The organism is Actinoplanes sp. NPDC021490 (assembly GCF_055562135.1).
Map to the genome: position 1 here is coordinate 1 of NZ_JBVHFW010000026.1, position 54,452 is coordinate 54,452.

The 54,452-nt window shown below is 71.3% G+C and carries 59 protein-coding genes (1 of these 59 running past the window's edge); 34 read left to right on the top strand and 25 right to left on the bottom strand.

Features of this window, described 5'->3' with window-relative positions:
* Window positions 1-683: 683 nt before the first annotated feature.
* Entirely contained in the window at window positions 684-1,988 is a 1,305-nt protein-coding gene (locus ACZ3I4_RS44520) for a ribonuclease D (RefSeq protein ID WP_465388212.1), read from the bottom strand.
* A gap of 143 nt (window positions 1,989-2,131) precedes the next feature.
* Here ACZ3I4_RS44520 and ACZ3I4_RS44525 point away from each other — a divergent pair, with 143 nt between their 5' ends.
* Window positions 2,132-3,319, top strand: a complete 1,188-nt coding sequence (locus ACZ3I4_RS44525) for a S1C family serine protease (RefSeq protein WP_465388213.1) — start codon at window positions 2,132-2,134, stop codon at window positions 3,317-3,319.
* A gap of 9 nt (window positions 3,320-3,328) precedes the next feature.
* On the opposite strand, the gene ACZ3I4_RS44530 is transcribed toward ACZ3I4_RS44525, so the two are convergent.
* Entirely contained in the window at window positions 3,329-3,895 is a 567-nt protein-coding gene (locus ACZ3I4_RS44530; RefSeq protein ID WP_465388214.1) for a DUF3000 domain-containing protein, read from the bottom strand.
* A 73-nt stretch (window positions 3,896-3,968) separates the two neighbouring features.
* Here ACZ3I4_RS44530 and hemE point away from each other — a divergent pair, with 73 nt between their 5' ends.
* The 3 genes from hemE to hemQ all read left to right on the top strand — a co-directional run bounded on the left by hemE (window position 3,969) and on the right by hemQ (window position 7,213).
* Window positions 3,969-5,006: a uroporphyrinogen decarboxylase gene (gene hemE, locus ACZ3I4_RS44535; RefSeq protein ID WP_465388215.1), complete on the top strand. Its 1,038-nt coding sequence runs from the start codon at window positions 3,969-3,971 to the stop codon at window positions 5,004-5,006.
* Between the two features lie 81 nt (window positions 5,007-5,087).
* Window positions 5,088-6,515: a protoporphyrinogen oxidase gene (gene hemG / locus ACZ3I4_RS44540; RefSeq protein ID WP_465388216.1), complete on the top strand. Its 1,428-nt coding sequence runs from the start codon at window positions 5,088-5,090 to the stop codon at window positions 6,513-6,515.
* Entirely contained in the window at window positions 6,512-7,213 is a 702-nt protein-coding gene (gene hemQ, locus ACZ3I4_RS44545) for a hydrogen peroxide-dependent heme synthase (RefSeq protein ID WP_465388217.1), read from the top strand. Before hemG ends, hemQ begins: the two co-directional genes overlap by 4 nt.
* Window position 7,214: 1 nt before the next feature.
* On the opposite strand, the gene ACZ3I4_RS44550 is transcribed toward hemQ, so the two are convergent.
* Window positions 7,215-7,661, bottom strand: a complete 447-nt coding sequence (locus tag ACZ3I4_RS44550) for a GNAT family N-acetyltransferase (protein ID WP_465388218.1) — start codon at window positions 7,659-7,661, stop codon at window positions 7,215-7,217.
* Between the two features lie 82 nt (window positions 7,662-7,743).
* On the opposite strand from ACZ3I4_RS44550, the gene ACZ3I4_RS44555 reads away from it, so the two are divergent.
* From ACZ3I4_RS44555 to ACZ3I4_RS44580, 6 genes are all read left to right on the top strand, one after another.
* Window positions 7,744-8,019, top strand: a complete 276-nt coding sequence (locus tag ACZ3I4_RS44555; protein ID WP_465388219.1) for an isoamylase early set domain-containing protein — start codon at window positions 7,744-7,746, stop codon at window positions 8,017-8,019.
* 69 nt (window positions 8,020-8,088) lie between these two features.
* Window positions 8,089-8,697, top strand: coding sequence for an NAD(P)H:quinone oxidoreductase (wrbA, locus tag ACZ3I4_RS44560; protein ID WP_465388220.1), 609 nt, complete (start codon window positions 8,089-8,091; stop codon window positions 8,695-8,697).
* 29 nt (window positions 8,698-8,726) lie between these two features.
* Window positions 8,727-8,972 (top strand): hypothetical protein, encoded by a 246-nt coding sequence (locus ACZ3I4_RS44565; protein ID WP_465388221.1) that lies wholly within the window; start codon window positions 8,727-8,729, stop codon window positions 8,970-8,972.
* 71 nt (window positions 8,973-9,043) lie between these two features.
* Window positions 9,044-9,844, top strand: a complete 801-nt coding sequence (locus ACZ3I4_RS44570) for a thymidylate synthase (RefSeq protein ID WP_465388222.1) — start codon at window positions 9,044-9,046, stop codon at window positions 9,842-9,844.
* Entirely contained in the window at window positions 9,841-10,362 is a 522-nt protein-coding gene (locus tag ACZ3I4_RS44575; protein ID WP_465388223.1) for a dihydrofolate reductase, read from the top strand. The genes ACZ3I4_RS44570 and ACZ3I4_RS44575 overlap by 4 nt, the downstream gene beginning before the upstream one ends.
* 89 nt (window positions 10,363-10,451) lie before the next feature.
* The gene (locus tag ACZ3I4_RS44580) at window positions 10,452-11,489 is read left to right on the top strand and encodes a glycosyltransferase family 2 protein (RefSeq protein WP_465388224.1); all 1,038 of its coding nucleotides are present in this window, start codon (window positions 10,452-10,454) and stop codon (window positions 11,487-11,489) included.
* 161 nt (window positions 11,490-11,650) lie between these two features.
* On the opposite strand, the gene ACZ3I4_RS44585 is transcribed toward ACZ3I4_RS44580, so the two are convergent.
* From ACZ3I4_RS44585 to ACZ3I4_RS44595, 3 genes are read right to left on the bottom strand one after another with little or no spacing between them, the layout of a single operon-like run.
* The gene (locus ACZ3I4_RS44585) at window positions 11,651-12,025 is read right to left on the bottom strand and encodes a DUF3037 domain-containing protein (RefSeq protein ID WP_465388225.1); all 375 of its coding nucleotides are present in this window, start codon (window positions 12,023-12,025) and stop codon (window positions 11,651-11,653) included.
* On the bottom strand, window positions 12,022-12,765 hold the full coding sequence (locus ACZ3I4_RS44590) for a HipA family kinase (protein WP_465388226.1): 744 nt from the start codon (window positions 12,763-12,765) through the stop codon (window positions 12,022-12,024). The genes ACZ3I4_RS44585 and ACZ3I4_RS44590 overlap by 4 nt, the downstream gene beginning before the upstream one ends.
* A 21-nt stretch (window positions 12,766-12,786) precedes the next feature.
* On the bottom strand, window positions 12,787-13,341 hold the full coding sequence (locus tag ACZ3I4_RS44595; protein ID WP_465388227.1) for a hypothetical protein: 555 nt from the start codon (window positions 13,339-13,341) through the stop codon (window positions 12,787-12,789).
* A gap of 129 nt (window positions 13,342-13,470) precedes the next feature.
* On the opposite strand from ACZ3I4_RS44595, the gene ACZ3I4_RS44600 reads away from it, so the two are divergent.
* Together ACZ3I4_RS44600 and ligD are read left to right on the top strand one after the other, a co-directional pair.
* A complete protein-coding gene (locus ACZ3I4_RS44600; protein WP_465388228.1) occupies window positions 13,471-13,665 on the top strand; it encodes a hypothetical protein in 195 nt (64 codons plus the stop codon).
* A gap of 261 nt (window positions 13,666-13,926) precedes the next feature.
* Window positions 13,927-14,958, top strand: coding sequence for a non-homologous end-joining DNA ligase (gene ligD, locus ACZ3I4_RS44605; protein ID WP_465388229.1), 1,032 nt, complete (start codon window positions 13,927-13,929; stop codon window positions 14,956-14,958).
* On the opposite strand, the gene ACZ3I4_RS44610 is transcribed toward ligD, so the two are convergent.
* Window positions 14,947-15,396 carry a GNAT family N-acetyltransferase gene (locus tag ACZ3I4_RS44610; protein ID WP_465388230.1) on the bottom strand — a complete coding sequence of 150 codons (450 nt, stop codon included), beginning with the start codon at window positions 15,394-15,396 and terminating at the stop codon, window positions 14,947-14,949. The two genes, ligD and ACZ3I4_RS44610, sit on opposite strands and share 12 nt — an antisense overlap.
* Window positions 15,397-15,474: 78 nt before the next feature.
* Here ACZ3I4_RS44610 and ACZ3I4_RS44615 point away from each other — a divergent pair, with 78 nt between their 5' ends.
* Entirely contained in the window at window positions 15,475-15,933 is a 459-nt protein-coding gene (locus ACZ3I4_RS44615) for a potassium channel family protein (protein WP_465388231.1), read from the top strand.
* Here the strand turns inward: ACZ3I4_RS44615 and ACZ3I4_RS44620 are convergent.
* The 4 genes from ACZ3I4_RS44620 to msrB form a co-directional block, all read right to left on the bottom strand.
* On the bottom strand, window positions 15,884-17,443 hold the full coding sequence (locus ACZ3I4_RS44620; RefSeq protein ID WP_465388232.1) for an alpha/beta hydrolase: 1,560 nt from the start codon (window positions 17,441-17,443) through the stop codon (window positions 15,884-15,886). The genes ACZ3I4_RS44615 and ACZ3I4_RS44620 overlap by 50 nt on opposite strands.
* 65 nt (window positions 17,444-17,508) lie before the next feature.
* A complete protein-coding gene (locus tag ACZ3I4_RS44625; RefSeq protein WP_465388233.1) occupies window positions 17,509-18,576 on the bottom strand; it encodes an ATP-dependent DNA ligase in 1,068 nt (355 codons plus the stop codon).
* A gap of 18 nt (window positions 18,577-18,594) precedes the next feature.
* Window positions 18,595-18,984, bottom strand: a complete 390-nt coding sequence (locus tag ACZ3I4_RS44630) for a hypothetical protein (RefSeq protein WP_465388234.1) — start codon at window positions 18,982-18,984, stop codon at window positions 18,595-18,597.
* A gap of 70 nt (window positions 18,985-19,054) precedes the next feature.
* Window positions 19,055-19,465, bottom strand: coding sequence for a peptide-methionine (R)-S-oxide reductase MsrB (gene msrB, locus ACZ3I4_RS44635; RefSeq protein WP_465388235.1), 411 nt, complete (start codon window positions 19,463-19,465; stop codon window positions 19,055-19,057).
* A 64-nt stretch (window positions 19,466-19,529) separates the two neighbouring features.
* Between msrB and ACZ3I4_RS44640 the strand changes: the two genes are divergently transcribed.
* Together ACZ3I4_RS44640 and ACZ3I4_RS44645 are read left to right on the top strand one after the other, a co-directional pair.
* Window positions 19,530-20,015 (top strand): hypothetical protein, encoded by a 486-nt coding sequence (locus ACZ3I4_RS44640; protein ID WP_465388236.1) that lies wholly within the window; start codon window positions 19,530-19,532, stop codon window positions 20,013-20,015.
* A gap of 94 nt (window positions 20,016-20,109) precedes the next feature.
* Entirely contained in the window at window positions 20,110-20,706 is a 597-nt protein-coding gene (locus tag ACZ3I4_RS44645) for an LPXTG cell wall anchor domain-containing protein (RefSeq protein ID WP_465388237.1), read from the top strand.
* A gap of 225 nt (window positions 20,707-20,931) precedes the next feature.
* Here ACZ3I4_RS44645 and ACZ3I4_RS44650 read toward each other — a convergent pair whose 3' ends face one another.
* Together ACZ3I4_RS44650 and ACZ3I4_RS44655 are read right to left on the bottom strand one after the other, a co-directional pair.
* A complete protein-coding gene (locus tag ACZ3I4_RS44650) occupies window positions 20,932-22,377 on the bottom strand; it encodes a deoxyguanosinetriphosphate triphosphohydrolase family protein (RefSeq protein WP_465388238.1) in 1,446 nt (481 codons plus the stop codon).
* Between the two features lie 10 nt (window positions 22,378-22,387).
* Window positions 22,388-22,966, bottom strand: a complete 579-nt coding sequence (locus tag ACZ3I4_RS44655; RefSeq protein ID WP_465388239.1) for an LURP-one-related family protein — start codon at window positions 22,964-22,966, stop codon at window positions 22,388-22,390.
* 67 nt (window positions 22,967-23,033) lie between these two features.
* Between ACZ3I4_RS44655 and ACZ3I4_RS44660 the strand changes: the two genes are divergently transcribed.
* The 3 genes from ACZ3I4_RS44660 to ACZ3I4_RS44670 are packed head-to-tail and all read left to right on the top strand — an operon-like array spanning window position 23,034 to window position 25,344.
* A complete protein-coding gene (locus ACZ3I4_RS44660; protein WP_465388240.1) occupies window positions 23,034-24,137 on the top strand; it encodes an MBL fold metallo-hydrolase in 1,104 nt (367 codons plus the stop codon).
* Window positions 24,119-24,691 (top strand): YdcF family protein, encoded by a 573-nt coding sequence (locus ACZ3I4_RS44665; RefSeq protein ID WP_465388241.1) that lies wholly within the window; start codon window positions 24,119-24,121, stop codon window positions 24,689-24,691. The genes ACZ3I4_RS44660 and ACZ3I4_RS44665 overlap by 19 nt, the downstream gene beginning before the upstream one ends.
* Window positions 24,692-24,699: 8 nt before the next feature.
* On the top strand, window positions 24,700-25,344 hold the full coding sequence (locus ACZ3I4_RS44670; RefSeq protein WP_465388242.1) for a glycosyltransferase family 2 protein: 645 nt from the start codon (window positions 24,700-24,702) through the stop codon (window positions 25,342-25,344).
* 220 nt (window positions 25,345-25,564) lie between these two features.
* Here the strand turns inward: ACZ3I4_RS44670 and ACZ3I4_RS44675 are convergent, their stop codons facing one another.
* The 3 genes from ACZ3I4_RS44675 to ACZ3I4_RS44685 all read right to left on the bottom strand — a co-directional run bounded on the left by ACZ3I4_RS44675 (window position 25,565) and on the right by ACZ3I4_RS44685 (window position 27,904).
* On the bottom strand, window positions 25,565-25,777 hold the full coding sequence (locus tag ACZ3I4_RS44675) for a hypothetical protein (RefSeq protein WP_465388243.1): 213 nt from the start codon (window positions 25,775-25,777) through the stop codon (window positions 25,565-25,567).
* 169 nt (window positions 25,778-25,946) lie between these two features.
* Entirely contained in the window at window positions 25,947-27,338 is a 1,392-nt protein-coding gene (locus ACZ3I4_RS44680) for an MFS transporter (RefSeq protein ID WP_465388244.1), read from the bottom strand.
* Window positions 27,299-27,904, bottom strand: coding sequence for an ArsR/SmtB family transcription factor (locus ACZ3I4_RS44685; protein ID WP_465388245.1), 606 nt, complete (start codon window positions 27,902-27,904; stop codon window positions 27,299-27,301). Before ACZ3I4_RS44685 ends, ACZ3I4_RS44680 begins: the two co-directional genes overlap by 40 nt.
* A 98-nt stretch (window positions 27,905-28,002) precedes the next feature.
* Here ACZ3I4_RS44685 and ACZ3I4_RS44690 point away from each other — a divergent pair, with 98 nt between their 5' ends.
* Entirely contained in the window at window positions 28,003-28,560 is a 558-nt protein-coding gene (locus ACZ3I4_RS44690) for a dihydrofolate reductase family protein (RefSeq protein WP_465388246.1), read from the top strand.
* A 57-nt stretch (window positions 28,561-28,617) separates the two neighbouring features.
* Here the strand turns inward: ACZ3I4_RS44690 and ACZ3I4_RS44695 are convergent, their stop codons facing one another.
* Complete coding sequence (locus ACZ3I4_RS44695; RefSeq protein ID WP_465388247.1) at window positions 28,618-29,520, bottom strand: diacylglycerol/lipid kinase family protein; 903 nt, start codon at window positions 29,518-29,520, stop codon at window positions 28,618-28,620.
* A gap of 34 nt (window positions 29,521-29,554) precedes the next feature.
* Entirely contained in the window at window positions 29,555-30,133 is a 579-nt protein-coding gene (locus ACZ3I4_RS44700; RefSeq protein ID WP_465388248.1) for a GAF domain-containing protein, read from the bottom strand.
* A 151-nt stretch (window positions 30,134-30,284) separates the two neighbouring features.
* Between ACZ3I4_RS44700 and ACZ3I4_RS44705 the strand changes: the two genes are divergently transcribed.
* Window positions 30,285-31,121, top strand: coding sequence for a PfkB family carbohydrate kinase (locus ACZ3I4_RS44705; RefSeq protein WP_465388249.1), 837 nt, complete (start codon window positions 30,285-30,287; stop codon window positions 31,119-31,121).
* On the top strand, window positions 31,118-33,331 hold the full coding sequence (locus ACZ3I4_RS44710; RefSeq protein WP_465388250.1) for a glycoside hydrolase family 65 protein: 2,214 nt from the start codon (window positions 31,118-31,120) through the stop codon (window positions 33,329-33,331). Before ACZ3I4_RS44705 ends, ACZ3I4_RS44710 begins: the two co-directional genes overlap by 4 nt.
* A 62-nt stretch (window positions 33,332-33,393) precedes the next feature.
* Here ACZ3I4_RS44710 and bioD read toward each other — a convergent pair whose 3' ends face one another.
* Complete coding sequence (gene bioD / locus ACZ3I4_RS44715; RefSeq protein WP_465388368.1) at window positions 33,394-34,182, bottom strand: dethiobiotin synthase; 789 nt, start codon at window positions 34,180-34,182, stop codon at window positions 33,394-33,396.
* Window positions 34,183-34,826: 644 nt separating this feature from the next.
* Window positions 34,827-35,960, bottom strand: a complete 1,134-nt coding sequence (locus ACZ3I4_RS44720) for an 8-amino-7-oxononanoate synthase (RefSeq protein ID WP_465388251.1) — start codon at window positions 35,958-35,960, stop codon at window positions 34,827-34,829.
* Between the two features lie 85 nt (window positions 35,961-36,045).
* Between ACZ3I4_RS44720 and bioB the strand changes: the two genes are divergently transcribed.
* Complete coding sequence (gene bioB / locus ACZ3I4_RS44725; protein ID WP_465388252.1) at window positions 36,046-37,041, top strand: biotin synthase BioB; 996 nt, start codon at window positions 36,046-36,048, stop codon at window positions 37,039-37,041.
* A gap of 1 nt (window position 37,042) precedes the next feature.
* Window positions 37,043-37,219: a biotin synthase auxiliary protein BsaP gene (gene bsaP / locus ACZ3I4_RS44730; protein ID WP_465388253.1), complete on the top strand. Its 177-nt coding sequence runs from the start codon at window positions 37,043-37,045 to the stop codon at window positions 37,217-37,219.
* Here the strand turns inward: bsaP and ACZ3I4_RS44735 are convergent.
* A complete protein-coding gene (locus ACZ3I4_RS44735) occupies window positions 37,216-38,262 on the bottom strand; it encodes a GNAT family N-acetyltransferase (protein WP_465388254.1) in 1,047 nt (348 codons plus the stop codon). The two genes, bsaP and ACZ3I4_RS44735, sit on opposite strands and share 4 nt — an antisense overlap.
* A 105-nt stretch (window positions 38,263-38,367) precedes the next feature.
* Window positions 38,368-39,099 carry an ACT domain-containing protein gene (locus ACZ3I4_RS44740; protein WP_465388255.1) on the bottom strand — a complete coding sequence of 244 codons (732 nt, stop codon included), beginning with the start codon at window positions 39,097-39,099 and terminating at the stop codon, window positions 38,368-38,370.
* Window positions 39,100-39,343: 244 nt separating this feature from the next.
* Here ACZ3I4_RS44740 and ACZ3I4_RS44745 point away from each other — a divergent pair, with 244 nt between their 5' ends.
* The gene (locus ACZ3I4_RS44745) at window positions 39,344-40,054 is read left to right on the top strand and encodes a pyrimidine reductase family protein (protein WP_465388256.1); all 711 of its coding nucleotides are present in this window, start codon (window positions 39,344-39,346) and stop codon (window positions 40,052-40,054) included.
* Here the strand turns inward: ACZ3I4_RS44745 and ACZ3I4_RS44750 are convergent.
* Window positions 40,042-41,010, bottom strand: coding sequence for a CU044_5270 family protein (locus ACZ3I4_RS44750; RefSeq protein WP_465388257.1), 969 nt, complete (start codon window positions 41,008-41,010; stop codon window positions 40,042-40,044). The two genes, ACZ3I4_RS44745 and ACZ3I4_RS44750, sit on opposite strands and share 13 nt — an antisense overlap.
* Complete coding sequence (locus ACZ3I4_RS44755) at window positions 41,003-41,593, bottom strand: RNA polymerase sigma factor (protein WP_465388258.1); 591 nt, start codon at window positions 41,591-41,593, stop codon at window positions 41,003-41,005. The genes ACZ3I4_RS44750 and ACZ3I4_RS44755 overlap by 8 nt, the downstream gene beginning before the upstream one ends.
* Before the next feature lie 193 nt (window positions 41,594-41,786).
* On the opposite strand from ACZ3I4_RS44755, the gene ACZ3I4_RS44760 reads away from it, so the two are divergent.
* The 4 genes from ACZ3I4_RS44760 to ACZ3I4_RS44775 all read left to right on the top strand — a co-directional run bounded on the left by ACZ3I4_RS44760 (window position 41,787) and on the right by ACZ3I4_RS44775 (window position 48,234).
* A complete protein-coding gene (locus tag ACZ3I4_RS44760; RefSeq protein ID WP_465388259.1) occupies window positions 41,787-43,538 on the top strand; it encodes an ATP-binding protein in 1,752 nt (583 codons plus the stop codon).
* A 10-nt stretch (window positions 43,539-43,548) separates the two neighbouring features.
* A complete protein-coding gene (locus tag ACZ3I4_RS44765; protein WP_465388260.1) occupies window positions 43,549-44,700 on the top strand; it encodes an exonuclease SbcCD subunit D in 1,152 nt (383 codons plus the stop codon).
* 70 nt (window positions 44,701-44,770) lie between these two features.
* On the top strand, window positions 44,771-47,257 hold the full coding sequence (locus tag ACZ3I4_RS44770) for an AAA family ATPase (protein WP_465388261.1): 2,487 nt from the start codon (window positions 44,771-44,773) through the stop codon (window positions 47,255-47,257).
* The gene (locus ACZ3I4_RS44775) at window positions 47,254-48,234 is read left to right on the top strand and encodes a hypothetical protein (RefSeq protein WP_465388262.1); all 981 of its coding nucleotides are present in this window, start codon (window positions 47,254-47,256) and stop codon (window positions 48,232-48,234) included. Before ACZ3I4_RS44770 ends, ACZ3I4_RS44775 begins: the two co-directional genes overlap by 4 nt.
* Here ACZ3I4_RS44775 and ACZ3I4_RS44780 read toward each other — a convergent pair.
* Window positions 48,215-48,769, bottom strand: coding sequence for a TetR/AcrR family transcriptional regulator (locus ACZ3I4_RS44780; RefSeq protein ID WP_465388263.1), 555 nt, complete (start codon window positions 48,767-48,769; stop codon window positions 48,215-48,217). The genes ACZ3I4_RS44775 and ACZ3I4_RS44780 overlap by 20 nt on opposite strands.
* A 53-nt stretch (window positions 48,770-48,822) precedes the next feature.
* On the opposite strand from ACZ3I4_RS44780, the gene ACZ3I4_RS44785 reads away from it, so the two are divergent.
* From ACZ3I4_RS44785 to ACZ3I4_RS44810, 6 genes are all read left to right on the top strand, one after another.
* On the top strand, window positions 48,823-49,605 hold the full coding sequence (locus ACZ3I4_RS44785) for a class I SAM-dependent methyltransferase (RefSeq protein ID WP_465388264.1): 783 nt from the start codon (window positions 48,823-48,825) through the stop codon (window positions 49,603-49,605).
* Between the two features lie 468 nt (window positions 49,606-50,073).
* Window positions 50,074-50,757 (top strand): sigma-70 family RNA polymerase sigma factor, encoded by a 684-nt coding sequence (locus ACZ3I4_RS44790; RefSeq protein WP_465388265.1) that lies wholly within the window; start codon window positions 50,074-50,076, stop codon window positions 50,755-50,757.
* Complete coding sequence (locus ACZ3I4_RS44795) at window positions 50,754-51,536, top strand: anti-sigma factor family protein (protein WP_465388266.1); 783 nt, start codon at window positions 50,754-50,756, stop codon at window positions 51,534-51,536. Before ACZ3I4_RS44790 ends, ACZ3I4_RS44795 begins: the two co-directional genes overlap by 4 nt.
* Window positions 51,537-51,719: 183 nt before the next feature.
* The gene (locus ACZ3I4_RS44800) at window positions 51,720-52,448 is read left to right on the top strand and encodes a COG4315 family predicted lipoprotein (protein ID WP_465388267.1); all 729 of its coding nucleotides are present in this window, start codon (window positions 51,720-51,722) and stop codon (window positions 52,446-52,448) included.
* A gap of 136 nt (window positions 52,449-52,584) precedes the next feature.
* The gene (locus ACZ3I4_RS44805) at window positions 52,585-53,289 is read left to right on the top strand and encodes a DUF4142 domain-containing protein (RefSeq protein ID WP_465388268.1); all 705 of its coding nucleotides are present in this window, start codon (window positions 52,585-52,587) and stop codon (window positions 53,287-53,289) included.
* Window positions 53,290-53,330: 41 nt separating this feature from the next.
* On the top strand, window positions 53,331-54,452 hold the 5' portion of the coding sequence (locus tag ACZ3I4_RS44810; RefSeq protein ID WP_465388269.1) for a Pecanex-like protein 1. Its footprint extends 120 nt past the window's final position; only the first 1,122 of its 1,242 coding nucleotides appear in the window; it begins with the start codon at window positions 53,331-53,333; its stop codon lies off the right edge, out of view.

Here is a 54,452-nt window from a genome sequence, read left to right on the forward strand (position 1 = left end):
CCCCTACGACCCGGCCGAACACCGCGCCCTGCAAAACCTACTCACCTCACCCCCATCAACCGGTTGACACAGGGCACTCCCGCCGAGGGCCGCGGCCCGGCGAGCTGGCCGCTGCGCGTCCAGAACGCTCACCGCGCCGCGGCGACGTGCGTGAATGGTCGCGCCCAAAGGCAATGCCGGTCCGTCGCGCACCCTGGCGTTGCGGCTGGTCTTTGGCTGGTCGACTGCCGATCATCCGGCACCGGGGTCGGTGGAACGGGTGAATCGGGTGATCTCGTCGCGAGCGTACGTTCACGCCATGAGGAAGCCGTTCAGGTGCCGCCTCAGGTGGCACCGATGGGTGCAGCGCACCAATCCCGACGGGGCCCGCTATTCGCAGTGCGACCGGTGCGGCGCGGACAGCGGCCCGACCAAAATCCACTGGAGCGCGGGCGGCATGTGACCGCGCCTGTGGATAACTCATTTTCCGTCGTTCCGAGGGCGTAGGGTCCCACCACACCCGGGTGGGAGGGGGTGGCGGTGGCGGGCAAGATCCACACTGCTGATGATCAAGACGTTGCAAGATCGATGCGGGCACGGCGAAGCCAGTCGGAGCGTCGGTCAGTGGCTCCCTGACGGTTGTGCAGCAAAAAGAGCGGGCCGGCGCCTGGGTGGCGGTCGGCCCGCTGGTGTCTGGCGGGTGATCAGGTGGTGGCCGGCTCCGGCAGGACGGTGGCCAGCTGGTCGGCGAGCAGGGTGATTTGCCAGTTGCGGGCTCCGAAGCCGCGCAGCGTGTCGCCGACCGTCTGGGCGCTCACCTCGTCGGGCGGCGACCAGGCCAGGCGGCGTACGAAATCGGGGCTGATCAGGTTTTCCGGCGGCAACCGGTGCGCCTCGGCGGTGGACACCACGACGGCACGGCAGCGGGCCAGACGGGCCGCCGCCACCGGGTCGCGCTCGGCCCACCGGTGCGGCGGGGGCGGGCCCTCGACCGGCTGGTTGACCGGCAGCGCGTCGTCGGGCAGGGCGCGGGCCTCGTCGAGCGCGTCCAGCCACACGCGGGCCAGGCGGCGCACCGAGCGGCCCCCGAAGCCGGCGATGGCGAGCAGGCTGCGCTCGTCCTTCGGGTCGGCCTCGGCGGCGGCGACGATCGCGGAGTCGGGGAGCACCCGGCCGGGCGCGGAGTCCCGGCGCGCGGCCACACCGTCGCGGGCGTACCAGAGCGCGCGGACCCGGGACTGGGCCCGGGCCCCGCGTACGCGGTGTATTCCCGACGTGCGGCGCCACGGGTCGGGACGCACGCGCGGCGGGCGGTCGGCGCTCGCCACCAGGGCGGCGAACTCCTCGGCAGCCCACGCCGTCTTGCCCTGCCGGTCGAGCTCGGCCGCCAAGAGGTCGCGCAGGTCGGTCAGCAGCTCGACGTCGAGCGCCGCGTAGGTCAGCCACGACTCGGGCAGCGGCCGGGTCGACCAGTCGGCGGCCGAGTGGTGCTTCTCGAGCGAGAAGCCGAGCAGTTGTTCGGTGAGCGCGGCCAGGCCGACTCGCTCGAACCCGGCCAGCCGGGCGGCGAGCTCGGTGTCGAACAGGCGGCGCGGCTTCATGCCGATCTCGGCGAGACACGCGAGGTCCTGGCTGGCCGCGTGCAGCACCCACTCGCTCTCGGCCAGCGCGGCGTCCAGCGTGCGCAGGTCGTCCAGCGGCAGCGGGTCGATCAGCACCGTCCCGGACCCGGCCCGGCGCAACTGCACCAGGTAGGCCCGCTGGGTGTAGCGATACCCGGAGGCTCGCTCGGCGTCGACGGCGACCGGCCCGGTTCCGGCCGCCATCCGGGCCACTACCTCGGCAAGTTCGTCGTCGGTCTCGACCGGTCGGGGGGTGCCCTCGCGGGGTGCGGTCAAGGGGACGGGATCGGGACCGCCAGACGTCGGGTCGGGCGAGTCGGCGTGCGGTCGTCCGTCCCTTTCGGGCTCCGGCGTGTCCCGACGGCGCAGGGGTGCTTCGTCGGTCACTCCGCTACCGTACGGGGACCCCACCCCGCCTGCTTGCAGCCGGGTCCCGGCGCGCCGTTTCTCGATCGACAAGTCGGCTGATCCGAAAGCCGGTTTTCTCCGTACTACCTCCCGCAGCGCCGATACCCGGGAGGCCGCGCCGGATGACCATGACCTACGAACCGTTCACCCCCGCGGGCTCTGGTGAGCAGCGCCGATACGACGGACGGCGCCGCGCCGACGAGCCCGAGGCGGCCCCGGAAGGGCAGTGGACGGCTCCGGCGGGGCAGTGGGCGGGGGCTCCCGAAGATCAATGGGCCGAGCCGGCCGCCGACCCGTGGGGCGCGCCGGTCTCCGATCAGCGATGGTCCGAGCCGGTTCCGCCCGACCCGTGGCGAGCGGCCGGGCCCGGTCAGCGAAACGGCGAGGCGCCGAGGCCGCAGCGCTGGGACGAGCCCGCGCCGGCCCCGCAGCAACGCTGGGACGAGCCCGCGCCCATCCCGCAGCAGCGCTGGGAGGAGCCCGCGCCGATCCCGCAGCAGCGCCACACGGGCGAGCAGCCCGCCTGGCCGTCCCGCACGGTGGACGAGCCGGTCCGGCCGCGCTCGCCGTCGAGCGGCAACCGCCTCCCGCTGGTCATCGGCGCCGTGGTCCTGCTGCTTCTGGTCGCGGGCTGGCAGGCGTACCGGATCGAGGGAATGAGCCGTCACAACCAGGATCTGGCCTCCGTGCTCTCGGCCGAGCAGACCCGCACGGATCGGCTCGAAAAGGAGCTGGCCGGCGTGTTCGACCCCGAGGGTGTCTCGTCGGGCGTGCTGCCGAGCGTGTTCCGGGTGCGCGCGGGCAGCTTCACCGGCACCGCGTTCTCGGTCGGCAAGAAGGCGGCCGGCAACCAGTCGAACCTGTTCACGAACTATCACGTGGTCGCCGAGACCTGGACCGACGGCGGGCGCCGGGTGTCGCTCGAGCGGGGCAGCACCCGGATCAGCGCGACGATCGTGAAGGTCGACAAGGGCAAGGACCTCGCGCTGCTCAAGGCCAACCAGCCGATCGCCGCCCTGGGCACGGCGACCGGCCAGGTCAAGCCGGGTCAGCAGGTCGTGGTCGTGGGCGCGCCGCTCGGGCTGGACGATTCGGTCACCACCGGCGTGATCAGCGCCTACCGGCCGAACGACGCCGACGGGCCGACGATCCAGTTCGACGCCCCGATCAACCCCGGCAACTCGGGCGGTCCGGTGGTCAACTCGAGCAAGCAGGTGGTCGGCGTGGCCACGGCCAAGGCCAAGGACGCCGAGGGCATCGGCCTGGCCATCCCGATCAAGACGGCCTGCGAGACCTTCGCCGTCTGCTGAGGGGCCGGGCTAGCCGACGCGGGCGCGGTCGCCCAGGGCGGTCACGCCGGGCGGGGGCAGGCCCGCGGTCGAGGCCAGCATCGAGCACCAGCCCTGCAGGTGGGCGCCGAAGTCGTCGCCGGTCGGGGTCCATGACGCGCGGACCTCGAGGTCGGCCGTCGGGGCCGGACCGGCCAGCTCGCCGAACCGGGTCGACGTCGTCTGGGTGATGGTGCCGCCGATCGCCGTGTAGGCCGCCGCGTGCTGGTCGAGGGCGTCGGTCAGCCACGTCCAGGCCACGGCGGACAGCATCGGGTCACCGGCCAGATCTTCCTCGAGCTCGGCCGTGACCAGCGTGACCAGGCGGATGTCGCCGTGCCAGGCCTCGTGCCCGGCCGGGTCGTGCAGGAGGATGAGCCGCCCGCCGGCGACCTCGTCACCGGCGCGCAGGACGGTGGCGCTGATCGCGAACGCGTACGGAGCGAGACGCTGCGGCGCCGCGATCTCCTCGAGAAGGATCTCGGGCCGAGGCGCCGGGGCCCGCAGAGCGTCGACCGCGCGGGCGAACGCCGGAGGGACAGCGGAGGGGGACGCCATGGGGGAAGACTATGCCGCCGCGAGGTGTCCGTCGCCGATCGGCGCGCCGAGCGTGTCGTGGCACGATGGCGCGGTGACTTCCGTCTTGAACGATTCGCCTTTCGTGCGGGCATGCCGCGGCGAGGACGTGCCGCACACCCCGGTCTGGTTCATGCGGCAGGCGGGCCGTTCGCTGCCCGAATACCGCAAGATCCGCGAGGGTGTCGGGATGCTGGAGTCCTGCCGGCGGCCCGAGCTGGTCACCGAGATCACGCTTCAGCCCGTACGCCGGCACAACGTCGACGCGGCCATCCTGTTCAGCGACATCGTGGTGCCGATCGCGGCGGCCGGCATCGATCTCGACATCGTCGCCGGCACCGGGCCGGTCGTCGCCGAGCCGATCCGCGCCGAGACCGACCTCGAGCGGCTGCGGCCGATCACCGCGGGCGACGTCGACTTCGTGGCTCAGTCCGTCAAGTTGCTGGTTCAGGAGCTCGGCCGCACCCCGCTGATCGGGTTCGCCGGGGCGCCGTTCACGCTGGCCAGCTATCTGATCGAGGGTGGCCCGTCGCGCACCTATCTGAGGACCAAGGCCATGATGTATTCGGCCCCGCAGCTCTGGGACGCGCTGCTGTCGCGCCTGGCCGACATCACGCTGACCTTCCTGCGTACGCAGATCGACGCCGGGGTCAGCGCGGTCCAGCTGTTCGACTCGTGGGCCGGGGCGCTCAGCGAGGCCGACTACCGCGAGCACGTGCTGCCGCATTCGGCCCGGGTGTTGCGGGGCCTGGCCGGCGCAGGGGTGCCGCGCATCCATTTCGGGGTGGGCACGGGCGTGCTGCTGCGGGCCATGGGCGAGGCCGGGGCCGACGTCGTCGGAGTCGACTGGCGCACGCCGCTCGACCAGGCGACCCGCATCATCGGGCCGGACAAGGCCGTACAGGGAAATCTCGACCCGGCCATGCTCTTCGCGGGCTGGGACGTGGTGCGGCGCGAGGCCGGCCGCGTGCTCGAGCAGGGCCGTGCCGCACCCGGGCACGTCTTCAACCTGGGCCACGGCGTGATGCCCGAGACCGACCCCGACATGCTGACCCGCCTGGTCGCCCACGTCCACGAGACCTCGGCGCGGTAGGGGCGAAGGGCCTTCCGGACGCAACTCACACCGCCGGACCCCAGCCGTACGGGGAGAGGCGAAACCTGGGAGGCTGGTTGCGTGCGAAAGCGGGTGGCGGTCATCGGGGGCGGCATCGCCGGTCTGGCGGCCGCCGTGCGACTGCGCGACCTGACCCCGCCCGACACCGAGATCATCGTGTACGAGCAGGGTGGCGCCCTCGGCGGCAAGCTGCGCACGGGTGAGCTGGCCGGCGTGACGGTGGAGCGCGGCGCCGAGTCGTTTCTGATGACCGGTGCGGACGGCACCCCCTCGGCCGCGGTGTCGCTGGTCAGACGTCTGGGCCTGGAACCCGCCCTGGTGCACCCGCACAAGGTGCCCGCCGCGCTGGCCTTCGGCGGCCGGCTCGCGCCGATGCCCGCGGGCACGCTCGTGGGCGTGCCCAGCGACCCGGCCCGGCTGGGCGACGTGGCGCACGCCGACCCCGGGCTCGACGCCGACAGCGGGCGGCCGCTGCTGGGCCAGGGGCAGGATGTCGCGGTCGGCGCCCTGGTCCGGGAGCGCTACGGCGACGAGGTCGTCGACCGGCTGGTCGACCCGATGCTGGGCGGCGTCTACGCGGGGCGGGCCGACCGGCTGTCGCTCGAGGTGACGATGCCGCAGCTGGCCGCGGCGGCCCGGGTCGAGCACACGCTGAGCGGGGCCGTGCGGGCGGCGCAGGCGGCGAGCCGGCGCGTGCCGGGGCAGCCGATCTTCGGCGCGCTCGAGGGCGGGCTGAGCCGCCTGGTCGGCGCGGCCGCCACGGCGAGCGGCGCCCGGATCAGCATGGGCCTGCCCGTCCGCGAGATGGCCCGGACCGCGCACGGCTGGCGCCTTCTGCTGGGTCCGGCCGCCGTCCCGCCCAGCTCCGGGCCGGGCGCCGGTGGCCCCCGGGCCCCGCAGACCGACGACGTGGACGCGGTCGTGCTCGCCGTTCCGGCCCGGCCGTCCGCGCGCTTGCTGGCCACGGTGGCCCCGGATGCCGCCGAGGCGGTCGGTGCGCTCGATTACGCGAGCGTGGCGCTGGTCGCCCTGGCGCTGCCGCCCGGCACCCCGCTGCCCGGCCTGAGCGGCTTCCTGGTGCCGCCGAGTGAGGGCACGCTGGTCAAGGCGGCCACCTTCGTTACCCGCAAGTGGACCCGCCCCGAGGGCAGCCCGGTGATCGTGCGGGTGTCGCTGGGCCGGGCCGGCGAAGAGGAGCGGCTGCAGTTCGACGACGCGGTGCTGGCCGAGCGGGCGCACCGCGAGCTGGGCGAGCTGCTCGGCGAGCAGTTGCCGCCGCCGGGGGCCACCTGGGTGCAGCGCTGGGGTGGCGGCCTGCCGCAGTACGCCCCCGGGCACCGCGAGCGGCTGGCCGCGGCGCGGGCCGGGCTGCCACCGGGGCTGGCGCTGGCCGGCGCCGCGTTCGACGGGGTAGGGATCCCGGCCTGCGTCGCGAGCGGCGAACGCGCGGCCGAAGACGTGAGCAAGTCGATGGAGGACGCAGGATGAGCGAGCAGACGAACGCGGCGCGGATCAACGAGCTGAACGCGACGATCCGCTACACGATGTGGTCGGTGTTCCGGGCCGAGACGCCGTTGCCGGCGTTGCGCGAGGAACTGGCGGGCGAGGTCGACGGGCTGTTCGAACAGCTCGCCGGCAAGGACGTGACGGTCCGGGGCACGTACGACGTGGCGGGTCTGCGCGCCGACGCCGACATCATGATCTGGTGGCACTCGGCCTCGCCGGACGCGCTGCAGGAGGCCTATTCGCTGTTCCGGCGGACCGGCCTGGGCCGGCACCTGGCCCCGGTCTGGTCGCAGATGGCCCTGCACCGCCCGGCCGAGTTCAACAAGAGCCACCTGCCCGCCTTCCTGGCCGGCGAGGAGGCCCGCCCGTACATCTGCGTCTACCCGTTCGTCCGCTCGTACGAGTGGTACCTGCTGCCCGACGAGGAGCGCCGCCACATGCTGGCCGAGCACGGCCGGATGGCCCGGGGTTACCCCGACGTGCGGGCCAACACGGTGGCGTCGTTCGCGCTCGGCGACTACGAGTGGATGCTGGCCTTCGAGGCCGACGAGCTCTACCGCATCGTCGACCTGATGCGCGACCTGCGCGCCTCGACCGCCCGCCGGCACGTGCGCGAGGAGGTTCCGTTCTATACGGGCCGCCGCCGCTCGCTGAGCGAACTGGTGGCCGCGCTGCCCTGACCTACGCGTCGCGGCGCATCGGGATGTGCGGGATGCCGTCCTCGATGTATTCGGGGCCGGTCGCGACGTATCCGAACCGGGCGTAGAAGCCGACCAGGTAGGCCTGCGCGTCCAGGACGCTGGGGCGGTGGCCGATGACGGTCAGGGCCTCGTCCATCAGTCGGGCGGCCAGGCCGGCGCCGCGGGCGCTCTTCGCGGTCACCACGCGGCCGACGCGCTGCACCTCGCCGTCGTCCAGGACGCGCAGGTAGGCCCGGATCTCGCCGTCGCGTTCGAACCACAGGTGCCGGGTGCCGGGCTCGTCGTCGCGGCCGTCGAGGTCGCCGTACACGCATTCCTGCTCGACCACGAAGACGTCGGCGCGGAGCTTGAGGATGCCGTAGAGGGTCGTGGTGTCAAGGTCTCGGAAGCTCGCGGTGCGGAGTTCGTCAGTAGGTTCCGGGTGCATGCCGAAAAGGGTATGCGGCGCGGCGTCACCCGTATCGGGCCGCGCCGTTATAGAGATGGAAGCCCGAGTTGTGGAGGTCTTGATGATCAAGAGGAACAAGCTCTTCGGCAACAAGACGCGGGTGACCTTCAGCCTGCCGGTCAACCAGCCGGCCGGGCCGGTGAGCGTGGTCGGCACGTTCAACGACTGGGAGCCGGGCGCGCACGAGCTGAAGCCACGCCGCGACGGCACCCGGACGGTCAGCGTGACCGTGCCGCCGGGCCACTACCAGTTCCGTTACCTGGCCACCGACGGGCACTGGTTCGACGACGAGAACGCCGACGGCTTCGGGCCGCACGGCGGGGAAATCCGCGTTTAGCCGTTTCGGGCCGATCCCCCCGGGGATGCTTGATTTAGCAAGCATCTATCTCTAGGGAGGACTTCCACCGTGGCTGACGTGCGACTCTCGATCATCTATTACTCGTCCACCGGAACGCTCCACAAGATGGCCGAGCGCCTCCACGAGGCGGGGGAGAAGGCCGGCGCCGAGGTGCGCCTCCGTCAGGTGGCCGAACTCGCCCCGGCCGAGGCGATCGCCTCCAACGCGGCCTGGAGCCAGCACTTCGACCGGACCAAGGACGAGCCCAAGGCCACGGCCGACGACGTGACCTGGGCCGACGCCGTGCTCTTCGGCTCGCCCACCCGGTACGGCAACATCGCCAGCCAGCTCAAGCAGTTCCTGGACACGCTGGGCCCGCAGTGGGCGCAGGGCCAGCTGGCCGACAAGGCGTACGCGGGCTTCACCGCGACCATGACCGCGCACGGCGGGCAGGAGTCGACGCTGCTCGCGCTGTACAACACGATCTACCACTTTGGGGGCCTGGTCGTGGCGCCCGGCTACACCGACCCGCTCAAGTTCGCCGACGGCAACCCGTACGGCGTCTCGCACGTGACCGGTGGGAACAACGATGCGCCGCTGGGCGACGCACAGTACGCCGCACTGGACCATCTGGCGCAGCGCATCGTTCGCGTCGCGAGCAAGCTGAAAAGCGAATAAAACTACTCATCTTTCGCTAACCTGACTGCATGACCACGTACGAGACTTTGGACCTGCAATCGCGGGTCGCCCGATACGAGACGGCTCTCGAGGAGCTGCGTTCGGCCCACCAGGACGTGCGGGCCGTGCTGCAGGACCAGGTGCTCTATGAGCGCTGGCAGCAGATCGGGACGGAGCTGGGCTTCGTCGGCGGGGCCAACGGCGCCAACGGGCAGCAGGATCTGCAGGCGCTCAACCAGCAGATTCCGCAGATGTCGGAGTCCTGGGCCAGCTGAACCGGGCTCGTCACACGACTCGGCCCGGCCGTTGTGCCGGGCCGGGCCGGGCGGCGGGTATTTTGGCTGCCATGCCCGTCGACACCCAGTACGAGGACCTGCTGCGCCGGGTCCTGACCAGCGGCACTCCCAAGAGCGACCGCACCGGCACCGGCACGATGAGCGTGTTCGGTGAGCGCCTGCGTTACGACCTGTCGGCCGGCTTTCCGCTCGTCACCACCAAGCGCGTCCACTTCAAGTCGGTCGCGGTGGAGCTGCTGTGGTTTCTGCGCGGCGAGAGCAACGTCTCGTGGCTGCGCGACCAGGGCGTGACGATCTGGGACGAGTGGGCGTCGCCCTCGGGCGAGCTGGGCCCGGTCTACGGCGTGCAGTGGCGTTCGTGGCCCACGCCCGACGGCGGTCACGTCGACCAGATCAGCACGGTGCTCGAGACGCTGCGCCGCGACCCCGACTCGCGCCGCATGATCGTCTCGGCCTGGAACGTGGCCGACCTGCCCGAGATGGCGCTGTCGCCCTGCCACGCGATGTTCCAGTTCTATGTGGCCGACGGCAAGCTCTCGTGCCAGCTGTATCAGCGCAGCGCCGACCTGTTCCTCGGCGTGCCGTTCAACATCGCGAGCTACGCGTTGCTCACCCACATGATCGCCGAGCAGGTCGGCCTGCAGCCGGGTGACTTCATCTGGGTGGGTGGCGATTGTCACATTTACAACAATCACGTCGAGCAGGTCACCGAGCAGCTCTCCCGGGAGGCGTACGAGTTCCCCCGCCTCGAGATCGCGTCGGCGTCCTCGCTCTTCGACTACAAGTACGAAGACTTCACCGTGACCGGCTACCAGCACCACCCGGCGCTGCGCGCCCCGGTGGCCGTATGACGGTCCACATGATCTGGGCCGAGGCGCAGCACCGCGTCGTCGGCGCGGACGGCGCCATCCCGTGGCGGCTGCCCGAGGATCAGACGATGTTCCGGCAGCGTACGACCGGTGCGACCATGGTCATGGGCCGCGCCACGTGGGACTCGCTGCCGGAGCGGTTCCGGCCGCTGCCGGGCCGGCGCAACGTGGTGCTGACGCGCGACCCGCTGTGGACGGCCCCGGGCGCCGAGGTGGTGCACTCGGTCGGCGAGGCTCTGGCGTACGGGGAAATCTGGGTGATGGGTGGTGAGGCGGTGTATCGCGCGTTCCTGCCGCACGCCCATCACATCCTGCGCACCCGGATCGACATCGATGTCCCGGGCGACACCTATGCGCCCGATCCGGGTGACGGGTGGGTCGTCACGGAGTCCACGGACTGGCAGACTTCGCAGAGCGGGCTCCGCTTCGTCGTCGAGGAATTGTTTCGCGAAGGGCAAACGACCCCACCTCTTAAGGTCGTCGCAACAAGCACGGGCTAGTCTCTTCGGCCGACGAGAAGGCTGAATCGTACTCATGATTTATGGGGCGAATCGGCTTTAACGCCAGAGCTAACAGGAAGAAGTAGCCCATGCCGCAGAGCCTCGTATCGCCGGTGACCCTGTCGGTGGTCACCCCGATGTACAACGAGCGCGAGGCCGTCGACCACTTCGTGGCGCGGCTGCGGCCGGTCCTCGACAAGCTCGACGTGGCCTACGAGGTCGTCGCCGTCGACGACGGCAGCACCGACGCCACCGTGTCCCGCCTGATGCAGCTGCACGCCGAGTGGCCCGCCCTGCGCGTCGTCTCGCTGCGCCGCAACGTCGGCCACCAGACCGCCCTGCGCGCCGGGCTGCGGGCGGCCCGCGGCGACTACGTGATCAGCATCGACGCCGACCTGCAGGACCCGCCCGAGGTCATCGGCGAGATGCTGGCCACCGCGCTCAACGAAAAGGTCGACGTCGTCTACGGCGTCCGCAGCGACCGCAGCACCGACACCGTGTTCAAGCGCAACACCGCCGGGCTCTACTACTGGATGATGCGGCGGATGGTCGGCCCGTGGGTCAGCGACCAGGCCGGCGACTTCCGCCTGATGAGCCGGGCCGTGGTCGACGTGCTCAACGAGCTGGCCGAGCCCCGGCCGGTCTATCGCCTGGTGGTGCCCTCGCTCGGCTTCTCCAGTGCCGAGGTGCCCTACGTACGCGAGGAGCGTGTCGCCGGCGACACGAAGTACCCGCTGTCCCGCATGATCCGGCTGACGTTCGACAGCGTCACCGGGTTCTCGGCCGCCCCGCTCAAGATCGCGACCTGGCTGGGCCTGCTCAGCTTCCTGCTGTGCGTGGTGCTGATAGTGACCGCGCTGGTCGCCTGGGGCACGGGCGGCGTGGTGCCGGGCTGGACGTCGCTCTACATCGCGGTCCTGCTGCTGGGTGGCATCCAGCTGATCTGCCTGGGGCTGCTCGGCGAATACATCGGGCGCATCTACATGGCCACGCAGAGCCGGCCGCCGTTCCTGGTCTCGTTCGACACGGCCACGACGCCGCCCGACTCGCTGGAGTCACTCGACACGGCCGCGACGTCGCTCGACACGGTCAGCGTGGTGGCCGACACCCGCCGGCCGGCGGCCTAGGGCCTGTCCTGCCGATCACGAGGGGCTACGACGTGGTCCAGGCGGCGCCTGACGGCGTCCGCGAAACGCCCACATACAACACCGGTATGCGGCCGCTTCGCGGCCGACGCCAGCCACCACCTGGACCTCGCCTCGCTCCCGCGTGATCGGCAGGACAGGCCCTAGTCAACGCTTACCAGGAGCTTGACCAGGCGGTCGAGCTCCTCGGACGGGTCGGCGGCCAGGCCCATGTGCACCGGGCCGGCCCGCAGGATCGTGCTGCGCGGGGCGACCAGCCAGCGGAAACGTTCGCCCAGGCTGATGTCGCCGGCCGCGCCCGAGCCCGCGCAGGTGGCGTCCCACGAGCCGAGGGCGGCCCGGATGGCCGGCACGTCGGCCCGGGGATCGAGGGCGAGGAGCCGGTCGTCGCGCAGGTCGGTGCGGGCGGCCAGGAAGTCGCGGCGGTGGCAGTAGAGGACGACACCGACGTTGATCAGCTCGCCGCGTTCGATGCGGGGCACGGCCTGGATCACGGCGTACTCGTACGGGATTCTCACGGCAGCCACGCCTCCGGGCGCTCGGCACGGGCGGTGAGATGGGTCAGGTACGCCTCGCGGCCGCCCTCGCCGTCGGTCTCGTTCTCGCCGTCCAGCCACTCCTCGGGGACCTCGGCGATGACCTCCTCGAGCAGCGCCGGGGTGAGGCGGGCGGCCAGCGCGGGACCCTCGGTGGCGAGCTCGGTCGCGTACGGCTTCAGAACGTGGTCGTCCCACTTGTACGGACGGTGAACCACGGCGGCGGCGCGCGGCCAATTGTGATGGAAATACAGCGTCGCGCCGTGGTCGATCAGCCAGAGCTTGCCGTGCCACATGAGCAGGTTCGGGTTGCGCCAGCTGCGGTCGACGTTCTCGACGAACGCGTCGAAGGCCACCACCCGTGAGGCCAGCACCGGGTCGACGGGGTGCACGACCGGGTCGTAGCCGAGGGCGCCGGGCAGGAAATCCATGCCCAGGTTGGCCCCGGCGCTGGCCTTGATGAGCTCCTGGACCTCCTCGTCGGGCTCGGCCCGGGCCACGACCGGGTCGAGGTGCACGACGGTCAGCTCGGGGACGGGCAGGCCCAGCCGGCGCCCCAGCTCGCCCGAGATCACCTCGGCCACGAGGGCGCGGGGTCCCTGCCCGGCGCCGCGGAATTTCACCACGTACGTGCCGAGGTCGTCGGCCTCGACCACCCCGGGCAGGGAGCCGCCCTCCCGAAGGGGGGTGACGTAGCGGATGGCGGTTACCTCACGTAGCACCCCGCCACCCTAGCCGTGCCTTTACTCAGCGGAGTTGGGTCCCTGCTTGCGGAGCTCGTCGACCTTGGTCATCGCCTGCCGCAGGTCGGTCAGCCACTGGTCGGTGTTCTGCCCGACCAGCTTGACGCACCAGGCCAGGGCCTCGGAGCGGGAGCGGGCCACGCCGGCGTCGACCAGCGTGTCGAGGATCTGCCGCTCGGGCTGCCGGAGCCGGGTCATGACCGGCGCGGCCAGATGGGTGAACAGTTCGTTGGTGTCGCCGGCGCGCACGCCCCAGGCGACCTTGCGCTGATAGCGGTGCTCGACCTGCCGGGCGACCCGCATGCGGGCCTCGCGGGTGTCCTCGCGGAACTGGTTGATGCGGCCGGCCTGGGCCGCGGCCCGGTCGGCGTCGGTCGCCTCGGCGCCCAGCTCGGGCTCGGCCAGGCGGCCCCAAATGATGATCTCGTCGCGGTCGATGACGACCTCGGGCCGCTCGGTGAACCAGCCGTCCGGGATCGCCCCGGTGATCCAGCCGGGCGCGTCCTCGGCGCTCGGTGGCTCGACTCGCCCGGGTGGTGCAGTGCGGAAACGCATGACAGTCCTCCCCTGTTGCAACGCTGATTACATGATTACACCGTTGCGCGCGTAGCGACCACCCGCTCTTGTGGGTGGCGGCGGGCGTTTCGGCGGACGGACGGCGGCGACCGGGCTTAGCGTCGGTTCATGGACTATCAGGTTTCGGTCAAATGCGAACAACTTGCCGAGTGGTTCATGCGCGTCAAGGGCCTGGCCGACGCCCATCACGGCCACGCAACCGGCGACCACCTGAAGGCGATCGCCAACGAAATCCACGCCGCAGTCCCCTCCGAGTGGTGGGCAAGCCAGCCCAGACCCTTGGACAACCGAGTACGCAGCTGAACGCCAGGCACTCGGCCACGCCGACGGCGGTCTTGGGCGTAACCACTTACTCACGTCGCCCGGGCGGGGTGAGCGTTCTGGGCGCGCCGGCGCCCTGCTCGCCCCGGCCGGGCCCTCGGCGGGAGCAACGGTCCGCATCCACCACCCCGCTACGACATGTGCTTTTGAAGTTGCCGGGTTGAGAAGTGCCCACCCTGCTGCGACATCTGCCTTTGAAGTTGCCGGACGAATTGCCTGCTGAAGTTGGCCTATCGTCAACCCATGCCGAAAGCGCCCGCGGAAGAGATCGAGATTGCCGGCCATCAGGTGCGGCTCACCAGCCCGGACAAGATCGTCTTTCCGGCCAAGGGCTACACCAAGCGCGACGTCTTCGAGTACTACCTGGCGGTCGGCGACGGGATCATGCGCGCCCTGCGGAACCGGCCGACCACGCTGCAGCGGTTCCCGGACGGGATCGGCGGCGAGGCCTTCTTTCAGAAGCGCATCCCGCAGCGGGGCGTGCCCGACTGGATCCAGACGGCTCAGATCAAGTTCCCGAGCATGCGTACGGCGGTCGAGCTGTGCCCGGCCGACCTGGCCCATGTGGCCTGGGCCGCCCAGATGGGCACCGTGGTCTTCCATCCGTGGCCGGTGCGCGGCGATGCCCCCGACAACCCGGACGAGCTGCGCATCGACCTCGATCCGCAGCCGGGCACGTCGTTCGCCGACGTGGTGAGCACCGCCGGGGTGCTGCGTGAGGTGCTCGACGATCTGGGCTGGGCCGGGTTCCCGAAGACGTCCGGTGGTCGCGGCGCGCACGTCTATGTCCGGATCGCGCCGCAGTGGTCGTTCATCGACGTGCGGCGGGCCGCGATCGCGCTGGCCCGGGAGGCCGAGCGGCGTCGCCCCGAGCTGATCACCACGGCCTGGTGGAAGGAGGAGCGGGGCGAGCGGGTGTTCCTCGACTTCAACCAGATGGCCCGCGACCGCACGATCACCTGCGCCTATTCGTTGCGGGCGAACGAGCGGGCCACGGCGTCGGCCCCGGTCACCTGGGACGAGCTGGCCGATGTGGAACCCGACGATTTCGATCTGCGGACGCTGCCGAAGCGGTTCGCCGAAGTCGGGGACCGGCACGCGGCGATCGACGACGTGACCCACGACCTCACGCCGCTGCTGGAGTGGGTGCAGCGCGACGAGAAGAACGGGCTGGGTGACATGCCTTATCCGCCCGACCACCCGAAGATGCCGGGGGAGCCGCCGCGCGTGCAGCCGAGCCGCAAGAACGCGGCCAACTGGACGTCAGAGAGCTAGCTTCATGCCTTCATGGGAGGCGACGAAGCCGAGCCGCTCGTAGAAGCGGTGCGCGTCGGTGCGGCGCTTGTCGGTGGTGAGCTGGGCGACGAGGCAGCCGCGCTCGCGGGCACGGTTGAGGGCGAACGTCATGAACTCGCGGCCGAGGCCGCCGCCGCGACGGTCGGCGCGGACCCGTACGGCCTCGATGGTCATGCGGCGGGTGCCGTTGCGGCTCAGCCCGGGAATGAATGTGAGCTGGCAGGTGGCGACGATGTCGCCGTCGTCGTCGGCCACGAGCAGTTCGTTGTTCGGGTCGGCGTCGATCTCTTCGAACGCCGACCAGATGGCGGCGTCGGCTTCCTCGGCGACCGTCCCCCGGGAGCGGCTGATCTCGTCGTCCGCGAGCAGATGCAGGATCGCCGGGACGTCGGCCCGGCCGGCCAGGCGGAATTCCATCGCGGAAGTGTCACACAGGCTCGGATTTCTGTCCGCGCAGGCCTACGCAGAGTGGATCGCCTGGGGCAGCATGACGCCATGCATGTGCTGCTCACGCCGCTGAAGCGGACCTACCGCGCGATCGTCTGGCTGGCCAACTCGCCGGGCACGCTGATCCTCGCCTACGCCATCCTGATCGTCGTCTGCGGCGTGCTCTACCACTTCTTCGAGGACGAGCAGTCGATCGGCGACTCGATCTGGTGGGCCGTCGTCACGGCGTCGACCGTCGGATACGGCGACATCTCCCCGGAGAAGTGGCCGGCGCGGGTGCTGGCCGCCCTGCTCATCTCGATCATGGTGCTGCTGGTGATCCCGCTGATCACGGCGCACTTCGCCAGCAAGCTGATCGTCGACTCCGACGCGTTCCACCACGAGGAGCAGGAGGAGCTCAAGAGCAACCTGCGCCGCGTACGGGTCCTGCTCGAGGCCCTGGCCGAACGCGAGGGGATCACTTTGCCGGACAGCGCAGCCCCTCCTGCGGGACCTTCAGATCGATGAGGTACGCATCCACGGCGTTCACGATGCACGGCGTGCTCGGATAGGCCGTGTGGCCCTCGCCCTCCCACGTCAGCACATGCCCGACGCCCAGCATCGAGGCCAGGTCGGCGGTGTTCTCGTACGGCGTGGCGGGGTCACCGGTGGTGCCGACGACCACGATGGGCGGGGCGTCCTTGGCCGCGCCGGCCGGATAGGGGTCGCGCTGGCCCGGCCACACCGCGCAGGGCAGCATGCCGACCGCGAGGGCGCCCCCGAACAGCGGGTATTTCGTGCGCCACTCGCCCTGCAGGCGGCGCACCTCGTCGAGGGTCGGCGCGTCGTCGGTGTCGGCGCAGTTGACCGCGAGGTTGGCGTCGAACAGGTTGCTGTAGGACCCGTCGGGCTTGCGCTCGGCATATTGGTCGGCCAGCGTGAACACGCGCTTGGGGTTGCCCTGCTTCAGCTCGGCGATCGCGTCGGCCAGCTTGGCCCAGCCCGACTCGGTGTAGAGCGACGAGATGACCGCGACGAAGATCCAGCCGCTGGTCGCCTTGCGGCCGTCGCTGCCGGCCACCGGCTTGGTGGCCGCGGAGTTGAGCGCGTCGGTGACCGCCTTGCGCGCGTCGGGGGCGATCGGGCACTTGTCGGGGGTGGCCTTGCACCAGTTCGTGAAGTTGGTGAACGCCCGCTCGAAGCCCTTGGCCTGGGTCTCGGACCCCTGGACGAAGTTCTCCTTGGGGTCGACCGCGCCGTCGAGCACCATCGCCCGGATGTTCTGCGGGAAGAGCTGGGCGTAAGTGGCGCCGAGCAGGGTCCCGTACGAGAAACCGAGGTAGGTCATCTTGTCGTCGCCGACCGCCTTGCGCAGCGAATCCATGTCGCGGGCGGCCTGCTCGGTCGAGAAGAGAGGGAGCTGGTCGCCGTACTTCGAGCCGCAGCTGGTGGCGATCCGCTTGTTGAGCTCGACGATCTGGTTGAACTGCTCGAGGCTCACCGGGTCAGGCGGGGCGGCGAAGCTGGCATCCTGATCGGCCGGGCTGATGCACTTGACCGGGTCGGAGCGGCCGACCCCGCGCGGGTCGAAGCCGATGATGTCGAACTTGTTGGAGACCTCGGCCGGCAGGCCGCCGAACGCCTCGCCGAAGGACAGATAGACCGCCGTCTCGATGCCCGAGCCGCCGGGGCCGCCCGGGTTGATCAGCAGCGAGCCGGTGCGGCCCTGCTGCTTGGACGACCGGATGCGGATCATCGAGATCGCGTAGGTCTCGCCGTTGGACGCGTTGTTCCAGTCGCGCGGCACGCTGACGTCGGCGCAGTCGTAGGTCATGCCCGGGGCGGCCTGGCCGACGAGTTGCTGCGGGATGTCGGGGCAGGGACGCCAATCGGCCGTGCCGCTCTCGTTCGGGGTCGACGCGGGCGCCGGGGCGGCCTCGCCGGAGCCGTTGGGCGCGAACGAAGGCACGGTGCAGCCTGCGGAAACGGCCAGAATCGTGGCTAGGACGGCGACTACCAGGCGGGAGCGGCGCTGCACGATGCTGACCTTTCGACGGCGGGTTGCTGCCACGAGGCTATCCGGTGTGTCCGACAGTTCGGGGGTCAGCGGCTCGTCAGCACCTCGGCCAGATTGAACTGGACCGGCCGTTCCAGCTGGTCGTAGGTGCATGAGTGCGGATCACGGTCGGGCCGCCAGCGTTCGAACTGGGCGGTGTGCCGGAACCGGACGCCCTCCATGTAGTCGTAGCGCACCTCGACGACCCGCTCGGGCCGCAGCGGCGTGAACGACAGGTCCTTGCCGTTGTTCCAGCGGCTCACCTCGTTCTTGCGCGGGGTGCGCTCGCCCTCCATGTGGGCGGCCCAGTTCCACGGGTGACCCTCGAACTCGGTGACCAGCGGCTGCAACTCCTCGAACAGCTCCTCGCGCACCTTGATCGGGAACGAGCCGATGACCCCGACACTGACCAGGACGTCACGCTCGTCGTACAGGCCCAGCAGCAGCGAGCCGATCCGGTTGTCGGCCGTCTTGTGCACCCGATAGCCGGCGACCACGCAGTCGGCGGTGCGCTTGTGCTTGATCTTTGTCATGACCCGCTTGTCGGGCTGATAGGTCAGGTCACGCTGCTTGGCGATCAGGCCGTCGAGCCCCGCCCCCTCGAACTGGGCGAACCAGCGGGTGGCCGTCTCGAGATCGTCGGTGGCCGGCGTCACATAGACCGGAGGCCGGGCCTGCTCGAGCGCCTGGCCCAGCCGGTCGCGCCGCACGCTGAACGGCAGCTCGGTCAGATCCTCGTCGCCGATCGCCAGCAGGTCGAACGCCACGAAACTGGCCGGTGTCTGCTCGCTGAGCAGCTTGACCCGGCTCGCGGCGGGATGGATGCGCTGCTGGAGGGCCTCGAAGTCGAGCGTGTTGCGCTCGGTGTCGGCCACGATGATCTCGCCGTCGATCACCACGCGCTCGGGGAAGTTGGCCAGCACGGCCTCGACGACCTCGGGAAAGTAGCGGGTCATCGGCTTCTCGTTGCGGCTGCCGATCTCGACCTCGGCCCCGTCCCGGAAGATGATCGACCGGAACCCGTCCCATTTCGGCTCGTAGACCTGACCGGGCGGGATCTCGGCGACGGGCTTGGCCAGCATCGGCTTGACCGGCGGATTGATCGGCAACTCCATGCCGCCAGTCTGCCCGGTTCAGGCCGCCCGGGTGGGCCCGGCGCTACCGATTTCCCTGATCACTTCGTCGAGGGCCGGACATTTCCAGTACGCCTCGCCGTCCCGCTCGACGGCGGCCAGCGGATGGGTCTCCGGATGCCGGGGGCAGCGCGGCCAGTTGGTCGGCCGGCCCTCGAACCACAGCGCCTCGACCGCCCACTCCTGCACCTGATCGGCCACGTCGGCAACCCGGGCGGCGAGGGGCAGCCCCCGCTGGGTGCGGACCCCCATGCCGAACCCGTCGGGGCTGTAGAGCATGGCGCTCGGTTCGCCGCCGGCCCACGGCTTGTCCTCAATGCGCAGGCGCACGTCATCGGCGGCCAGATCGCGCAGAACCGGCTCGAGGGCGGTGGTCAGCTCGGAATCCACGGGAGCAGTGTGCACTGGTATTTGGTTGTCCACAGGGCCGAACGGCTCGCGGCCGCCGGCCCTGTCCGGGTCAGGACTGCTTGGGGTCGAGCTTGATGGAGAGGCTGTTGACGCAGTGGCGGGTGTTCTTGGCCGTCATGTGCTCGCCGCGGAAGACGTGGCCCAGGTGGGAGTCGCAGTTGGCGCAGCGGATCTCGGTGCGGACCATGCCGTGTGAGTGGTCGTCGATCTCCTTGAGGGCGCCGGGGATGGCGTCGTCGAAGGAGGGCCAGCCGCAGTCGGAGTCGAACTTGTAGTCGCTCGGGTAGAGGGCGGCGCCGCAGGCCCGGCACTCGTACATGCCCGCGGTCTTGGTGCTGACGTATTCGCCGGACCACGGGGCCTCCGTGCCGGCCTGACGCAGAACGCGGAACTCGTCGGGGGAGAGGCGGACCCGCCACTCCTGTTCGGTGGTGGGCAGCGTGGACTCGTTTGTTGCCATGCTCCAAAGGTACGACGCACTGGACGTGCGGCCGGAGTGGTCGGCATCACCGTTGAACCAGGGCATGGATGATGCGTCGCCGGCCACCTTCCGGCCCACCTGCCAGCAGGCCCTCGGGCGCGGGCTCTACCTCGGCTCGCTCGTGGCCGTCGGGCTCATGCTTCTCGCCGCCATGCTGACCCTGACCGGGTTCGTCGAGCCGCCCCCGGGTCCGGCCTGGCTGGCGATGACCGTGGTGCCGCCGGGGGGCGGGTCGGTGGTCGGCGTGCTGGTCGGCCGGGTCACCGGCACTCAGATAAGTGCTCGCGGCATCCGTACGCTCTCCGTCTTCCCCAAGGCCGTCGCGCCCTGGGACGAGGTCGCCGACGTCCGCGCGGAGCGGCGTGGGGCCCGGACCGTGGTCTCGGTCTATCTCCACTCGGGCGCAAGTCTGCAGCTCCAGGCCCCGTACAGCGGCGAGCTGTTCGCGGCCGACCCGAGATTTGAGGGCAAAATGTTCGCTTTGTCCCATCTGTGGCGGAGTCACCGTTTCGGTGGTCTTCCGGGATGATGACCCGCCGAGGGGGCTTAACGGGTAAATCGGGCAATTGCCGCTAAGCTCCCCTCGGACCTGGAAACACCGGAACAGGAATGGATAACTCCTCATGAGCACAATTCGCCGGATCATCGCCGTCGGACTGCCCTCCGCCGGCCTGACCGCCGCTCTCGCGCTGGGTGTCTCCCCGGCCCTGGCCGCGTCGGCCACCGTCGACCAGGCTGTGATGCCGGTCGTCGCGGCCACCGGCTACGGCACCCCGGACGCCACCGACGAGGCCCCGACCCGCGGGCAGGGCGGGTACGGCACGCCGGGCGCGACCTCCCCGACCGGGAACGCGGCCGAGACGCCGGACACGGACACCCCGGACACGGACACCCCGGACACGGACACGCCCGACACCGACACCCCGGACGCCGAGCTGCCCGACACGGACACGCCGGACACCGACACCCCGACCCGGGGCAACAACGGTTACGGCCCGACGCCGACCGCCAGCGTCGACACGGTTCCGCCGGGCGTCAGCCCGACCACCAGCAGCCCGGGCGTGGCCCCGGCCACCACGACCCCCGGCGGCGGCGTCAGCCCGGCCGGTGCGCTCCCGGTGACCGGTACGCCGATGGCCGCGATCGTCTCGGCCGGCGCCCTGCTGGTCGCCGCGGGCGCCGGTTCGGTCTGGTACACGCGTCGCCGCCGTACCGCCTGACACATCTCCGCATCTCCGCACAACGAAAGGCCGCCCGGTTTCCGGGCGGCCTTCGTTTTGTTCTCGGGCGCAACCACTTACTCACGTCGCGTGGCCGGGCCGAGCGTTCTCGGCGCGCCAGCGCCCTGCTCGGACCGGTCGGGCCCTCGGCGGGAGCGACGGTCTGTCACCCACCACCCCGCTACGACATCTTGTTCTTGATCGCGGTCTTGGTCTTGTGGCGCATCACAGCACGAAGGCATCGGTCCACAGCTGACGCGACTTGCCGGACAGTGCCTGCATCAGACCCACCGCCTGGTTGTCGGTCAGACCGGCCACGAAGTCGACGACGGCTCGGCCGCGGGCCCGGTCCATGCGCTCGGGAGTGCCGTCGGGCAGCTCGGCCTCGGCCAGTTCGACCAGGTCACGCAGCCGGCTGGGGATGCGCTCCTCCTCGTCGGGGTCGATCAGCCAGGACATCAGGGCGTCGACCAGCGACGCGACCAGACGTCCCTGACCGCGCTGGTGCAGGGCCAGGTCGGGGCGGGCCAGCACGAACCGGTTCTGCACGAACTTGAGGATCTGCACCTCGTGCCACTGGGCTGTGGCGAGTTGCACATGGCCCGATCGGATGGCCGGGTCGGCGATGGTCTCGACCGACTCGACCAGCCGCCGGGTCCAGGTGGCCGAGAACGCCGCGACCTGGGCCTCCGCCTCGAGCGAGCCGTCGAACGGGCGGGCCAGCAGGCCGTCGACCAGCTCGGCCCGCACCAGCTCGACGGCGGCCGCGAAAGCCTCGTCGTCGGCCATCCAGCCGTCCTTGCGGTGCAGCTGGCGGCGCAGCGACTCGATCGCGCCGCCCGCCCGGTCGAGGTCGGTCTCGGTGCCCCAGCGCTGCCAGGCCATCAGCTCGGTGGCCACCGCGCCCTGCTGCAGCACGCCGACCCGGTGCACGTCCTCCAGATCGTGGATCGCGTACGCGATGTCGTCCGCGGTGTCCATGACCGAGGCCTCGACCGTCTGCTGCCAGTCGGCGACCCGGCCCGCGAACGGCGCCCGGGCGGCCCGCATGTCCCTCGCCTCGGTCGAATAGGCGCCGAACTTCGGTGAGCCACCCTCGGGGTCGTCGGCCGGCGGCGCGGCGCCGCGCGGCGGAGGGTCCATGAAGCGCTGGGGATCGCGGCGGGTCCACGGATATTTCAGGATGGCCGCGCGGACCGCGTTGGTCAGGTTGAGCCCTATCGTCGCCTGGCCGCGGATCTCGGTGCTGGTGACGATCCGATACGACTGGGCGTTGCCCTCGAAACCGTCGAGCAGCTTGAGCCGCTGCCGGGCGATCCGGTCGAGCACGCGCTCGCCCAGGTGCCCGAAGGGCGGATGACCGAGGTCGTGGGCCAGTGCCGCCGCCTCGACCACGTCGGGGTCGCAGCCGCCCAGCTTGTCGGCCAGACCCGGGTCGACGCGCTCAGCGATGGCCCGGGCCACCTGCGCGACCTTGAGGCTGTGGGTCATCCGGTTGTGCACCAGCAGGCCGGCGCCCCCAGGACTGATCACCTGGGTGACGCCGGCGAGCCGGGCGAAGAACGGAGACGCGACGATCCGGTCACGGTCGACGCGGAACGGGCTGCCGGCGAGGTCACCGGGGGCGACCAGCCGGTCGCCGAAGAGGCGCTGAGCCCGTGGATCGTCCATCCCGCCGAGATTACCGGGCCTGCAGGGCGTCCAGTGCGACGGACATGGCCGCGACCAGGCGACGGTCGACCCGGGGGTCGTGGATCGTCACGACGTAACGGTCGCGCAGGCCCCACTTCTTGACCACGGAGAACACCGGCCGGTCGGCCAGCACGAAGTCGAAGTGGTAGGGCAGCCAGCTCAGCGAGTCGACGAAGCGGCGCAGGATCGCGACGATCTGGTTCGTCTCCTGGCCGATCATCTCGCCGAAACCGGGCTGCTCGAGCTGCCAGGTCGAGCGAATCAGCGACTGCTTGAAATTCTTCTTGAACAGGCCGATCGGGGCGCCCGCGGCGTCGGTCACGTCGTAGGTGGCGCCCAGGTCGATGCGCTGGCGGGCCTTGAAGCTGAAGACCGGCACCTGCTTGGTGTCGTCGGTGTAGAGCGTGACCTGCTCCTTGAACGCCATGCGCTTCTGCTGCGCAAAGGCAAGGATGCCGGCCTCGCTGCCGTCCGGAGCGACGGCGTGGACCTCATATTGGTTGACCATCAGGCGTACGCGCTGACGGATGATCAGCTGTTGCTGACTTTGAAGGGTGTCGACAGTCACGGTTGCGCAGTGTGTCACAAACGGCTTCTGGTGGCGGGACCCCAGCTCGGGCCGTCAGACTGGTCGGATGGCGAAGCGAGGACGTACGGGATCATTGATCGCTCTGGCTCTGGGCGCGGCGGCGGTGTGGGCGGCGCGTGACATCCCGCGCCAGATGGGGGCCAAGGCGCGCGGCGACCGGCTCGCCCGCATGCAGGCCTCACCACAGTTCGCCGGGGGCAAGTTCCACAACACCGTGCCTGCCACCATGCTGGCCGCCTCGTCGATGCCCAAGATCTTCGCCGCCACCCTGCGCGACCGGGAGCGCCGCCACCCGCGCCTGCCGATCCCCGTGGTCACCCCGGCCCCGGGTGCGACCGCCGACGGACTGCACGTGACCTGGTACGGCCACTCGTCGGCGCTGGTCGAGATCGAGGGTCGCCGGGTGCTGCTCGACCCGGTGTGGAGCGACCGCTGCTCGCCGTCGCGGCTGTCCGGCCCCCGGCGCCTGCACGAGCCGCCCGTCGCGCTGCGCGACCTGCCGCCGCTCGACGCCGTGCTGATCTCGCACGACCACTACGACCACCTCGACATGGAGACCATCCAGAACCTGGTCGACCTGCAGGCCGCGCCGTTCCTGGTGCCGCTGGGCGTGGGCGCGCACCTCGAGCGCTGGGGCGTGCCGGCCACCCGCATCATCGAGATGGACTGGGACGACAAACACCGGGTGGGCGGCCTCGAGTTCGTCGCGACCGCGGCCCGGCACTTCAGCGGGCGAGGGTTCGACCGCGACGGCACGCTCTGGGCCAGCTGGGTGATCAACGGTCCGAGCCGCAAGGTCTTCTACTCCGGCGACACCGGCTACTTCCCCGGGTTCGCCGAGATCGGCCGGCTGCACGGCCCCTTCGACGCGTCACTGGTGCAGGTGGGGGCGTACAGCGAGTCGTGGCCCGACATCCACATGTTCCCCGAGGACGGTGTGGCCACCCACGTCGACGTGCAGGGCGGGCTGATGATCCCGGTGCACTGGGCCACGTTCAACCTGGCCCTGCACGACTGGGCCGAGCCGGCCGACCGCGTGTGGCGAGAGGCCAAGGCCCGGGACGTACGCCTGGCCGTGCCGCGCCCCGGTGAGCGCGTCGACGTCGACAACCCGCCCGCGGTGGACGGCTGGTGGCAGCAGATCGCGTAGCGGCGGCGCTCCTGGTCTTCGGCAACGGGCTGTCGGGTTCGTCCCTCTCGGCCGGTTCGCTGGCCCGGGTGCGCGCGGCCATCGCGTACGGGAAGGTCGAGCGGATCATCCTGTCGGGCGGCTGGGAACAGGCCCGCTCCGGAGCGCCCGAACCGCCGGTGGGCTGCCGCGAGGGCGATCTGATGCGTCGGGTCGCCCTCGACGAGGGAATCGACCCGCGGCGGCTGCGCGTCGAATGCCGCTCCCGGAGCACGCTCGAAAACCTGCTCAACGTGGTGGCGGACGGGCTGCTGGACGGGCTGTCGCTGGGCCCGGACCGGCCGCTGGGGCTGGTCACGCACGCCTGGCATCTGCCGCGGGCGCGGTTCCTGGCCCAGAAGGTGCTGGGGCTGCCCGCACGGGCGCTGACCGACGTGCCCGTGGCCGGCCGGGGCGGTCTGCTCGAACACGGATTGCGCGCCGCGTCGAGGGTCTGCTTCTTCGGCGTACGGGACCCGGCTGTGCTGCTGCGGCGCGAACGGCTGATGGTAACGATGCTGCGACGCGGGGTATAGCTGCGCGCATGGTTCTGCTCCTGCCGGTCTACCAGCCCTCCGTCGATCGCATTCGTGCGCTGACCGACGAATTCGACCAGGTCGTCGTGGTGGACGACGGAAGTTCCGTGCCCGTCTCGGTGCCCGGGTGCGTGGTGCTCCGGCATCCCGTCAACCTCGGCAAAGGGGCGGCCTTGAGGACCGGTTTCGCGTACGCGGCCCAGGCGTACCCCGGTTCGCCGGTGGTCGCGGCCGACGCCGACGGGCAGCACTCGGTCGCCGACATCCGCCGGGTGGCCGACCGTGTCGTCTCGACCGGCCGGCTCGTGCTGGGCGTGCGCCGGGTACGCCGCATGCCGCCGCGCAGCCGGCTCGGAAACGCGGTGACCCGCTCGCTGTTCCGGGCGGCGACCGGCCGCTGGGTGCGGGACACGCAGACCGGGTTGCGCGGATATCCGGCCGAGCTGCTGGACTGGCTCGGGACGATCCCGGGCCGGCGCTTCGAGTACGAGATGAACGTGCTGCTGCGGGCGGCGCGCGACGGCCACCCGATCGAACAGGTGCCGATCGAGACCACCTATCTGGACGGGAACGCGTCGTCGCACTTCGGTTCTCTGCGGGACGCCGCGCGGGTTTATCGGTCGTTGCTGCGGTTTGTGGTGCTCGACCGGTAGCCCGTTCCGGTGGGCGTTGGTGGCTTGAAGCGGATGTCGAGTGGCCGGCCACCGCCCGATGATCACCGGTGTCGTGTTCGCAGGCAGGGCCCACCCTTCCAAGGGGGCCCCCACCCTCGAGTGCCCCGCCGTGGGGACGGGATCGGCGAATGATGGCGCAATTCGCCGATCACTGCTTGGCGCCCTGTGGACAACCGCGAACTGTGGATAACCGCCGGCCTCAGTTTCCGGCGTCGTAGGCTGCCGCGAACATGACAGCCAGGACGACGAGGAGGACGGTCATGAACTGTGCGGTCGGGATCCAGGCAAGCGGCTTGGTGTGGCGGGCGGCCCTCTTCCGCCGCTGCGAGGCCCGCCAGGCGAACGGGATACGACCGTGGCGGTAGCCGGCGACGATGACGGTGGCCGCGGTCAGGACTGATGCGACGCTCACTGCGGAACTCGGGTGGAACGTCATGGCGAACCCCCTGGAGATGCGTAGCGGTGCCGGATGGAAAGGCCAGTGTGGGGTTGGCCGGCCGGTGCAATCCAGGGGATATGCGGGCGGATACGGACCTAAGGCGCGGTCACCGGTCTTCGCGGGGACGAAAAGCGGGTGTCGGCTATCCGACTGGGGCGGCGGGGCTCTGCTTGGTCTGTGGGTTTTCGATCGCTGCCGTGAGGCGGGGCAGGGCGAGGAACGGGGCGAGGGTGACGATCAGGTAGACCGCGCCGGCCGTGAGGAGCGCGTTGCGGAGACCTGTGGCGTCCACCGAGAGGCCACCCAGCAGTCCGCCGAGAGGGATGCCGGCGAAGGAGAGCGCGCCGATCGCGCCGAGGACGCGTCCGCGCAGGTGGGCGGGGATGCGTTCATAGCCGACGGTCATCAGGATCGGGTTCAGGGCCGAGGCGGCCAGGCCGGCGCCGAACGCTACGGCCAGGACCAGCCGCTTGTCGTCGGTGAGGGCGAGCGCGAACAACTTCGGCGACCCGGCGATCAGGGAGCAGGCGGCGAACGTGGTGACTCGGGGAAGGCGTACGGCAATGACTGAATAGATGGCGGCGCCGATCACCGCGCCCAGGCCGAAGACACCGCCGATCCAGCCCAGCGCGGTCGGTGCGGAACCGGTGTCGCGCACCCAGATGGGCAGGAAGACGGCCATGTACGCCTGGTCGGCCAAGTTGGTGACGAAGAGCATCGCCGTTACGGCCACTACCAGCCGGTCGCGCCGGAGGAAGTCGAAACCGGCGGCCAGGCTGGTCGACGCGGAAGCTTCCGGACCGGAGGGGGCGGGCGCGGCGGAAAGGGCCGACGGGGTGGAGACGCGGACGGCGGCGGGGTGGACCGACGGGGTGGGGATGCGGACGGTGGCGGGGTGGACCGACGGGGTGGGGATGCGGACGGTGGCGGCCACGGTGACTGCGCAGAACGCGAAAGATGCAGCGTCGAGGGCCAGCACCGTTGCGGGGCCCAAGGCGGTGACCAGGATGCCGCCGAGGGGGAGGCCGACGAGCAGGGCGGTGCGGGCGAAGCCTTCGAAGAGGGCCGTCGCGCGGGCCATGGGCGTACGGGAAAACTCGATGGCTAGTGGCAGGAGGGCGCGCTTGGCAACGTTGCCGCAGCCGCCGACCGTGCCGGCGACGGCGACGGCGGCCACCAGGCGGGTGAATGTCAGCTGGTCCAGCAGGTGGAGCAGCGGGATGAGGCCCACGGTGACCGCGCTGGCGGCGTCCGCGATGACGGCGACGCGGCGTGGGCCGACCCGGTCGACGAGTGCTCCGCCCGCGATGCCGGCCAGGACGAACGGCAGCGTCTGGGCGAGCGCGACGATCCCGACCCGGGCGGCGGAACCGGTGGTGACCAGCACGAGCCAGGGGACGGCGACGCTCGCTATGTGACTGCCCGTGAGCGAGACCGCCTCGGCGGCTAGAAGGCCGGCCAGCGGGCGGCGGTTTGGTCGGGTCGCGGCCGGTGTCACCCGGCGGGCCGGTCGAGCATCGGAAGCACCTGCCATTGGATGCTGACCCGGGCGGCGCCGGCCGGGGTCGCGGCGGCGTACTCGTCGATCAGGGTCTTGATGCGGGCGCGCAGTTCGACGGCCTGGGCGGCGGAGAGGCGTGGCTGTTCGGTGCCGAGGAAGAAGGCCTCTTGCCAGGGTTCGGGCATGCCGGGGAGGTCGCCGATCGTGGCCTCGACGCGCTGGAAGTCGGCCGCCGCGACGGCCCGCAGATAGCCCTCGGCCTCCCCGAAAGCCTCGCGGCTCGTTTCCGCGTCCAGGTCCGTACGGATGTGGGCCGCGCGCCACCAGCGTTCCCGGCCGGTGCCGCCGCCGGCGTCCTCGACGAACCCGTAGGCGGCCAGCTGCCGCAAGTGATAGCTGGTGGCGCCGCTCGATTGGTTCAGTCGTCCGGCGAGCTTGCTGGCTGTGGACGGGCCGTGCTCACGCAACAGATTGAGCATCCGCACCCGCAGTGGGTGGGCCAGCCCGCGAAGCGTCCGCGGGTCCAGCCGGGCGTTCCTGTCGGACGGCGGCGCACTCGTGGCGTCCTCAGATGGGGTCGCGTTCGCGTCTTCTTCCACGCAAGCAAACGTAGCTTTGCAAAGCTATCTTTGCAATCAACCGTCAGAGAACGTTAGGGGCGTTGGGACAGGGCGTGGTGGCGTTAGACTCGCCGGCCATGGGAGCGCTCGTCTTCAGCATCAACCTGACCCTGGATGGTTGCGTCGACCACCAGGAGGGGATTGCCGACGATGAGACGCACGCCTACTTCACCCGTCTCATGGATGAGGGCGGAGCGATGCTGTGGGGTCGCGTCACCTACGAGATGATGGAGAGCTACTGGCCGGCCGTCGCCCGCGGAGACGAGGAAGCGCCGCCCGCCATGCGTGAGTGGGCGGTCAAGCTGGAGGCCAAACCCAAGTACGTGGTGTCGTCGACCCGCAAGGACTTCCCGTGGGTCAATAGCCACCACATCGACGGTGATCTGCGCGAGGGTGTGCAGAAGCTCAAGGACGAGACCCCGGCGGGGGTCCTGCTCGGGAGCGGCAAGCTTGCGACCGAGCTCGACCGGCTGGACCTGATCGACGAGTACAAGCTGGTCGTCCATCCGCGGATCGCCGGCCACGGGCCGACGCTGTACCAGGGCGGGCTGCCCGGCACGCGCCGGCTCGAGCTGGTCTCGGCGGCGCCGTTCGGCAACGGCGCGGTGGCCATGCACTACCGCCGCGCGGGCTGAATCGCCGGCGTCCGACAGCGGCAGCGCGGCGTCGGACAGCGGCGAGCGCGGCGTTCTCTAGGAGTCGGCTGAAGGCTGTCGGGGGACGCAGATCTTCACGGCGCCGGGGGCGACCTTGGCGGTGAAGGACTTCGTCTTGGTGCGGGCGCCGCCGTCGAGTTCGTACTGCATCTTCGAGTGCAGCTTCACCTCGATCTTGCGGGCCCGGGTGGTGCGTACGAAGGGGGAGCTGTCGCTTCGGCCCACGGCCATCGTGCCCAGCGCCCGGGCCCACTGCAGGGCGCCCTGGGCGGTGGCCACGCCGACGTCGAGCCAGCCGTCGTCGGGCTTGGCGTCGTCGAAGGCCCGGATGCCGCCGGTGATCGTGCCGACGTTGCCGATCAGGACGCAGCTGGCCTCGTCCTCGAACCACTTGGTGCCGTCGACCTTGATGGTGGCGGTGGCCGCGGCCTCGTTCACGTGGCGGACGCCGGCCCACACGTACGCGAGCTTGCCCAGGCGGTCCTTCATGTTGCGGTCGGCGTCGCTGATCATCGCGCCGTCGAAGCCGACGCCCGCCATCACGCCGAAGTATTCGCCCTCGAAGCGGCCCAGGTCGATGCGGTGCGGCGTGCCGTGCAGCGCGATGTCGACGGCCTCGGCCAGGTCGGCCGGGATGCCCAGGTTGGTGGCCAGCAGGTTGCCGGTGCCGGCGGGGATGATGCCGACCGGAACCGAGGTGCCCGCCGCGACGTCGAGCGACCGCTGCACGATCCCGTCGCCGCCCCACACGATCAGGCGGTCGACCTTGGACTTGAGCGCCTTCTTGACGGCCGCCGGCGCCTTCTTGCTCTTGGGCACCTCGTACCAGAGCAGGTCGTCGATCCCGGCGTCGGTCAGGCGGCGGCGGAGCTCGTCCAGGCCGCCGCCCAGCGTCTTCTTCTGATGCGCGACTACGGCGATCGTGCGGGGGGTTCGCATGCGGAGCGAACTACCCGACGCGCCGGAATCGTAATCAGCTGACCGTCTCGCGCATCCGCTGCTCGGCCGCCGCGCTGCGGATCACCATGAGGCGCAGCTCCAGCTCGTCGGACACCATCGAGGCCAGGTGCTCCAGGGCCTTGAGCTGTCGCGGCGTGGCTTCGCGAGGGCGGTTGTCGATCACGTTGACGGTGCCGAGGCGATACCCGTCGTGGGTGCGGATCGGCGCGGCCGCGTAGAAGCGCAGGCCCAGCTCACCCCGGACGAGCGGGTGTTCGAGCGTACGGGGATCGACCGCGGCATTGTTGATCACATAGACGTCGTCCTGGGCGATGACCGAGGCGCACAGCCCGGGTTCCTTGCCCACCTCGCGTACGCCGACCAGCCCCTGACACGCGGCCAGCCAGACCCTGTCCTGCTCGACCAGCGACACGGTCGCGATCGGAGTCTCGAAGATGGCGCCGGCCACGAACGCGATCCGGTCGTACGCGTCCTCGACGGGCTGATCAACCAGCCGGTAGCGCCGGACGGCCTCGAGACGCGCCTGTTCCTCCGGACCCACGTTGTCCAGATATTCGTACGCGTTCGTCGACACGGCGTTGCTGTTGGTCATGGCCGGTGATCCCCCTCACAGTGCGATGTGCCTGCGAGCCTAGAAAGGGCATCGGTGTCCCGCAATGCTCTGAATGGCCCGATCGAGTTCTCAGGCAAGCCTCAGGTGCCAAAGTCGCACAAACAGTCGGTCGGCGGGTAATCAGACGCCCGTGACAGCACCCAGCGCCGCCGTGATCGGTCAACTCGCCCGCGACCTCGTCCTCACCGTAGACCGGTTGCCCGACCCCGGCAGTTCGGCCGCGGCCGGTGAACGCCGCGAGCAACTCGGCGGCAAAGGGGCCAACCAGGCGGTCGCCCTCGCCCAGCTCGGTGTGCGTCCCTCGCTGATCGCGGTGGCCGGCGACGACACGATCGGCGACGTCCTGCTCGCCCAGGCGGCCGGCGACGGCATCGACGTCCACGCGGTGGTGCGCCGCCGCGGCGAGCTGACCGGGGTGATCGTCGAGATCCTCGAGCCCGACGGCAGTTACCGCTACATCGAGCACCTTCCGCCGGCCGTGCAGCTCTCCGAGGACGACGTGCTGCGGGCGCGCGACACGATCACCGGCGCCGATGCCGTTCTCGTGCAACTGCAGCAGCCGGCGCCGGCGACCCTGGCCGCGGCCCGCCTCGGTCACGAGGCCGGGCGTCTGGTCGTGCTCGACGGCGAGATCAAGGACAAGAGCGTTCTCCCGTACGCCGATGTCGTGCGGGCCGACGAGCAGGAGGCCGGTGACCTGGGCGATGAGCTTCTGAGCAGCGGCCCCAAGCTGGTCGCGCTGGCCCAGTCCGACGGCAACCTGTTCCTGTGGAAGGGCGGCCGGTTGAAGATCCCGCTCGAGGACGCGAAGGTGGTCGACACCACCGGCGGCGGCGACTCGTTCGTGGCCGGGCTGACCGCCGCGCTGCTGACCGGCGCGTCCTACGAGGAGGCGGCGCGTCGGGCCACGGCCGCGTCCGGGTCCACCGTCCGGCACATCGGCGGCCGCCCGGAGCTGAACCGATGAGCAACATCGCCCCGGCCGAGCCCTGGGTCGTACGGGAAATCGGTCTGCCCGAGGGTAAGCCGGAGCTGCGCCAGGCCGAATCGCTGTTCGCGCTGGCCAACGGTCACATCGGGCTGCGCGGCAACCTCGACGAGCCGGAGCCGTGCGGGATGCCGGGCACGTTCCTCAACTCGCTGTACGAGGAGCGCGACCTGACCTATCCGGAGGCCGGGTTCGCGTTCCCCGAGCGTACGGAAACGATCGTCAACGCCCCCAACGGTAAACCGATCACCCTGACCGTCGGCGGGGAGCCGTTCGATCTGCGCACCGGCGATCTGCGGCGGCACGAGCGGGTGCTCGATCTGCGCGCGGGCACGCTCACGCGCGAGGTCGAGTGGGTGTCGCCCGGCGGGATCGAGGTGCGGCTGCGCAGCGTACGGGTGGTGTCGTTCGAACGTCCGTCGGTGGCCGCGATCCGCTGGTCGGTGCAGGCCGGCGCCGAGCTGAGGGTCGACTCGGACGTGATGGTCGACGAGGATCAGCCGCCGCCCAGCGACGATCCCCGGGCCAGCGCCGTGATCACCGACGCGTTCGTGCCCGTCTTCCACAACCGTGACCTGCTCGTGCACCGGACCCGGCGCAGCGGCATCACGGTCGCCGTGGCGGTGACCCACATCGGGCCCGAGGGCGAGATCATCACCAGTCCCGACCGTCTCCGCTGGACGGCCACCGCGCACGGCTCGATGTCGTTCGACAAGATTTTCGCGTACGGGTGGGACGGGATCGATCAGCGCGACCAGGCGCTCGCCGATCGGGACGCGGCCGCGCACGCCGGTTTCGACGAACTGCTGGCCGAGCAGCGCCGCTATCTCGACGACTTCTGGGCCAACGCGGACATCGAGATGGACGGCGACGACGAAGTGCAGCAGGGGACGCGCTTCGGGCTGTTCCACGTGCTGCAGGCGGGCGCGCAGGCCGGACCGCACCCGATCCCGTCGAAGGGGCTGACCGGCAACGGGTACGACGGGCACACGCTGTGGGACAACGAGACGTACGTGCTGCCCGTGCTCACCTACACCCATCCGGCGTGTGTCGGGCAGGCGCTGCGCTGGCGGCACAGCACCCTCGACCATGCCCGTGATCGGGCGCGGGAGCTGAAGCTGGACGGCGCGGCGTTCCCATGGCGGACGATCAGCGGGCCCGAATGCTCCGGATACTGGCCGGCCGGGACGGCGGCGCTGCACATCAACGCCGACATCGCCGAAGCCGTGCGGCGCTACTACGCGGCCACCGGGGACGACGAGTTCATGCGGGAAGCCGGCGACGAACTGATCGCCGAGACCGCGCGGCTGTGGCGCAAGGTGGCCTACCTGGACGAGGAAGGTGTCGCGCACATCGCCGGGGTGACCGGGCCGGACGAATACACGGCGCTGATGGACGACAACGTCTTCACCAACCTGATGGCCCGGCGCAACCTGCGGGCGGCGGCGCTCGACGAGGTGTCCGCGCACATCGCCGACCGGCTGGCCGTGCCCTACGACGAGCGGCGGGAGGTGCACGAGCAGGCGGCCGGCTTCACCCGGCTCGACGAGTGGAAGTCCTTCGAGGACGAGGACTATCCGCTGATGCTGCACCACCACTACCTCAACCTGTATCGCAAGCAGGTCGTCAAGCAGGCCGACCTGGTGCTCGCGATGGTGATGTGCGGCGACGAGTTCACGCCGGAGGAGAAGCGGCGCAACTTCGAGTACTACGAAGCCCGGACCGTACGCGACTCCTCGCTGTCGGCGCCCGTGCAGGCGGTGCTCGCGGCCGAACTCGGCCACCTGACGCTCGCCCACGCCTACCTGACCGAGGCCGCGCTGCTCGACCTGCGCGCGGGCGGCGAATCCGGCGGCGACGGCCTGCACATCGCGGCCTGCGCCGGGGGGTGGATGGCGGTGGTGATGGGCTTCGGCGGGCTGCGCGACACGGACGGGCGGCTGTCGCTCTCGCCCCGGATCCCGCCCCGGCTGAGCCGGCTGCTGTTCCGCCTGCGCTGGCGCGGAACCGGCCTGCGGGTGACGGTGACCCCCGAGACGGTGACCTACCATGCCGACGGCGAGATCACCTTCCGGCACTACGGCGACGACGTCTCGCTGATCGCCGGCGAGGAGCTGTCGTTCCCGCTCAAGCCGATCGAGGACCGCCCGGCCCCGCCGACTCCGCGCCCGCCCGGGTCGGCCGGCTGACGGATCCGAGCGCGTCTCGTAGCGGGCTCCGACCTGTGTCGGGCCGAGCTACGAGACCCGCCTCAGTGGTGGCCGTCGCCGGATTCTTCGGCCCAGACCCGCCAGTTCTCGAGGTCGCCGTAGAGGCCGGGGGTCAGCCAGCCCGGGGCCGAGCGGCGGAAGACGCCCGGGTCCATCGAGCCCGCGCCCTCGGGGAGGGCCCCGATCAGGTGGGGGACCAGCTCGCTCAGGTTGGCCCAGTGCACCAGGTCGGGGTCGGCGGGCCAGGCGCCGATGACCACACCGGCCGGGACGCCCCGGCGGGCCAGGGCCTCCAGCGTCAGGGCGGTGTGGTTGAGGGTGCCCAGACCGGCCCGGGCGACGACGATGGTGCTGGTGCCCAGCGTGGTGGCCAGGTCGGCGACCGTCCAGGACTCGCCGGACGGGCGGACGCCCATCGGAACCAGCAGGCCGCCGGCCCCTTCGACCAGGACCAGGTCGTGCTTGTCGGCCTCGGCCCGGATGGCATCGACGACCTCGTAAAGCTCGAGCGGCGGCATCTCGGCCACCGTGGCCGCGGCCAGCGGCGCCATCGGCTCGGGATATTCGGCCAGGGTGCGGGTGGTGTCGGGCCCGGCCAGCCGGGTGATCACGTCGATGTCGGTCGGCTCGCCGGTGTTGATGCCGGTCTGGCCGGGCTTGATCACGGCGACCCGGAGCCCGGACGCCTGAGCGGCGGCGGCCACGGCGGCCGTGACGATGGTCTTGCCGACCCCGGTGTCGGTGCCGGTCACCAGCACGACGCCGCGCCACTCGCCGTTCGCCGGGCGGTGCGGGGCCGGCTGGGCGCTGGTCGGGGTCTGCGCGGCCAGCTCGGCCGAGATCTCCGCGCCGATCGCCGCGGCGCCGGGCAGCTCGTCGCCCTCCGGCAGCGCGGGCGCGGGCCCTGGCGGGACGGGCGCGGGCGCCGGCCCTGGTGAGGCGGGCGCGGGCGCGGGCCATGGTGAGGCGGGCGCGGGCGAGACGGGCGCGTCCGGCAATGGATGGCCGGGGGAGGGCGCCGGGGGGATCGGCGGCGGTGAGATGGGCGCGGGCGAGACGGGCGCGTCAGGCAGGGGATGGCCGGGCGAAGGCGCCGGAGGAATGGGCGCGGGCGAAACCGGCGCGACGCTCGGTGGCGCCGGCTCGGGCTCGACTACGGGGGTGGTGGCGGCCGAGGGCGTGGGATCGACGGTGAGCCCGGTGGCACGTTGGACGGGGACCGTCTCGGGCGTGCCGGCCGAGGCCGGGATGGATGCGGGCCGACCGGCCGCGGAACCGGGCGGCGTGGGCCGGTCGGCCGCCGATTCGGGCGATCTGGCCTGCGTCTCCAGCTCGACCGGCGTCAGGACGCGCTCGGGATCGACCGTGCCGCCGCCCTGGGCCGTGAGCGTGAAGCCCGGGCCCCGGGCGGTCAGGATCACGTTGGCGGCGGGGAGGCCGGTCAGGACGGCGGTCAGGTCGAGCGAGGTGGGGGTCACGGTGAGCACTCCACGATGACGTCCAGGGCGCGGGCGAAATCGGCGTCGGGGACTCCGGCGTTCAGGGTCAGGCGCAGCCGGGAGCTGCCGTCGGGGGTGGACGGCGGCCGGAAACAGCCGACCGCCACGCCGCGGTCGCGGCAGTCCTCGGCCCAGGCCAGGGCGGCCTCGGGGCCGGGGGCCAGGACCGAGAGCACGCCGGCGGCGGGCGGGGACACCTCGAAACCGGCGGCCCGCAGGCGGGACACGGTGAGCCCGGCCCGCGCGGCCAGCAAGGCGCGGCGGTCGTCGGCCGCCCGGGCGATGCGCAGCGCCTCGTGGACGCCGGCGGCCACGGCCGGCGGCAGGGCAGTGTCGTAGATGAACGTGCGGCCGGTGTCGATCAGGTGGCGGATGAACTGCGCCGGGCCGGCGACCACGCCGCCCGCGCCGCCCAGGGATTTCGACAGTGTGGCGGTGACGACCACGTCGGAGCGGCCGGCCAGACCGGCCGCGGCCACGCCGCCCGCGCCCGACGGGCCGAGCAGACCCAGCGCGTGGGCGTCGTCGATCAGCAGCAGCGCGCCCCGCGACGAGGTGACCTCGTGCAGTTCGGCCAGCGGGGCCAGGTCGCCGTCGACCGAGAACACCGACTCGGTGACTAGCAGGGCGCGGCCGGGGTGGTCGTCGAGCAGCGCAGCCACGGCGGACGGCGAGTTGTGCGGCGCGACCACCGTCCGGACGCCGGAGATCTTGCATCCGTCGATCAGCGAGGCGTGGTTGTAGGCGTCGGAGATGATCAGGTCACACACGGCTGTGAGACTGCGCACGGCGGCCAGGTTGGCCAGATAGCCCGACGAGAACACCAGCGCCGACTCCGCGCCCAGCCAGGCGGCCAGGTCGGATTCCAGCTCGGCGTGGGCCACCGACGAACCGCGAACCAGCCGGGAACCGGTGGCCCCCAACCCGTACGCCCGCAAGCTCTGAGCGGAAGCGCCGACCACCGCAGGGTGGGCGGCCAGACCGAGATAGTCGTTGCCGGCCAGATCGACGACGGAATCGCCGGCCGATCGCGGCCGCAGCCGACGGGTCAGCCCCGCCTTGGCCCTGCTCGAGGCCAGGCTTTCCAGGGCGTCCAACCAGCCCGCCAAGACACCTCCACGGATCACGAGAAGGGCAAACTACCACCCACCTCCGACGAACCAGCCGGACCCAAGTCCTTGTTAGGGTTCGGTCATGCCAGAGATCCTCGACCGGGCCCGTTCGCAGGTGCTCAACGACGGTGCCGGCCTCGACGAGGCGCAGATCCTCGAAGTGCTGCGGCTCCCCGACGAGGCGTTGCCCGAGCTTCTGCAGATCGCCCACGACGTACGCATGAAGTGGTGCGGCCCCGAGGTCGAGGTCGAGGGCATCGTCTCGCTGAAGACCGGCGGCTGTCCCGAGGACTGTCACTTCTGCTCGCAGTCGGGCCTGTTCGCCTCGCCCGTACGTTCGGTCTGGCTCGACATCCCGTCGCTGGTCCAGGCGGCGAAGCAGACCGCGGCCACCGGCGCGACGGAGTTCTGCATCGTGGCCGCCGTGCGCGGGCCCGACCAGCGCCTGATGGACCAGATGCGCGAGGGCGTCAAGGCGATCCGGGCCGAGGTCGACATCCAGGTCGCGGCCAGCCTCGGCATGCTCAGCCAGGAGCAGGTCGACGACCTGGTCGACATGGGTGTGCACCGTTACAACCACAACCTCGAGACCTGCCGGTCGCACTTCCCCAACGTGGTCACCACCCACTCGTGGGAGGAGCGCTGGAGCACGCTCAAGATGGTGCGCGACTCCGGCATGGAGGTCTGCTGCGGCGGCATCCTGGGGCTGGGCGAGACGCTGGAGCAGCGGGCCGAGTTCGCGGCCCAGCTGGCCGAGCTCGACCCGCACGAGGTGCCGATGAACTTCCTCAATCCGCGGCCGGGCACGCCGCTGGGCGACCAGCCGGTGGTCGACGGCAAGGACGCGCTGCGCGCCATCGCCGCATTCCGGCTGGCCATGCCGCGCACGATCCTGCGCTTTGCCGGCGGCCGCGAGATCACCCTGGGCGACCTGGGCACGCGGGACGGGCTGCTGGGTGGCATCAACGCGGTGATCGTCGGCAACTACCTGACGACGCTGGGTCGCCCGGCCACCTCCGACCTCGAGCTGCTGCAGGACCTGAAGATGCCGGTCAAGGCGCTCTCGGCGACGATCTGAGATGTTCTGCGACCGATGCGGCGACCCGGCCGCCGACGGCGATCACACGGCGTGCGCGGCGGCGCGTGAACTCGAGCCGCCGCGCTTCTGCCCCGACTGCCGCCGGCGCATGAAGGTGCAGGTCGTGCCGACCGGCTGGACGGCCACCTGCGTCGAGCACGGGATGCGTACGGGTTAGAAAGCGGCCGGGGTCTGCTTGCCCACCGGGTGGGTGCCCGGCACCGGCAGCGTCACCGTGGTCAGGGCGCCGTCGCGCTCGGCCGGGCCCGCGCCCAGGCGCCGCAGCGTGCGCAGCATGGCCACGTTGTCGGCCGCCGTGTGCGCGATCAGCGCCGCGAACCGGGCCCGCCCGGCGTGCGCGAACAGGCGCCGCAGCAGGGCCGTGCCGATGCCGCGGCGCTGCCAGTCGTCCTCGACCAGCATCGCGATCTCGGCCAGGTCACCCTCGGCGAGCAGGACGGCCATCGCCACCACGCGCTCGCCGGCCAGGGCGATCAGGGTGCGCCCGGCGCCGGACGGTTCGAGCAGCCGGGCCAGCCGGGCCTCGCCGGGGGCGCCGCCGCCCAGGTAACGCCGCTGCAGGGAGGCCGCGGAACTGCGATCGTGCAGACCGCGTACGGCCTCCAGGTCGTTGATCGTCGCGGCCCGGATCGTCAGCTCGGTGCCGTCGGGCAGCAGCAGCGTGATCTGCTCGTCGGGCTGCCGCAGCATCGAGCCGGACAGCTCGACCAGCGCCTGGGCCCGTGCGTATTCGGCCGGGGTGAACGCCGGCAGGCGCCGCAGCACCTCGAACGAGCCGCCGGCCGGATCGGCCAGGGTCATGCGGGCCGCGTCGTAACCGGGGCGGCCGGCGAGCGGCTCCGGCCGCCAGCGCACCTCGGTCGCGTCGAGCAGGGCGACCAGCGCCTCGCCCAGCGCGTCGGGATCGTGCACGAGCCGCCCGGCCAGCGCGAGCGCCCGGGTCGGCTGATCGACCAGGCCCTGGGCCTCGGCCCGCGACACGAACGCGTCGCGGCCGCGGCCCTTGGCCACCGCGTTGAGCAGGTCGGCCTCGCCCATCGAGTCGGGCGCGTCGACCAGGAAGTCGTCGACCGCGCCGGCCTCGGTGGTGTGCACCTGAACGGCGAGAATGTTGACCGACTTGAGCGCGAGGCTCGCGGTCAGAACGGAAAGGTAGCCCGGCCGGTCGTCAACCGTTGCCCGGATCCGCCACAGCGCCATCTCCGGCACTCCTCTCGGCGAGTCACCTCAGTTGTACCGGGCTCAATCTTCCTCCGTAGCTGTTAAGCGGACATTGCTTGAGCAGGGAATTCGACGAGAGTCGGATCACAGGGCCGAGGGCACGGCGGCGGTGTCGAGACGGTCGCCGAGGATCACCGCGGCCGCGCGGACAAGCTGCGCCACCCGGTCCACCTCGGTGATGTGGAAGGCGGCGGCGGGCAGGTCGTCCTCGTCGGTCCGCGCGACCACGAGCACCAGCCCGGCCCGGCCGAACGGCGCGATCGCGTAACGCGTGTTCTCGGGACCGGTGAGGGGCCGGGCGCGCAGCGGGGTGATCTCGGGCAGCTGCAGCGGGGCCGGGGCCCGCCAGCTCGCGTACGCGATGCCGGGCTCGGCGCCGAGGCTGAAGCCGGGCTCGGTGGGCAGCGGCCGGGGCACCCCGGAGCGGGCGGCCCAGTCGGACGGCACGAACGCGGCGGCGGCCCAGTCGGCCGCGAGCAGGCCGGGCACCGCGTCCACCAGCGTGGCCAGCCCGTCGGCCGGGTTGGCGGCCACCTGGGCCAGCAGCTCGGCGTCGTGGCCGCCCGAGACGGGGGCGCCGATCGCCTTCCACACGCCGTCGACCTGCACACCGGGGATGGCGGCCAGCCCGGCCAGGAGGCGCTCCACGCGGGAGGCGCCCGGCCAGACGACCGAGAAGTCGTCGACGGCCCGCCCACCGAGGCGTTCCAGCACCACCACCTGCACGATGTCGGCTCCGGCGACGCCCAGCGTGCGGGCCACCTGACCGAGGGCGCCGGGGCGGTCGGGCAGAGTGACTCGAACCCGCAGCAACATGCGACTCCTCCCGTTCTGCGGACGGCACGGCGAAGCCGTCCCCGTAGGCGTCCAGGCTGCCAATTCGGCGTTTCGCCCGGGTTGCGGAGCCGTGTCCTTCGCCGACAATCCCACGGTAGGGTCAGCTCGTGATCTGTCAGGCCTGCCGGGACCGGCGGCACGAGGACTGCCGCGGCGGCTCGTGGTGCGACTGCCAGCACCGCGCGCCCGAGCCCACCCCACCGGTGACCGGGCCGCCCGGCCCATGACGTCGTTCCCCGCCTGGCCGTCCGGCGACGACGGCCTGGTCGAGCTGTATCCGCGTAACCCGGAGCCGACGCTGCGGATGAACTTCATCGCTGGCGCCGACGGGGCGGTGACCGTCGACGGGCTCTCCGGCGGGCTGCACGGCCCGGGCGACAAGGAGATCTTCGACTCGCTGCGGATGGTCTGCGACGCGCTGATCGTCGCGGCCGGCACCGTCCGGGCCGAGAACTACGACGCGTTGCGGCTGACCGCCCCGGCCCGGGCCTGGCGGGTGGCGCACGGCCTGCCCGAGTTTCCGCTGATGGTGATCGTTTCGCGGTCGATGGATCTGGACCCGGATCAGCTCGTCTTCTCCGATGCCCCGATCCGCCCGGTCGTGCTGACCCACCGAGGCGCCCCGGCGGCGCCCCCGGCGGCCGACGTCATCGCGGTCGGTGACGAGGAGGTCGACCTGGCGGCCGGGGTGCGGGCGCTGCACGAGCGCGGCGCCACCCAACTGCTCTGCGAGGGCGGCCCCAGCCTGTTCGGCTCGATGATCGGGGCCGACCTGGTCGACGAGCTGTGCCTGACGGTCTCGCCGCTGCTCGTCGGCGGCGGCCCCGGCCGCATCTCGGCCGGGGCCCCGTCCCCCGTTCGCCGCATGTCCCTGCGCCACGTGCTGACCCGCCAGGACATGCTTTTTCTCCGGTACGCCCGTCAGGGCCGCTGACCGGCCTTGTCGACCACCGCCATGCGCAGCTGGGCGGTCCACCGCGAGACCGCCCCCTTCGGGTACGGCTTGAGGTGCCCGACCACGACGACGCGTTCGCCCAGGAACTCGTGGGTGCGGGCGTCGAAGATGTAGTCGAGGCGGACCGGCCCGGAGAGCAGCGAGACCGCCATGCCCGTACGCCCGGCCAGGTCGGCCCGCTTGACCAGGGTGGTGCCGGGAATGGTGGCGGCCGCCTCGAACAGCGCGGCCCGCGAGTCCGGCGTCAGGTATTTCTCCCGGAGCGTCTCGCCCAGCTTCTCCCATGCCGCGGCGTCCGGACCGTCGTTGGCGGCGGTGCCTTCGTCGACGCTGTAGAGCCATTGGCGCATGGCCTTCGGGTCGGTGGGCAGCCCGGTGAGATAGGGCGTCGACCCGTACGGATCGAGCGGCACGTGATACTTCTTGCCGGTCCTGGTCTCGGTCTGCACGAGCAGGCCCGGCCGGGAGCCGTCGACGGGCAGCCAGATCTTGCGGTTGAGTTCCTGGGGCGGCACCCAGGTGGGCTTGGTCTCGAGGTTCTCGACGTTGTCCTGCGTCTCGATCGACTCGAAGTAGAGAAACTGCCCGGGCCCGGCCCGCAGCACCGGCTCGGCACGGACCTCGGCCGCGGCCAGGCGCAGCAGCCCGGGAGCGTCGGTGGCGCTCCGCGGGCGTTCCGGCGCCGACGATCCGCCGGCCTGGGGCGGGACGGGACGACTTTCCGGGTCGTGGCCGATTACTCCGGTGGCCACGGCGACGACGGCCAGCGCGGTCGCGGCGGCCAGGGCGGCGGCCGGTGCGACCCGCCAGGCCCAGCGGCGGCGCCGGGCCGGCGCGGCCGAGGTGAACATGGCCGCCCGGGCCGCGGCCAGAGTCGCCGGGGCGGGCGGCGGCACGTCGGCGCGGAACTCCTCCATCAGATCGAGGTCATTCATCGTCGATCCCGTTCGTGAGGTCGAGGTGGGGGACGGCCGCGCGGAGGCGTTTGCGGGCGCTGTGCAGCCGGGAGCGGACGGTGCCGATCGGGATGCCCAGGGCCTCGGCGACCTCGGGATAGCTCAGCTGCGCCTGGCTGATCAGGGTCAGGACGTCGCGCTCGCCCCCGTTGAGGCCGGCGAGCGCGCCGGCCAGGGCCCGGACCTGCTCGGACGCCGTGACCCGGGCCGCCACCCGGTCGTCGTGACCGGCGAGCGCGGGGTCGAGGCCGGTGCGGGCCAGGGCACGGTACTGCCGGGTCTCGGCCCGATGGTGGCCGCGCAGCAGGTTGGCCGCGATGCCATAGAGCCAGGGCAGGGCGTCCGGCCGGCTCGAGTCGTACGCGGAACGGCTCTTGAACGCGGTGAGGAAGGTCTCGGCGTTCAGGTCGTCGGCGAGCGTGCCCCCGGCCCGTCGCGACAGATAGCGGTGAATGGCCGGGGCATGCCGGTCGAAGACCGACCCGAACGCCTCGGGCTGAGTGGCCGAGAGCCGGATGAGGTCGCCGTCGGTCAGTTCGGCCCGGGTGGCCGTCGGTCTCATGCGTGCCCTCTCGAGTGCCGTGGAAGTCCCGTCACCCGTCTTTGGCCGATCGGCTCACATCGGTTCGTTCCCGGGCGCGCCTCCACCCGTACGTCAAGATCTTGTGGATAACTCTGTGTATGAACACAAGAACTTGTGGACAACGCGTGCCAACCCACGCCTGGTGCGAGTTCTGTCGTACCCCTGGTGCACGATGATCGACGTGTCTGACGACGAATCTTCCCCCGTCGGGCGGGTCCTAGGTACAGCCGACGCGACGCCGCTCCAGTTCTGGACGGCCGTGACCCCCGGCAGTTATCTACAACTCGATGACGTGGTGGTCACCAAGCGTGATCTGCCGGACCGCGAACCGGTGACGATCGCCGGGGTGGTCACCCAGGTCCGGGCGCGGCACGAGGGCGCCCAGTTCGACTCCGACGTCTTCGCCATCGCCGACGGCACGCTGCCGGCCCTGGTCCAGGAGGCGGCCGAGATCACCACCACGCGGGTCGACCCCGAGCTCTACGTCCCGCCCGCGCCCGGCGCGATCGTGCACCGCGCGTCCGGCGCGGCCCGCGACGCCGCGCTGCACTTCGACCGGATGGAGCGGCGCATCCCGATGGGCACCGGCCGCGACGGCGTGCCCGTGTTCCTCAACGCCGACTTCCTCGACGGCACCCGCGGCGCGCACGTCTCGATCTCCGGCATCTCGGGCGTGGCCACCAAGACGAGTTTCGCGACGTTCCTGCTCTATTCGGTGTTCCGCTCGGGCGCGCTCGGCGCCGACGGCACCAACGCCCGCGCGCTGATCTTCAACGTCAAGGGCGAGGACCTGCTCTTCCTCGACCACCCGAACACCAAGCTGGACGAGGCCACCCGGGCCAACTACAAGCTGCTCGAGCTTCCGGCGACCCCCTTCTCCGACGTACGGGTCTATGCCCCGCCCCGCGCCGGCGACTCGTCCGGCGCGCCCGACGTCAGCAGCCGGCTCACCGGCGTCGACGCGTTCTACTGGACGCTCGAGGAGTTCTGCGAAAAGCGTCTCCTGCCGTACGTGTTCGCCGACGCCGACGACGAGCGCCAGCAGTACACGATGGTCGTGCACTCGGTCACGGCCCACCTCAACCGCCATGCCGTGCCCGCCGAGGGGGGCATCAGCATCGACGGGCGCCGCATCTCGTCGTACGGGGACCTGGTCGACCACATCGTCGAGCAGCTCACCGACGACGAGACCCGCTCCACCTGGGCGGGCAGCGCGATCAACATGGGCACGGTCAACGCGTTCGCCCGCCGGCTGATCGGCAGCAAGCGCGACCTGGCCCGGCTGATCCGCGGCGACCTCGCCCAGCGCCGCCCGCACCAGATCAAGACGGCCGAGTCGGCCCAGGTCACCGTGGTCGACCTGCACAACCTGCCCGACCGCGCCCAGCGGTTCGTGGTCGGCGTGACGCTCAAGACCGAGTTCGAGGAGAAGGAGAAGGCCGGCACCGGCCGCCCGCTGCTCTTCGTCGTGCTCGACGAGCTCAACAAGTACGCGCCGCGCGAGGGCACCTCGCCGATCAAGGAGGTGCTGCTCGACATCGCCGAGCGCGGCCGCTCGCTCGGGGTCATCCTGATCGGCGCCCAGCAGACGGCGAGCGAGGTCGAGCGGCGGATCGTCACCAACTCGGCGATCCGGGTGGTCGGGCGGCTCGACCCGGCCGAGGCGGCCCGGCCCGAATACGGCTTCCTGCCCCCGGCCATGCGTCAGCGCGCGCTGCTGGCCCGGCCGGGCACGATGTTCGTCAACCAGCCCGACATCCCCGTCCCGCTGTGCGTCGAGTTCCCCTTCCCGGCCTGGGCCACCCGCAAGTCCGAGTCCGGTCCGCCGCCCGCCGAGACGATGAAATCCATCGTCCAAGGGGCCGACCCGTTCGCCGTCGTGGGCCACCGCGGCGGTTCGTCCGACGACGACATCCCGTTCTAAGGTTCTGCCGATGCGCATCCTGCACACGTCCGACTGGCACGTCGGCAAGGTCCTCAAGGGACGCAACCGGCACGAGGAGCACATCCGCGTGCTGGCCCAGGTGGTCGAGACGGCCCGGGCCGAGCGTCCCGACCTGGTCGTCATCGCCGGCGACCTCTACGACACCGCGGCCCCGACGGCCGACGCGACCCGGGTGGTCACGCGGGCGCTGACCGCGCTGCGCGGCACCGGCGCCCAGGTCGTGGCCATCGGCGGCAACCACGACAACGGCCCGGCGCTCGACGCGCTGCGCCCGTGGGCCGAGGCGGCCGGCATCACGCTGCGCGGCGCGGTGAAGGACAAGGCCGACGAGCTGGTGATCAGGGGAGAGACCGCGGGCGGTGAGAAGTGGCAGCTCGTCACGCTGCCGTTCCTCTCCCAGCGATACGCGATCCGGGCCGCCGAGATGTACGAGCTGACCGCGGCCGAGGCCAACCAGACATACGCCGACCACATCGCCCGGCTGATCGGGAAGCTGTCCGAGGGCTTCGACGAGCCCGGGGTGGTCAACCTGCTGACCGCCCACCTGACCATCGTGGGGGCGTCGGCCGGCGGCGGTGAGCGCGAGGCGCACACGATCATGGGGTACGCGGTGCCGGCCACGGTCTTCCCGCGCAACGCGCACTACGTGGCGCTCGGCCACCTGCACCGCGCCCAGCAGGTGATCTCGCCGTGCCCGACCCGGTACAGCGGCAGCCCGCTGGCGATCGACTTCGGCGAGGAGGAAAACGTCTCCTCGGTCGCGATCGTGGACGTCAGCGTCGACAAGGCGGCCCGCGTCCGCGACGTGCCGATCACCGGGGCGGTCACCCTGCGGACCGTGCGAGGAACCCTCGAACAGCTCGCCACGGTGAACCTTCCGGATGCCTGGCTCCGTGTCCTCGTACGGGAAAAGCCGCGGGTCGGCCTCCGCGAGGACGTGCAGGAGCTCCTGCCCAACGCCCTCGAGGTGCGGATCGACCCCGAGATGATGCCCAACCGGGTGGGGGAGCGGATGGCACAGCGGGCCGGGCGATCGCCGCGCGACCTCTTCGGCGACTACTTGGACAGCCGGGAGAACGCCGAGGACGGCGTACGCGAACTCTTCGACGAGCTGTACGACGAGGTGAGCACTCACTCATGAGCGAGCGAAGCGAGCGCCGCAAGCTCAGTGACCAGGTCTCTGGTCCGGCGGAGCGAAGCGGAGACGGATCATGAGACCGATCAGGCTCGACATGGCCGGGTTCACCGTTTTCCGCGACGAGACGACCGTCGACTTCACCGACGCCGACTACTTCGCGCTTGTCGGGCCCACCGGCTCGGGCAAGTCGACGGTTCTCGACGCGATCACCTTCGCCCTGTACGGCACCGTCCCGCGCTGGGGCGGCACCCGGGGCATCGGCAACGCGCTGGCTCCGTCGGCCGTCGAGGCCCGCGTCCGGCTGGTCTTCGAGTCGGCCGGTGACCGTTACGTCGCGACCCGCGTGGTGCGGCGCGACGGCCGCGGCAACGTCAAGACCGCCGGCGCCGGCCTGCAGCTGATGCCGGCCGGGTTCGACGTCACCAAGCTCGACACCGGCATGGACCTCGACGACCTCGGCGAGGTGCTGGCCGGCACCCCGGCCGAGATGGACCAGGCCGTGCTCGAGGCCGTCGGCCTGCCGTTCGAGCAGTTCACCAGCTGTGTCGTGCTGCCGCAGGGTCAGTTCGCCGACTTCCTGCACGCCAAGCCGGCCACCCGCCAGCAGATCCTGGTCAACCTGCTCGGCCTGCACGTCTACGAAGAGGTGCAGACCCGGGCCACCGGCCGCGCGCAGACGGCCGAGGGCAAGCTCGCCGTCGTCGACCAGAGCCTGGCCGGGCTGGCCGACGCCACCGACGAGGCGGTCGAGACGGCCGGGCAGCACGTCACCCGCATGCGTGAGCTGACCGCGGCCGTCGAGCTGGCCGTCCCGGGCCTGCGCGCCCGGCGCACGGCCGAGGCCGAGGCCGCCTCGGCCCGCGACGAGCTCGACGCCGACCTGCGGCTGCTCTCCTCCGTGCGTACGCCCCGGTCGAGCGTGGAAACCGCCGGCGTGACCGCGGCGGCCCGGGCGGCCGCCGCCGAGGCCGCGGACGAGGTACGCGCGGCCGAGGAGAAGGAAGACAAGGTCCGCGGGGAACTGGCCGCGGCCGGCGACGCCGGATCGCTGAGCCTGATGCTCGACCGGCACGCCGAGCTGGACCGGCTCGCCGGCCAGGCCGAATGGTTCGCGGGCGAGGTGTCGGTGGCCGAGGTCGAGCACCGGGACGCCGCCACCGCGGCCGAGATCGCCCACAGCGCCCACCTCGGCGCGGCCCAGCTGCTCGAACAGGCCCGGCTCGACTACGTGGAGGCGCAGCGCATCGACCGGGCCTCCGCCCTGCGCGCGCACCTGTCGGCCGGCGACCACTGCCCGGTGTGCGAGCAGACCGTCACCACCGTGCCCACCGTGCCCGAGGAGTCGGCCGTGCGCGCGGCCGAGACCACCGGCAAGGCCGCCCGCGCCGCCGCCGAGGTCGCCGAGGCCGCCTGGCAGCAGCGCGACGCCGTGGCCCGCAAGCTCGAGAGCAACCTCGAACGCAAGCGGGCCCAGCACGAGCACCACCTGTCCCGGATGGCCGAGGCCCGGGCCGCGGTCGCCGAGTCGCCCGGCGTGGACGCGCTGCGCCGCCAGCTGGCCGAGATCGACCGGCTGCAGAAGCTGCTCGACCGGGCCGGGGTGGCCGTGCGGACCACCCGGTCGGCGCACCGGCAGGCGCAGGCCGCGGTGATCGCCGCCGAGGAGCGTCAGCGCACCGCGTGGCGCGAGTTCGAGACCGTACGGGACCGGGTGGCCCGTTTCTCCCCGCCGCCGGCCGACCGCGACGATCTCGCGGGCGCGTGGTCGGCGCTGGCCGAGTGGGCCGCGGCCCAGGCGGCCGAGCGGGCGACCGCCCGGGCGTCGGCCGAGGAGGCCGTGGCCGCCGCCCACCGGTCCACGGCCGCCGTGCTCCAGGAGATCGCGGCGTTGTTCACCGCGGCCGGGGTCGCGGTTCCCCAGCCCGACGAGTCGGCCCTGATCCGGGCGGCCGCCGTGGCGGTGGAACGGTCCGAGGCGACCTGGCGGCGGCTGTCCGACCGGCGCGACCAGGTGGGCGAGCTGACCGAGCAGCGGATGACGCTGCAGCGCGAGATGCGGGTGGCCAAGTCGCTGGCCGGGCACCTGCGCGCCAACAACTTCGAGCGCTGGCTGCTCGAGGAGGCGCTCGACATGCTCGTCGACGGCGCGTCGCGGATCCTGCGCGAGCTCACCGGCGGGCAGTACGACCTGATGCACGACAAGGGCGAGTTCTTCGTCATCGACCACCACGACGCCGGTCTGCGGCGCGGGGTGCGCACGCTGTCCGGCGGCGAGACGTTCCAGGCCTCGCTGGCCCTCGCGCTCGCCCTCTCCGAGCAGCTCGCGGGCATGTCGACCACGGCCGCCAGCCTCGAGTCGATCGTGCTCGACGAGGGCTTCGGCACGCTCGACGCGGCGACGCTCGACGTGGTCGCGGCGACGCTGGAAAACCTGGCCGCGCGGGGCGACCGCATGGTCGGCGTGGTGACTCACGTCAACGCGCTGGCCGAGCGGGTGCCGGTGCGGTTCGAGGTGCACAAGGACGCCCGTACGGCGCACGTTCTGAGGGTGGGCCTTTGACCAGGATGTTCGTGGACGCGTGGGATCCGTCGTACGGGTCGTCGTTCGAGGGCGGCGCGGAGGGCGGGGACGGGCCGGCCTCGCCGAGCAGCGCGCAGGTCGACACCGACGTCGAGGTGCCCGCGGCCGAGTGGGCACCGATCGACGTGTCGTCCTCGGTGCGCTGCCCCGACGTGGTGTTTCTGGTCGACGGGGTCCGGCGCAACGACGCGGGACTGTGGACGGCCGAGGAGGACGGGACGTCGTACGCGGGGCTCGCCGCCTCGTACGCGGCCGGCGTGGTCCGGTGCGATCTGGCCCGCGGGGCGGCCGAGCTGGTGGGCGCGCGCGTCGGCCGGGGTCTGTTCACCGCGAGCCCGTCGGCCGGGGACGTGCAGGCGGGCTCGGTGCGCTACGAGGTGCACCGCATCCACGGGACGGGCGAGGCGAGCAAGCTGCCGGCCGCCGTACAGGGTCCGCTGACCGCTCTCGAGATCGACATCTCGTCGGCCGCCCGCGAGATGGGCGCGCCGGTCGCCGCCGACGATCTGCTGGTCGTGGACGGGCCGTTGCGCAACAGGCGTCAGCTGCCCCGCACGATCGGCTACGTGAAGACTCAGCAGAAGCAGTATCTGCCGGCCTCGCTGACCACGGTCGTGACGTCTTTGCGGCCCACGCAGCGGACCCCGGTCTTCCACCTGGGCACGGTGTGGGGCGGCTGGTCCTGGTATCTGCGTCTGCCCGGCGCCTCGGGAGCGCCGTGGTCGGGGATCGTACGGGTGGAATGCTCGCCCGATCTGGCCCCGGAGCAGGCGATCGAGCTGGCCGACATCTCGGGGGCCACGCTGCCGCGGTTCGCGTCGTCGGCGTACAAGGATCCGCGCGCGCCGCAGAACCTGGTGCCGATCGCCGGTCTGGAACGACGGCTGCGGGGCATGCTGGGCGACTCCCGGGTGCTGCACCGGGCGCTGACCCAGGCTACCGCCCGTTCGCGATGAGCTGACGGACCAGTTCCCGTACGCGTTCCGGGTCGGTGTCGTCCGCGCTGAACACCAGGTGGGCCGAGCCGACCACGCTGAGCGCCACCGTGTCGGCCCCCGGTTTCCGTTCCGCCCTCAGATAGGCGGCGATCACGGCCGTGGCCTCGGCCAGGACAGGCAGCCCGAAGGCGCGGTCGCGGCGCAGCCGGGCGCGTAGCTCGCCGCGCCCGATGACGAGGGCGATCAGGCCGAGCCCGACCCGGTCGAAGACGCCGAACAGGAAGTCGGCGATGTTCTCGGCCACGTCCCCGGTGCCGGCGTGCTCGGCCATGGTGGCGCCCCACGCCTCGAGACCGGCGACCCGGCGGCGCACGAGCTCGGCCAGGAACTCGTCGAAGTCGGCGAAGTGCCGGTGCAGCACGCCCTTGGCCACGTCGGCCTCGGCGGTGACGGCCCGGCTGGTCAGCCCGTTGTGACCGTCGCGCACGAGGACGCGCTCGGCGGCGTCGAACAACTGCTGGCGTACGTCGCGCAGCGCCACTCCGGTCGGCACGGTGCCCAGCCTCCCACATAGCCGAATGGGCACGTGCCCACTAGAGTGGGCGCATGCCCACTCCGCACCGTGAACGCGAGACCGCCGAATCCTTCGGCGCCGACGCCGCCCGCTACGACCGGACCCGGCCGTCCTATCCGCAAGCCCTGATCGACCGGATCGTGGCCGGCAGCCCCGGTCGTTGTTTCCTCGACGTCGGCATCGGCACCGGCATCGTGGCCCGGCAGCTGCGGGCGGCCGGATGCGACGTCCACGGGGTCGAGCCCGACGCGCGCATGGCCTCGTACGCCCGCTCGCAGGGCTTCGAGGTCGAGGTGAGCCGGTTCGAGGACTGGGAGCCCGCCGGGCGGGCCTTCGACGCCGTGGTGGCCGGTCAGGCCTGGCACTGGATTGATCCCGTCGCCGGAGCCGCGGCGGCCGCGGCGGCGCTGCGACCCGGCGGGCGGCTGGCTTTGCTGTGGAACGCGGCCCAGCCCGGGGCGGCGGTGGCCGAGGCCTTCGCCGACGTCCACGACCGGTTGCTGCCGGGCAGCCCGCTGGCCGGCCTGCGCGGAATGTCGGCCGCCGACGGCTACGCCCGGCTTCTCGATCAGGCCGACGAGGCCGTCCGGGCCGGCGGGCGGTTCTCGGACGTCGAGCGGTGGAGCCATGAGTGGGAGCTGGTCTACACCCGGGACGAGTGGCTGGACCAGTTGCCGACGCAGGGTTTGTTCACCCGATTGGCGCCGGAACGGTTGGCCGAGCTGACGGCGGCGATCGGAGCGGTCGTCGACTCGGTGGGCGGAAGCTTCCCGATGCGCTTCACGACCCTGGCCACGACGGCGCTCAGGGTCTGACGGCGATTCTCCGAAGGCGGCTCTGGGCGGGAGCGGCCGGAAGCGAGATCCGACAGATAGGTCCAACCGGGACGGTTGAGACACGGATTACTCGAACGGGCCGGATGGTGGGCAGACGTCCTCCGAACGGGCTACCGGACGGCATTGGGAGCGCTCCCAGTATGCGGGATGGAAACGCTCCGCAGGGACTTGCCTACTTAGCGGTAACGCCGCACCGGTGGTGCGTCACGCCTGCTCAGAAGGGCGTTACATGGGACCGCTGTGGCTGAGTATTATTCGGCTGCCCTGGCAGTCATATCGGTGCAGATCGATGAATTCACAGCGCGTATCCATGCGCCTCGTGACCCCCCACACGAGACCGGAGGACCGTTTGAGACCCCTTCCCGAAATTTTCCCGTCCGCGTTGATCCCGAGGGCGGTCCCCAGCCGTATCTCAGGCGACGGGGAAAGCTCCGGGCGGAGGTATCAATGCATGCGGTGGCCGAGCATCGGCTGGCGCCGGGCGGGGTGCGCCTGATGACACAGCAGCGTTCCGATGGACGGTGGCAGTCACTCGACGGAGGCCGTAGTGCGGGCGATGGTGGTTCGGTGATCCCCCGGCAGGCGCCGCGGCATGAGGCCGCGACCCCGGCGGGGGCGAGTCACGAGGACACTCTGGTCCGGATGCTCTACGAGGAGCACGCCGGTCCCTTGCTGATGTTCGTCCTGCGACTGACCGGCGGCGACCGGCAGCGCGCGGAAGACATCGTGCAGGAGACGCTTCTCCGGGCCTGGCGCAACGCGCATCGGCTCGGCGCGCAGGGCCAGCAGTCGCTGCGCCCGTGGCTGGTGACCGTGGCCCGGCGGATCGCGATCGACGATCACCGCAGCGCGAGCGCCCGGCCCGCCGAGACGTATGACCGGGAGCTGGAAAGCTTCCCCAGCCAGGCCGACGACACCGACCGCGTGCTGCAGTCGATGACCGTCTCCGACGCGCTGCGCGAGCTCAGCCAGTCGCATCGCGAGATCCTCATCGAGACCTACTTCCGGGGCCGCACGGTGCCGGAGGCGGCGGAGAAGCTCAACCTTCCGTTGGGCACCGCCAAGTCACGGGTGTATTACGCTCTGCGTGCGTTGCGGACGGCGCTGCAGCAGCGGGGGGTGACCGAATGACACAGGAAGACCACTTCGACGTCGCGTCGTATGCGCTGGGCGTGCTCGACGAGCACGACGCCGCGCGCTTCGAGGACCACCTCATCGAGTGCTCGCGGTGCGCGTACGAGTTGGAGTCGTTCGTCGAGGTCGCGGATCTGCTGGCCGACGTCGACGCCAACTCCGTGATCGTCGCCGAGGAGACCCGGCGCGACGGGGTCATGCTGCAGAAGGTGATCGGTGAGGTCAGCCACGAGCGGCATCGGGCGAACAGCCGGCGGCTCTACAGCCTGGCCGCCGCGGTCGTCATCTTCGCGATGCTCTCGATCGGCGCGTTCTTCGTGGGCGGCCAGGTGTTCGGCGGCGACAGCAGCGACCCGGCGACGACGAACACGGCGCAGCGCGACGACGGTCAGCTCGACCCGCTGCCCAACGCGGACGGCGGCCCCGGCATCGGCGGCCCCGACCTCGTGGGCGAACGCTTCACCGGTTCCGATCCACGCTCCGGCGTGCAGGCGTCGGTCGCCTTCGAAAAGAAGACGTTCGGCACCCAGATCTCGTTCTCGCTCTCCAACATCAGCGGTCCGAAGGTCTGCCGGCTGGTGGCTGTGCACACCGACGGCACCACCGAGCCGGTGCTGTCGTGGAAGGTGGGGGAGAACGGCTGGGGCACGGCCAAGAACACCGAGCCGCTGCTGCTTCAGGCGGTCACCGCCACCCCGCGCGAAGAGATCGCTCACGTGCAGGTGCAAGAGGTCGGCGCGAACGGCGCCGGAGAAACCTTGGTGCGCGTACCGTAACCAACCCTGTACGGAAAAGGACCTCGGCCGATTGGCCGGGGTCCTTTCTTTTTCCTTAGGGAGGCAGGTCCGGACCGGTCTCGCCAGAAACTCGGAAATTGATGGGAACTTTCTTCAACCGCCACGACCCCACCCTCGTACTACAGGCCGGAAACGCTAGACAAGAAACAGCCTGGAGGGCACGTGGTTCCGGAGAAGCGAAAGTTGATGGTCGTCGGCGCCGCAATCGCCGCGGCGTTCGCAGTGTCCGGCTGCGCCCCGCAGGGGTACAACGCCGCCGACTACGGCGATTCGGCCGAGCCGGCCGCCGAGAACGTCGCCGCCACCCCTGGTGCGGAGGCCGACCCGGCCGCCACCAGTGACCCGGCCGCCGCGGCCGACCCGAACGCGACCGAGGGCCCCGGCGACGCCAACGCCGCCCCCGAGCTCAGCGCCGAAGAGGCCACCAATTCGCTGACCGGCAGCAAGGTCGCGCGGATGGGCAAGGTCGTCGTCGACGACGAGGGCTTCGTGCTCTACCGCTTCGACAAGGACGGCAACAAGCCGGCCAAGAGCAACTGCGTCGGCGAGTGCGCCGAGACCTGGCCGCCGTCGCTCACCAACGACGGCAAGCCGACCATCAAGGGCGTCGACTCGAAGCTCGTCGGCACGGTCACCCGGGCCGACGGCAGCAAGCAGCTGACGCTGAAGGGCTGGCCGCTCTACCGGTACATCGGTGACAAGAAGCCGGGCAACTGGAAGGGCCAGAACGTCAACGGCACCTGGTTCGTCATCCAGCCCGACGGCGCCAAGAACCTCACCTGTCTTCCGAAGGTGTCGAAGCCCGTCGCCCCGCCCGCCGACGATTCCGCGGGTGATTCCGGCGCCGGCTCCGGTGGCGACTCCGGCACCGGCAGTGACTACAGCTACTGATTCATCTGTTGCTCGCGAACTTCTTTAATCGCTGACTCGGAGGTAGAAGAGAATGCTTACCACTCGCACATCGCGCCGCACGACGCGTTGGTTGGTGGGCATTTCGGCGACAGCCTTGGCATTCGTTCTGGCGCCGGTGAGCCCGGTTCACGCGGCTCCCGGCGCGCCGGTGCCGGTGCCGAGTTCGGGCGGCCTGAGCGACAAGGGTGTCGGCGCGATCAGCGACGCCGACCGGGACTTCGTCATCAAGGTCCGCCTGGCCGGCCTGTGGGAGGTCCCGGCCGGCAACATGGCGGCCGAGAAGTCGAACGACCAGCGCGTGGTCCAGATCGGCAAGTCGATCGCGGCCCAGCACGTGGTCCTCGACAGCCTGGACCGCGCGGCGGCGAAGAAGCTCAACATCGACCTGCCGAACAAGCCGAACGACGATCAGCAGTTCTGGCTGCAGGAGATGAAGGACGCGAACGCGACGACGTTCGACCAGATCTTCATCGACCGGCTCCGTGCCGCGCACGGCAAGATCTTCCCGGCCATCGCGACGATCCGGGCCACCACGCGGAACGATACGGTCCGCAAGCTGGCTCAGGAGACCAACCAGTTCGTCATGACCCACATGACGCTGCTGGAGTCGAGCAACATCGTCGACTACGCGGCGCTTCCCACAGCTCCCGCCCCCGCGGTCCCCGGCAGTGGACCGGTCCCGGTGGACGGGCAGATGCTCGCGGCAGCCAGCAGCAGCGGCGGCATTCCGGGCGTCAGCACCACCGTGATCCTGCTCGTCCTCGCCGCCGCGCTCGTGGCCGGCGTCATCACGTCCATGCGCATCTTCCGGGCTCGGTAGCCCCAACCGAGTTCATCGCGTAACAGAAAGGTGTCACCCCCATGCGAAGGTCCAAGTACCGGCGCGCATCCAGGAGTAACAACTGGTTCAGTGGCAAGCGCCGCATTGTCGCGGTGGCAGCCACGCTGGTGGCCTTCGGCGGCATCGTGACCGTCACCCAGGTCTCCAACGCGAGCACTGACCGGACTCAGCGCAAGGCGCTGTCCGCATGCGACAAGGTGCAGGCGCCCAACCGCACGAACCTCTCCACGGAGACGCGCCGCGGCACGTACTCCACCAACGGTGGAAAGGTCACCCAGCACCCGGACGACGGCGCGGGTGACACCGTGTCGACCCAGACGCTGCGTACCCGCTGCCGCAACTGGGTGATGAACAACGTCGGCAACGAGAACAACGAGACCCCGCCGACCGAGGCCGCGACCACGGCTCCGGCCGCCGACCCGAGCGCCGGTGGCGAGCAGGGTGGCGACCAGGGTGCTGGTGGCGAGCAGGGCGGCGACCAGGGCGCCGGCGGCGAGCAGGGTGGCGGACAGGGTGCCGACCCGAGCGCCGGTGGCGAGCAGGGTGGCGACCAGGGCGCCGGTGGCGACCAGGGCCAGGGCAACGGTGGCGAGCAGGGCAACGGTGGCGAGCAGGGCGGCGACCAGGGCCAGGGCAACGGCGAAGAGGGCAACGGCGGCGAGCAGGGCGGCGACAACGGCCAGACCACGCCTCCTCCCGGCGCCGGCCTGGGTGTGCTGACCAACAGCTGTGAGACCAGCAACCTGACTCCGCACAACGGTTTCCAGGAAGGCAGCCGCTGCGTCTCGACCGAGTTCGGTGAGGTCGGCGAGGCCAAGGACAACCCGAGCCTGCTGATCACCAACGCCCCGCGCGCGGTCGGTGTGAACCAGCCGTTCACGCTGAGCGTCAGCACCCGCAACCTGATCCGTGACCGGTTCCTCGCGGCCGGCCAGGGTGGTTACTACGTGGAGAGCTCGGTCCTGGCCAACGGCCTGGTCCGCGGTCACTTCCACACCGCTTGCCGCATGCTGGCCAGCACCAACGAGGCCCCGGCGCCCGACCCGGTCCCCGCGTTCTTCGTGGCGACCGAGGACCGCCAGGGTGGCGCGGCCCCCGACACGGTTCAGATCCAGGTTCCGGGTCTGCCCCAGGCCGGCACC

What these genes read in the sequence shown, in the direction of transcription:
- ACZ3I4_RS44570 (WP_465388222.1), top strand. Translation starts at nt 9,044, where the DNA reads ATGCCCGTCGACACCCAGTACGAGGACCTGCTGCGCCGGGTCCTGACC.
- ACZ3I4_RS44645 (WP_465388237.1), top strand. Translation starts at nt 20,110, where the DNA reads ATGAGCACAATTCGCCGGATCATCGCCGTCGGACTGCCCTCCGCCGGC.
- ACZ3I4_RS44530 (WP_465388214.1), bottom strand. Translation starts at nt 3,895, where the DNA reads ATGGCGTCCCCCTCCGCTGTCCCTCCGGCGTTCGCCCGCGCGGTCGAC.
- ACZ3I4_RS44600 (WP_465388228.1), top strand. Translation starts at nt 13,471, where the DNA reads ATGGACTATCAGGTTTCGGTCAAATGCGAACAACTTGCCGAGTGGTTC.
- ligD (WP_465388229.1), top strand. Translation starts at nt 13,927, where the DNA reads ATGCCGAAAGCGCCCGCGGAAGAGATCGAGATTGCCGGCCATCAGGTG.
- ACZ3I4_RS44795 (WP_465388266.1), top strand. Translation starts at nt 50,754, where the DNA reads ATGACACAGGAAGACCACTTCGACGTCGCGTCGTATGCGCTGGGCGTG.
- ACZ3I4_RS44695 (WP_465388247.1), bottom strand. Translation starts at nt 29,520, where the DNA reads ATGCGAACCCCCCGCACGATCGCCGTAGTCGCGCATCAGAAGAAGACG.
- ACZ3I4_RS44670 (WP_465388242.1), top strand. Translation starts at nt 24,700, where the DNA reads ATGGTTCTGCTCCTGCCGGTCTACCAGCCCTCCGTCGATCGCATTCGT.
- ACZ3I4_RS44660 (WP_465388240.1), top strand. Translation starts at nt 23,034, where the DNA reads ATGGCGAAGCGAGGACGTACGGGATCATTGATCGCTCTGGCTCTGGGC.
- ACZ3I4_RS44595 (WP_465388227.1), bottom strand. Translation starts at nt 13,341, where the DNA reads ATGCGTTTCCGCACTGCACCACCCGGGCGAGTCGAGCCACCGAGCGCC.
- bioB (WP_465388252.1), top strand. Translation starts at nt 36,046, where the DNA reads ATGCCAGAGATCCTCGACCGGGCCCGTTCGCAGGTGCTCAACGACGGT.
- ACZ3I4_RS44700 (WP_465388248.1), bottom strand. Translation starts at nt 30,133, where the DNA reads ATGACCAACAGCAACGCCGTGTCGACGAACGCGTACGAATATCTGGAC.
- hemQ (WP_465388217.1), top strand. Translation starts at nt 6,512, where the DNA reads ATGAGCGAGCAGACGAACGCGGCGCGGATCAACGAGCTGAACGCGACG.
- ACZ3I4_RS44750 (WP_465388257.1), bottom strand. Translation starts at nt 41,010, where the DNA reads ATGAATGACCTCGATCTGATGGAGGAGTTCCGCGCCGACGTGCCGCCG.
- ACZ3I4_RS44765 (WP_465388260.1), top strand. Translation starts at nt 43,549, where the DNA reads ATGCGCATCCTGCACACGTCCGACTGGCACGTCGGCAAGGTCCTCAAG.
- ACZ3I4_RS44550 (WP_465388218.1), bottom strand. Translation starts at nt 7,661, where the DNA reads ATGCACCCGGAACCTACTGACGAACTCCGCACCGCGAGCTTCCGAGAC.
- ACZ3I4_RS44525 (WP_465388213.1), top strand. Translation starts at nt 2,132, where the DNA reads ATGACCATGACCTACGAACCGTTCACCCCCGCGGGCTCTGGTGAGCAG.
- ACZ3I4_RS44735 (WP_465388254.1), bottom strand. Translation starts at nt 38,262, where the DNA reads ATGGCGCTGTGGCGGATCCGGGCAACGGTTGACGACCGGCCGGGCTAC.
- ACZ3I4_RS44610 (WP_465388230.1), bottom strand. Translation starts at nt 15,396, where the DNA reads ATGGAATTCCGCCTGGCCGGCCGGGCCGACGTCCCGGCGATCCTGCAT.
- ACZ3I4_RS44740 (WP_465388255.1), bottom strand. Translation starts at nt 39,099, where the DNA reads ATGTTGCTGCGGGTTCGAGTCACTCTGCCCGACCGCCCCGGCGCCCTC.
- ACZ3I4_RS44640 (WP_465388236.1), top strand. Translation starts at nt 19,530, where the DNA reads ATGGATGATGCGTCGCCGGCCACCTTCCGGCCCACCTGCCAGCAGGCC.
- ACZ3I4_RS44650 (WP_465388238.1), bottom strand. Translation starts at nt 22,377, where the DNA reads ATGGACGATCCACGGGCTCAGCGCCTCTTCGGCGACCGGCTGGTCGCC.
- ACZ3I4_RS44580 (WP_465388224.1), top strand. Translation starts at nt 10,452, where the DNA reads ATGCCGCAGAGCCTCGTATCGCCGGTGACCCTGTCGGTGGTCACCCCG.
- ACZ3I4_RS44690 (WP_465388246.1), top strand. Translation starts at nt 28,003, where the DNA reads ATGGGAGCGCTCGTCTTCAGCATCAACCTGACCCTGGATGGTTGCGTC.
- ACZ3I4_RS44680 (WP_465388244.1), bottom strand. Translation starts at nt 27,338, where the DNA reads ATGGCAGGTGCTTCCGATGCTCGACCGGCCCGCCGGGTGACACCGGCC.
- ACZ3I4_RS44710 (WP_465388250.1), top strand. Translation starts at nt 31,118, where the DNA reads ATGAGCAACATCGCCCCGGCCGAGCCCTGGGTCGTACGGGAAATCGGT.
- ACZ3I4_RS44760 (WP_465388259.1), top strand. Translation starts at nt 41,787, where the DNA reads ATGATCGACGTGTCTGACGACGAATCTTCCCCCGTCGGGCGGGTCCTA.
- ACZ3I4_RS44565 (WP_465388221.1), top strand. Translation starts at nt 8,727, where the DNA reads ATGACCACGTACGAGACTTTGGACCTGCAATCGCGGGTCGCCCGATAC.
- ACZ3I4_RS44790 (WP_465388265.1), top strand. Translation starts at nt 50,074, where the DNA reads ATGCATGCGGTGGCCGAGCATCGGCTGGCGCCGGGCGGGGTGCGCCTG.
- ACZ3I4_RS44745 (WP_465388256.1), top strand. Translation starts at nt 39,344, where the DNA reads ATGACGTCGTTCCCCGCCTGGCCGTCCGGCGACGACGGCCTGGTCGAG.
- msrB (WP_465388235.1), bottom strand. Translation starts at nt 19,465, where the DNA reads ATGGCAACAAACGAGTCCACGCTGCCCACCACCGAACAGGAGTGGCGG.
- ACZ3I4_RS44555 (WP_465388219.1), top strand. Translation starts at nt 7,744, where the DNA reads ATGATCAAGAGGAACAAGCTCTTCGGCAACAAGACGCGGGTGACCTTC.
- bsaP (WP_465388253.1), top strand. Translation starts at nt 37,043, where the DNA reads ATGTTCTGCGACCGATGCGGCGACCCGGCCGCCGACGGCGATCACACG.
- ACZ3I4_RS44785 (WP_465388264.1), top strand. Translation starts at nt 48,823, where the DNA reads ATGCCCACTCCGCACCGTGAACGCGAGACCGCCGAATCCTTCGGCGCC.
- ACZ3I4_RS44575 (WP_465388223.1), top strand. Translation starts at nt 9,841, where the DNA reads ATGACGGTCCACATGATCTGGGCCGAGGCGCAGCACCGCGTCGTCGGC.
- ACZ3I4_RS44615 (WP_465388231.1), top strand. Translation starts at nt 15,475, where the DNA reads ATGCATGTGCTGCTCACGCCGCTGAAGCGGACCTACCGCGCGATCGTC.
- ACZ3I4_RS44625 (WP_465388233.1), bottom strand. Translation starts at nt 18,576, where the DNA reads ATGGAGTTGCCGATCAATCCGCCGGTCAAGCCGATGCTGGCCAAGCCC.
- ACZ3I4_RS44770 (WP_465388261.1), top strand. Translation starts at nt 44,771, where the DNA reads ATGAGACCGATCAGGCTCGACATGGCCGGGTTCACCGTTTTCCGCGAC.
- ACZ3I4_RS44755 (WP_465388258.1), bottom strand. Translation starts at nt 41,593, where the DNA reads ATGAGACCGACGGCCACCCGGGCCGAACTGACCGACGGCGACCTCATC.